Genomic DNA, 54,734 nt, shown 5'->3' with positions numbered 1-54,734 from the left:
CCCAAATAGATCAGGATACCCCACTGGGTATTGGTGGTCGGTAGTTGCTCGGTGTTACCAAACAGCAGGAACATCGGCAGCGCGACGCAAGCCGCTCCGAGGTAGAACAGTCCGAACACCGTGTGCTGCGGGATTTCCTTGAGTTCTTGCTCCATGATGTGCTTGTAGCCGACCTGGCCGATGGCAAAGCTCAGGTTGGCCCCCTGGACAATCAAAAAGCCGGTGATGAAGTCCTCGTTGACCCCCTCGAACTTGATCACTGCTGCGCCCAGCACCGCGATGGCGGCCGTTGCCAGGTACCAGGCCGAGAAGCGGTGGTGCAGCATGTCGTAGATCAGGGTGACGTAGATTGGGGTGAAGATAGTAAACAGCAGCACTTCCGGTACGCTCAGGTACAGGAATGACTGGTAGTAGAAGCAGTACATGATGCCGAGCTGGAAGGCACCCACAACCATGATCTTGAGTGCCAGCGCGCGGTGCAGGTGCTGGCGGCGTAGGAAGGGCAGGAAGACCAGGGCTGCCAGGCTGACGCGGGTCAGGACTGAGAACCAGGCATCGACCTGGCCGGCCAGGTAGACCCCGATCAGGCTAAAGGAAAAGGCCCAGAGTAGGGTAACAGCGGATAAGTATCCCATAGTGTTATTCAGGGGGGGTAGTTGAATGATGGAGCAAGTGTAGCGAAAAAAGGGCAAGGGAAATACTGCCAATCCGTACGGTTACTGCCGTCGGCGGCCGGAATAACAGAAAACCGGCACAGTGATCAAACCGTGCCGGGCTGGCGTAGCTAGGAAGGAGCTCGCGTTGTTATTTCAGTGGGATCATCAGCATATCGACCGGCGAGCGGTTGATGAGCTGCTTGGCAGAGCTGAGGATCTTGCTCCAGAAATCTTGGTGGTGGCCGCAAACCACCAGCTGAATATCCATGTCGTCGATAGCATGACAAATCTCCTCGCTCAGATCCCCGCTGCCAACCAAGGTGTGGGACACCGGATAGTTGGCCTTGTCGGCCAGCGACTGGAGCTGCTTCTGTGCCTCTTCCGCCATGCGGTTCTGGGCATCTGAGAGGTTGATATCAATCAGCCCGGTATACAGTTCAGCATAGTTGACGTCGATGTGGATGAGCGACAGTTTGGCGTCCAGTGCCTTGGCGAGCTCAGCGGCTTTGCCGACGATAACATGGCTGTCATCGGACAGGTCGATAGCAACTAGAATATGTTTGTAAGCCATAGTTTTCACTCCTTGACTTAGGGGCTTTACTCCATGCTAGCACCTAATTTTGGGAAAAAATATTACCGCGATCGCAACTTATTCCGCTGTTTTGAGAAATAATTTCAGTAGTGGAATTTGTTGAATTACGGCAACTTTTTAACTTAATCCGCTGGACAGTTGAAAACATGTCATAGATTGTTTGCCGCTGGGCACGATGAGTTGCATTCTCACTTTTGCATTGTGACAATGGCGACAACAGCGTTTTCATACCACCCGTTGAGATTGGTATACACTAGAATAGAAAGGAGTAGTGCGATGTTAGCTCAAGCAATGGTTGATAAACTCAACGAGCAAATCAACTTAGAGTTCTTCTCTTCCAACCTTTACCTGCAGATGAGTGCCTGGTGCGAAGACAAGGGCTTTGAAGGTGCAGCAGAGTTTCTGCGTAAGCATGCCGTTGAGGAGATGGAGCACATGCAGCGACTTTTCACTTACGTCAGTGAAACCGGTGCATTGCCAATCCTCGGCGCGATTGAAGCGCCAAAGCATGAGTTCGCCTCGCTGGGTGATGTGTTCCGTGAAACTTACGAACACGAACAGCTGATCACCGATAAGATCAACAAGCTGGCACACGTTGCATTTACCACCCAGGACTACTCGACGTTTAACTTCTTGCAGTGGTATGTGGCAGAGCAGCACGAAGAAGAAAAACTGTTCAAAGGCATTCTTGATAAGATCGAGCTGGTTGGTGAAGATGGCAAGGCACTGTTCTTCATCGACAAAGACCTAGCCGAAATGGCGAAAGCTGGATCGACATCAGTAATGGATTCACCAGCTGGCTAATTAGTCCAGGGGGCATGCCGATATGCCCCCTTTCTCACCAGAGTGTGGCCAGCTGATCAGTCACGTTGTTCGGGGGCTATATTATGAGTGGTGATGCAATCTTACTCGCACTTTTTTTGGTCGCTGTGGTGAATATTTCCCGCTACATTAGTACGTTGCGTACTTTATTGGCGGTAATGCGCGAATGCGACCCTCTTCTTTACCAGCAGGTCGACGGCCGTGGGTTTTTCTCATCTCAGGGCAATGTCACTAAGCAAATTCGGCTATTTCACTATATCCGCAGCCATCAGTACCATAACCATCACGATCCTGTGTTCATGGAAAAATGTTCCAAGGTACGACGGCTATTTATTCTTGCCAGTACCTACTTGATGGTATTTTTGGTGGCGATTTTCGTGATTGCTTACATGGGGATCTAGGCTGCGGCCAATCACATGGTGGCATTCAGCCAGTAGGGCAGGTAAAATCACCGTCCTGTGGCGATGGTAAGCCAACTGTTCGAACAAGGGATGCAGGCCGACTGGCCCCTGCGTCCCTTTTTTGTTGGGAGTTAGCTCCCATTTGATTTGGACCGAAAGCGGTGGCGTGATGGCAGAGAAATTTGATGTAGTGGTAATTGGAGCCGGTGCGGCTGGCTTGATGTGTGCCGCCGAGGCGGGCAAGCGCGGGCGCTCTGTGCTGGTGGTTGATCACGGCAAGAAGCCGGGCCGTAAGATCTTGATTTCCGGCGGCGGCCGCTGCAACTTTACCAACTACGATGTCGCGGCCAACAACTATGTCTGCCGTAACCCGCACTTTGTGAAATCGGCCTTGTCGCAATATACCAACTGGGATTTTATTTCGATGATCGCCAAGCATGGGATTACGTTCGAAGAGCGTGACCATGGCCAGCTGTTCTGTGAGGAGTCGGCTAAGGACATAGTGGCCATGCTGCTGGCCGAATGTGATTTGCCAACGGTCCAGCAGCGCTACCAGGTCGATGTCCATGATCTTGCCAAGACCGAGGGCGGCTTTAGCCTCAAACTCAATACCGAATTGGTGGAGTGTGAGTCTCTGGTGGTGGCAACCGGTGGCCTGTCGATGCCCAAGCTGGGCGCGACGCCGTTTGGTTACCAGATTGCCGAGCAGTTTGGCTTGAAGATGGTACCCACCACGGCTGGCCTGGTGCCATTTACCCTGCACAAGGAAGACAAAGACGCGTTCGCCGAGCTATCGGGGATTGCTGTTCCGGCGGTGGTTGAAGCCGAAGACGGCACCACGTTCCGCGAAAACCTGCTGTTTACCCACCGCGGCCTGTCCGGACCGGTTATTTTGCAGATTTCGTCCTACTGGACGCCGGGACAGAAGGTGACCGTTGACCTATTGCCGGATCTCGAGCTGGCAGAGACCCTCAGTGCCATGCGCGATAAGCACCCGAACCAGAGCCTGAAAAACTCACTGTCTCGCTTGTTGCCTAAGCGCTTGATCGAAGTGCTGATTGAACGCGGTGACTTGGTTGATAAGCCGCTCAAGCAGTTTAACCCCAAGGACATCACCGTAATGGCTAACTACTTCCATAAGTGGAGCATTGCGCCGAACGGAACCGAAGGCTACCGCACCGCCGAAGTCACCCTAGGCGGCGTTGATACCGATGAGCTGTCATCGAAAACCATGGAAGCGAAGCAGGTGCCAGGCCTGTACTTTGCTGGTGAGGTGATGGATGTGAGCGGCTGGCTGGGCGGCTACAATTTCCAGTGGGCCTGGAGCTCGGGCTTCGTGGCCGGCCAGCATGCCTAGGTGAGGCCGACAGCGAGGTTCGTGTAACAACCCCGCGGTGCATTGCACGACGGGGTTGTTTCGGGATTGATTATCAAGACTGTTATTTTGACTTTTAAGGATTTCATCACACATTGAAATGTAACCCTTCATTTACCAATCGCCAACCAGGTTTTTACGACTGTAAATCGATGGGAAGTTTTTGCTATTTTTACTAGCAACCTGCCTCAAAATGCCTATAATCCGCGCACTTTTTATGATTTTCATCATCTCTTTGCGGAGTAGAGCCCAAATGAAAAAAATCGCATCTAAAGCGATCGTAATGACCCTTCTTGCAACGTCACTGACTGGTTGTATTGGCCAGATGGGGACCTCACAGCTGGTGACCAAAGCCAACCTTAGCGCCGTTGATAACCGTTACGGCCGTGCCGGTCTGTTCATGCTGCTAAGCCCTGTGTACGGTATTGCGGCGACAGCGGATTTGTTCATCTTCAATACCATCGAGTTTTGGACCGGTAAGAACCCGATCACGGGCAAGTCACCGGCGGTGGCGGATACACCCGTAGATGCCATTTTCAAAGTCAACGGCCAGCTTGACCCATCCCTGACGACGGTACCGTTGGCCAGTGTACAGAACAGTGACATCTTCGCGGCAAGCTTCCGCCAGGTTGACGAGCGTACCTTGGAAATGAACGTGGTTTACCAGAGCGGTGAACAAGCTGTGCTGCGTGGCGAGCGTGCCGGTGACGACGTGGAATTTTACCTGGACGGCGAATTCATTACCGCTGTCAGCATCGCTGAACTGAGCCAGTACGCCAGCAACCAGGCCTAATGGCTTTTCAGGTTGAGTGAAAGCAAAACGGGAGCCTTTGGCTCCCGTTTTGCTATCTGGTGGCTGCCGCCGTGTCCTGGGAGAGGTGAGTCAGCGGCTGGAGTCCTTGCCAAAGGATGTGAAATGCCCCTTGCTGGTATTGTGCCTGCCGGGCCAATTCGGGCTGTTCGATGAACAGCTGGGCGGTGCTCAGGAAGTGCTGGCGGAAAAAATTCAGTACCAGCGGCATCGGTAGGGGGGCCAACAGGCCCTGCTGCTGGGCCTGTTCGATCCTGTTGCCAATGAACCCCATGGTCGTCAGCATCAGATCCTGATGACGGCTGATGGGATAGGCTGGGTCGTGGCTGAGCTGCAGCATCAGCTTGAGCTGGCTGGGGTGGCTCGTGGCCCACGCCAGGGCCCGCTCCCACAGTTGGCGAAGCTGCTCCGGCAAGGCCGTGGCATCGAGTGGGCTCGACAAGACCTGGGCCAGATCCTGCTTGGCCTCAAGGTAGAGGGTATCGATCAGGGCCTGCTTGCTGGCAAAGTGATGGAATAGGGTGCCGGTTGCCACGCCCGCTTCGCGGGCAATGCTGGCGGTCGAGGTTGCCTGTACTCCGTTGGCGACAAATAGGGCCAGGGCTGTATCGAGTAGCTGCTGTCGTTTCATGGTGCTCCGGGCGATAGCGCAGGGTTAGCGCATAAAGAAGGCCAACATCAACTTTTGCCACCACCGTCCATAAGGCGGCTTGATCAGTCCGGTGGTGGCGTATTTGTGCTGGGTCAGCACGGTTTTGGCCTTGGTCAGGGCCAAAAAGCCTTCCTTGCCGTGGTAATGGCCCATCCCAGAAGGCCCCACCCCACCGAAAGGCGCATCATCAGCGCCGACTTGCAGCAGGGTTTCATTGATCGCCATCCCGCCCGATATCGTTCCGTCTCTGACTTGCTGTTGGACGGCCGGATCTTGGCTCATCAGGTAGAGGGCCAGCGGCCTTGGGCGCTGCTGGACGAAGTCGATGGCATCGGTTAGCTCATCATATTCGATGACGGGAAGCAGCGGGCCGAAAATTTCCTCGTTCATCAGGGTTGCCTGCTCCGGCACCTGGCTGAGCAGATGGGGGATCAGGCGGTGGCGGCTATCGCTGCGGGCTTTGGCGTGGCATGGGAATACATTGGCCCCGAGCTGCTTGGCCTCGTCCAGCCACTGGCACAGGCGGCGGTACTGTCGCTCGTTGATCACCGAGGCGAAATCCGGGTTATCCACCCCGCCGGGATAGTGGTGGTTGAACTGCTCGATAAAGCGGTCGATAAAGGCCCGGGCTCGCCCCTTGGGGACCAGGATATAGTCGGGGGCAACACAGATCTGCCCGGCATTCAGGCATTTGCCGAACAGCATTCGTTCTACGGCCAGGGCGATTGGCATATCGTGCGCGACAATGACCGGGGATTTGCCGCCCAGCTCGAGCGTTACCGGTGTCAGGTTTTCGGCCGCCGCTCGCATCACATGGTGGCCGACAGGGGTGGAGCCGGTGAACAGCAGGTGATCAAACGGCAGCTGGGTGAAATGGGCCGCTGCCGCTGCTTCGCCCTCGAATACTGCGACCTGTTCGGGCTGGAAGGTTTCCTCGATCAGCGTCCTGAGCACCCGGTTGGTTGCCGGGGTGAATTCACTGAGCTTGATCATCGCCCGGTTGCCGGCCGCCAGGGCCGAGATCAGCGGCCCCAGGCTGAGCATGACCGGGAAGTTCCACGGCACGACGATGCCGACGACGCCAACCGGTTGGTGGTGTACGGTCACTTTGGCCGGTGAGAGCATCAATCCGGCATGGCGCCGAGAAGGCTTCATCCAGCGCTTGAGTCTGGTCAAGGTGTAGTTGATATTGTTGATGCAAGGGACAATATCTGCCACGAGGGTATCCTGGTGATGACGCTGGCCGTAGTCTTCGGCAAGAGCCTGGCAGAGGGGATCCCGGTGCCGCTTGATGGCGTGCTTCAGAGCGGTTAGCTGGTGTTTGCGCTCGTCCAGCGAGGGCATGGGCGCAGCCCTGAAGGCGGTCTGCTGGGTCTGCAGTGTGCGGTCCATGTCGGTGCAGTCATTGTGCTGGATCTGGATATTCTCGGCCACGGTCATCGGTTGGTCTCCCTATCAATAAAACTGACTAGTCAGTCGGTTTCAGTATAGAAGACTTTGTCTGTCGCCGAGCTGGAAATTTGCCGGTTTATTTTTTATGGCCACTCTTCTCGGCATGGAATACTGCGAGGAAGTGGTTGAAATACTGCTGAAGCTGGTTGGCATCCCGGCCAAAGCCGGTGGCTTCGAGCAAGGCGATACCGGCCTCGCAGGTGCACAGGTTGCCCGTTTGTTGGTTGCGGCGCAGGGTATAGGCCGAATCGGTATTCGGGGCAAGCGCCAACCGGGGCAGGGTTGCCAGCCAAGGGCTGCGGCGGATCATCTTGCGTGCCTCCTGCCAGGTAGCATCAAGCAGGATAAACAAGGGGGTTTTGCCTGCCGTTGCCTGGAACGGTATGGCCGACACGGTGTCATCGCCGGGGAACAGCAACCAAGGCTGGTACTGCGGATCAGCCAGCATGTCGAGCAGGGCTCGCGGCGGATTGACCCGGTCCCAGAGCTGGCGTTGGCAATGGGCTAGGCTGCGCTCCATCAATTGACCGGTATTGGTGTCTTTGCCCATCTCCTTGGGGTGGGTGAGCAGGATAAAGGTATGCGGGCAATCCAACGCGGGCTCGGCATGGCAGATACAGTTGTGGTGAAAGCCGCAGCGCGGGCAGGGTGTGGTCATGATGGTTGGTTTGGCCAGTGGGTTATGCCACGCAGTGTGGCATAACCCGGCGGAAAAGTGGAGGGCTACTCCCGGACGGGGCTGAGCTTGTCGAGGGTCAGGCCATTATCGCCGAGTTCATAGGTTTCGCCGTTGATGATCTCCTGGCGGGTCGAGAGCTGGCCATCCTCCCGGCGGAAGAGCCTTTCGCTGATCAGCCTGCGGCCTTGGTACTGGGCCATGGTGACTTTGACTTTGCCATCACCAGCCTGTTGCCAGAAGCCTTTTTCCTCCAGCCCAGGCTGCCCGTTGCTGTAGCTGTATGCCGTGATCGCCGAGTGGTCCGGCTGCAGACTTAGGGTAGTCGTCAGTACTGCGGCACCCAGATCGCTGTGGCCCTGGTAAGTACCGACCCAGTGCTGGGTCGTATCGGTTGCCCCGAGGGTGGCGCAGCCAGTGTATTTCGTTCCTTGCCAGTCGAGAGTCGCCTGCCAGCCGAACAGGGCATCGCTCATGGTGTCGTTGCACTGGGCCTGGGTCATTGTGAGGGTGAAATCGCGTCCTTGGTAGACCTGCTGGCCAGAGCGGATATCGCGGCTGCTAATCGCTTGCTGCTGGGGCGGGTAGCCGATCCGGCTCAGTGAGACCGTTTCTCCGGCGACTTCAATAGACCATCCCGGCTCGTTACCAAACGCCCATGTCTTGCGCGGTGGTTGCTGGCAGCCCTGGCGCATTTCGGCTGACAGCAGGTTGATCTGTTTTACGTTGAAACGGGCGTTGTAGTCGGCGGCGAACCCTTCTTCTGGGGCGGGCTCGAGATGGCCGATAAACTCACCGTACATCGGCTCGTACCCTGGCGGCGTGACCGCATTGGCCGCGGGGAGGTCGCCGGCAGGCAAATGCAGCCAATACTGCTGGGTGCTGCCGCAGGGCTGGATGCTGCGGCTTTCGTGGCCGAGGATCACCTGGCCGCGCAGCATGAAAGCTTGGACCTTGCCGCTGCTGGTGGCCACGTCCGGCGTGGTGAGCGCGATTTCTTCTGGCGTCGGGCCGGAGGAAGGCTGACTGGCACAGCCTGCCAGCAGCAGGGCGCCCGCAATAGGGGCAAGGGGGAGTTGTCGGCATATCATCGGGATCCCTCATTGTGATAGGCTGGGGTATAAAGTCAGTTATACCAGATAAATAAAAGAGTATCAGAATGGCGTATTGGTTATTCAAAACAGAGCCGGACACCTTTTCGATAGACACGCTCAAGCAGCAAAAAGTTTCCTGCTGGGAAGGCGTCAGGAACTATCAGGCGCGAAATATGATGCGTGACGATATAAAGCTAGGGGATCAGGTACTGATTTACCATTCTTCCTGCAAGGATGTCGGTGTGGTCGGTATTGCCGAGGTGGTGCGCGAAGCGTATCCGGATCATTTCCAGTTTGATCCCGAAGGGCCGTATTTTGACCCGAAGTCCGATCTGGACAACCCACGCTGGGTCATGGTTGATATCGAGTACCGTCGCCACTTGCGCCTGGTATCGCTAAAGCGGATCAAAGCCAATCCGGTACTGGCTGAGATGCCGTTGGTCAAGCGGGGTAATCGGCTCAGTATCATGCCAGTGACCGAAGCGCAGTGGCAGGAAATTCTGCAGATGACCGGGCAGTTCTGATCCCGGAGGCATCGAGAGCTGTGGGAAGCAGCCAGGCTGCCTCCCCGATAGGATATTACCGTCCGTCTATTTGAGCAGGAGACCGCTTAGGTAGTGGGCCACTGCCTCGTCGTTGCAGTTACCGATCACCTCGTTGTGCGGCAGAGCTTTTTTGACCTTGTCGTGCGATGTCCCCATCACCAGCCCCTTACCGGCCATGGTTAGCATTTCGACATCGTTCATACCATCCCCGAAGGCAATGCAGTCAGACAGGGCATAGCCTTTCTCTTTGGCCACTGCTTCGAGGGCATGGCCCTTGGAGACATTGGCATCCATCACCTCGAGACACCACGGGGTAGAGAACGCCACATTGGCCTTGTCACCGTACTGGGCGTTGATCTTGTCTTCCCATTCCACCAGCTTGTCGTGGTCGCGGTCATCGCGGGTGAAGAAAATTTTGGCGACGCCTTCGAGCGGTGGGTTATCGACATCAAACAATTGGTAGCTGAACGTGTCATGGAAATCACGCAAGCTTGGGTCTTCCTGGTTAAGCAGCCAGTCATCGTTGCGGTAGATATGGATTTTCAGCGCCGGATCGTGTTTGGTCATGGCAATAATGCCCGTGATCACCTCAGGTTCGACATCCTGCTGGAAAATCACTTCGTTCTTGCAATTGTGCACCCGGGCGCCATTGGAGGTGATCATGTAAGCCGGGATCCCCAGCTGCTCACGCAGCCCTGCCACATCAATGTGGTGGCGGCCAGTGGCGAAGATAAAGTCTTTGCCCTGGTGGTGAAGCTGGTTGAGGGTATCTTTGGTAAACGGGGCAATTTTGTGATCAGGGGTTAGCAGGGTGCCATCCAGATCCGATGCAATAATTTTGTACATGAAACCTCTCGCGGTAGGAACAGAGGCCCAATGCCTGCGACATTGGGGAAACAGGGCAATTTTAAACCAGTTCCCCCAAGAGAAAAGAGGCTATTTTATGCGTTGGGTATTTCCGCTTTACGGAAATGCTCAAGCACTGAGGCCAGCGCCGGCAGGCGGTAGGTATCGGCCTCGAACAGCAACTCGTGGCGGGCACCGTCGATCACCTTGAACTGGCTGTCGCGATTGGCCCCGACCATGGCTTGGTGGAATTGCTGCTGGGCGGCATTGTCGATGATGGTGTCTTCACTGGCCTGCAGCAGCAGGATCGGGGTCGTAATATTGCCGGCCTCGCGGATACAGCACTTTGCGGCAGCCAGTCCTTGCCACACCCAGCGAGCGCTTGGACCACCGATTTTCAGCGCCGGTTTGTGCTCGTACAGATCCCGAAACCACTGGTAGCGCACTTGGCTCTGGGTCAGCGGGTTATTGGCAAAGGGCTTGGGATAGTAGGGGACCTGGCCCGGCGCATAGCTTGGCTGGCGCTGGAGCTGCTCCATCACCCGGGCAAGGGGGGAAGCGATAGGGCGCATCCATTTGCTGATGTTGATACCGTGCATCGGGGCACTGAGCGCAGCACGAGCAAAGGTGCCCGGGTGGCGGGCCAAATAGAGGCTGGTCACCGTACCGCCCATCGAGTGGCCGATCATGAACAGCTGCTGGTAGCCTTTGGGTTTGACCACTGACTCAACGAAGGTGTTCAGGTCGCTAACATAGTCGTCGAAGTGGCCGACATGGCCGAGTTCGGTATCTTCAGCCAGACGGTCAGATACACCCTGGCCGCGGTGGTCGAGGGAGTAGACATCGTAGCCCTGGCGGACCAGATCATAAAACAGCTCTTGGTATTTCCAGTAACTCTCGACCCGGCCGTTGACGACGACAATGGCTTTGTCCGGGTTGTTGCCGGTAAATGAGACCCAGCCAATATTGGTGCGGTTGACCCCCTCGAACATACCTTCCTGGCGATGTTGCCACAGCTTGGCCACAGGGCCGGCCATGGTTTCAGCAAAGCGGTTTTCCTGGGATAAATCAAAAAAATGGGGGGGCTGGACAGTCATTCATCACCTCGGTTAACAGTATCTGGGGCAAGTATAACCCAATGTCATACTTGCTGTTGCCATAAGGTGTGAACAGCTGTTAACGTGTGGCGTTTTTATGCGGTTACCTCCCCCAACTCCGGTAGAATAGCGAAAAGGAAAAGGCACTGTGGAACTTGAAATCTGGTTGGCTTACCTGGCGACGGCGATTGTGTTTAGCATCGCGCCGGGATCGGGCACGGTAAACTCGATCAGCAATGGGATGACCTATGGCTGGCGCAAGTCTCTGGCATCGATAGCAGGGCTGCAAATCGGCCTTGGCGTATATATTGTGCTGGTGGGGGTGGGCCTGGGAGCCTTGATTGCCCAGTCGGCAACAGCGTTCACCGTGATCAAATGGGCCGGGGTCGGTTACCTGATCTGGCTCGGGGTGCAAAAGTGGCGCGATCGGGGCCTGCTTCAGATCGCCGGCGACCATCCGCAGGTGCCTGCCCGACAACTTTGCCGCCAGGCGGTACTGGTTAACCTGACCAACCCCAAGACCGTGGTCTTTCTGGTGGCGCTGTTCCCCCAGTTTATCGACCCTAGCCAGCCGCAGATGGCCCAGCTGTGGGTGCTGGGGCTCACCACGGTGGCAGTCGACGCCGCTGTGATGCTGGGATACGTAGTGCTGGCTTCCCAGCTTGCGGGCTATATTCGCTCGGCGAGGATCATGGCGGCACTGAACCGCGTGTTCGGGTCGATGTTTATTGGTTGTGGTGCGCTATTGGCGACAGCTAAGGCTTGAGGCTGCCTGCTGCGGCCATTGGTGCAATACGCTCTTTGCCCTTTGTTGTGGAGACTCTTTCAGTTTTATGTATTCCTACGTTGCGCGCCAGCCTATCTTCAACCGTCACCAAAAAACGGCCGGCTACGAGCTGCTGTTCAGGGACGGTGAGGGCAATGCCTTTCCTGTTGGTGTCGATGAGAACAAGGCGACCTGCTGTCTGCTGGTTAACAGTTTTATTGCCGACAGCGATGGTATGGCTCAGGCGGGCAAGCGGTGCTTCATTAATTTTCCCCATAAAAGCCTGGTCAGGCTGCTACCGACCCTGCTGCCGAAAAAACAGGTGGTGATCGAAGTGCTGGAAACCTGCCAGCCAAATGATGAGTTGCTGCTTGCGATCCGCCATTTGAACCGCCTGGGCTATATGATCGCGCTCGATGATTTCAATATGGATCCCCGCTGGCAGCGTTTCCTACCCTATGTGCATATCATCAAGCTGGACTTGCTGAAGATCGGGCTTGAGGCCGCGTGCGAGTATGTCGCGCAGAACCGCGGCAAAAAGCTGATGTTTCTTGCTGAGAAGGTCGAGAGCTACCGCGACTACACGCAGGCTCACCAAGCGGGCTTCCACTTTTTCCAGGGCTATTATTTTAGCCGCCCCGAGCTGCTCAAAAGCCGCAACCTCAAACCCGAACGCCTATCGACCCTGCGCCTGTTGCAGGAGGTATGCCGGGATCAGGTCGACTTTGAGCGGGTGGAGCAGATCATCGCCTCTGACTTGTCGCTGTCTTACCTGCTGCTACGCTATGTCAACACAGCTGTCGATAGGCTCAAGGTACCGATCAGTGAATTCAAGCAGGCGTTGGTGTATCTGGGCGAGGAAAAACTCAAGGTCTTTGTCAGCGCCGTGGCGACCGCCCAGGCTTCGATTGATAAGCCCCATGAGCTTTACGCCTTATCGCTCCAGCGCGGCAGGATGTGCGAAATCCTGGCAGCGGTCAGCGGGCAGGATGTTGAGGCCAAGCCGGCTTTTATGACCGGTTTGCTTTCTTTGATCGATGCCTTGCTCGATCAGCCGCTGGATGAGTTGCTGGCCCAGTTGCCCCTGCAGTCGGAAATACGCCAGGCCCTGCTGCACCAGCATGGCTCGCTGGGCCAATTGCTGAGGCTGACCATCGCCTACGAGCAGGCGCAATGGGGGTTGGTCAACCAGCTCGCCGAGGCACTGGGTATAGAAGGCCCGCGCATTAGCCAAAGCTACCAGCTCGCCCTGCAGTGGTCGTCGAAATACGATCTCCAAGCCCCGCCTCGTCCCCTTACCGCCGCCCAGACTGGCTGAGCGCCTTGATAGTCTCGGCCAGGGCGGGATTGAGCGTCTTGTTGGCCGGATAGCATAACCCGAGCCGGCGGAACATCCGCGGCCCGTCGAGCGGGACGGTGACCAGTTCGGTGGCGGTTTCCAGCACCCCGGTCGGCAGGAAGGAGATCCCGAGGCCGGCCTGGACTAGGTGCATGACCTGGGTCTTATGCTCGGCCTTGGCAACCAAGTTGACGGCCAGTCCGTCACAGGCCAGCAGGCCGATGGTCTGCTGGTGGGCTTCGCACGGCGGGCACTCAATAAAGTCATGCTGGTGAAGCTGCTCCGGCCGGACCGTGTCCAGCTTGGCTAGCGGGTGGGACGGCAGCATGCACAGCACATAGTCCTCCTCCCACAGCGGCAGAAAAATCTCGTCGTCTTGCTTGAACATATCCAGCGTCAGGCGGGCATCCGCTGGTGCATCGTGATCCACCAATTCCAATAGCACATTAGGAATATGCTCACGTAGGGTGCGGAACACGCGGGCCAGGGCGGCCTGGCTCAGATCGGGGAAATTACCCAGCCGCAGTGGCAGGCACTCGGTGCGTTGCTGGAATAGTAACGGCAGGCGGTTGACGTCACCGAGCAACCTGACTGCCAGCGGGTAGAGGTAATGGGCCTCGTCGGTCAGGTCGACCCCTTTTTTGTGGCGTTCGAACAAAGTGGTACTGAGCTCTTCTTCCAGTTGCTTGATGGCATGAGAGATCGATGGCTGGGACACAAAGCAGCGCTCGGCGGCGAGTGTGATGTTTTTTTCTTCGTATACCGCGACAAAAAAACGCAGGAGGCGTAGATCCATGGAATGGCTCTGGCTGGCAAGTGATGCCGCCAATGATAGCAAAGAAAGTGGTCCAAGACTGGTGATAGGTGGGGCGGAGGAGAAAACACAAAGCCGGGCAGAAGCCCGGCTTTGGTGACAGAGGGGAGAATTAGCCTACGCTGTAGTAGGTTGCGGCGCCAGGGCCGACAGGGATACCGAATACGAAGACCCATAGGTAGAACATGATGCTCCAGCCTACAACGAAGATGATTGAGTATGGCAGCATGGTTGAGATCAGCGTACCCAGACCCAAGTTCTTCTTGTAGCGCGTTGCCACCGCTAGGATCATACCGAAGTAGCTCATCATCGGGGTGATGATGTTGGTTACTGAGTCACCGATACGGTAAGCCGCCTGGATCGTTTCCGGTGCGTAGCCTACCAGCATCAGCATTGGTACGAAGATAGGTGCCGTTACTGCCCACTGCGCCGACGCAGAACCGATCATCAGGTTGATGAAGCCACACATCAGGATGAAGGCGAAGAACAGCATCGGGCCGGTTAGACCGATAGACTGCAGGAAGTCAGCACCTGCAACCGCGAATACTTGGCCGAAGTTGGTCCACTTGAAGAAAGCGACGAACTGGGCAGCAAAGAACACCAGCACGATGTACATGCCCATCGACGACATCGACTTCGACATCGCATCGATAACATCGCGGTCGTTTTTCATCGTGCCCACGACTTTACCGTAGACAAAGCCAGGGATTGCGAAGAAGACGAAGATGAAGGCAACGATACCCTTCAGGAACGGTGAACCCGCAACCAAACCCGTATCGGGGTGACGCAGGATGCCGCTTTCCGGCACGATAGTTAGTGCCAGCAGACTTGCGACGACCAGTGCCGCCAGACCGGCCATTTTTAGGCCTTTCTTCTCGAGTTCGGTGATCTTGCCAAGCTTGTCATTGCCTAAGTCCTCGCTAGCTTCCTCTGGGTTATATTTACCCAGTTTCGGCTCAACCACCTTCTCGGTCACAAAGGCACCCATGATGGTGATGGCAAACGTCGATGCGAACATGAAGTACCAGTTGACCTCAGGGCCAACCGAGTAGTTCGGGTCGATCATCTGTGCTGCGGTCTGGGTAATTCCCGACAACAGCGGGTCAACCGTACCTAGCAGTAGGTTGGCACTGTAGCCACCGGATACACCGGCGAATGCCGCTGCCAGCCCGGCCAGCGGGTGACGGCCCAGTGAGTGGAATAGCATCGCTGCAAGTGGTACCAGTACCACGTAGCCTAGCTCTGATGCGGTGTTGGAAATGATACCGGCAAAGACGACAACCAGTGTCACCATGCGCTGAGAGGCACCCATTACCAGGCCACGCATGGCAGAAGACAGCATGCCTGAGTGCTCGGCAATTGCGACACCCAGCATGGCGACCAGTACGGTGCCTAGCGGAGCAAAGCCAGTGAAGTTAGTTACCAGGTTGGCAACGATTTTTTGCAGACCTTCTGCATTGAACAGACTGACCACATGGATCATACCGTCGGCAGCACGGCCGGCTGCCCCTTCAGGGCGCGGATCGACGACAGACACGCCGAAGTAGCCAGCTATACCGGAAGCAACCAGAATCGCCACACAGAAAAGGGCAAAAAGGGTAATTGGGTGTGGTAGCAGGTTGCCCAGCCACTCGACGGTATCTAGAAAACGGGTGAATAAGGTTTTCTTGGGTTGTTGTTGTATTTGCGGTGAAGCAGATGAATGCATCACGACCTCCATTTATCGTTTTAATCCCATCAATGGGTACATCTCTTGTCGCGGGGAAGGTTACGTCATTGTTAACGTCACAAACAAGATATAATTGTGTCAAAATGTGTCATTTGCTTATCTTTTGTCTGTTCGTTGTTATTTTTTCGTTGTGATGTACTGGTTTTGTGATGGGTGCTTATCTTAATATTGTTGATTTTTATGAAATCAGTTGTTCATTTTCGGTTTGTTAACCTTTGTTCAATAACCGGATATCAATTAATTAGAAAGCCTAGCCCGGGAATGACGTGCTTTAAATCACAAAAAGGGTAATTTATCGCCGATCAATTGCGGCGTGATAGCATTCTGTTAACTAATTTTTATCAATTGTTAGGCGGGGATCATGTATCCATAGCTAAAATTTATGATAAGCAGAGGAAATCGATATTTTTCACCGAGGGATACGGCCGATATAGTAGCGTCCATCTGCTGGTGGCCACTGGTAACGACCTGCGGGCAAAGGGCCCGGGGTGATGTTCTCTTTCTCTATATAAGGTGAAACTATGTTTAAGCCTCTTGTTGTGATCACAGGTGCAAGTTCGGGAATTGGTGAGGCGACGGCTAGAACGCTGTCTGATCAGGGTCACCCGCTGTTGCTGCTGGCTCGCCGTATCGACCGTCTGATGGCTTTGGATCTGCCAAACACCCTGTGCCGGCAAGTTGATGTGACGGATGGCCCGGCGTTTACCGCTGCGATCGAAGAAGCGGAAGCCCAGTATGGCCCGGTTGATTGCCTCGTGAACAATGCCGGGGTGATGTTGCTTGGCCTGGCCCATGAGCAAGATCCAACCGAATGGAAAACTATGTTTGACGTCAATGTGATGGGGTTGCTGAATGGCATCCATGCGGTACTGGCCAAGATGAAAGCCCGTAAGGGCGGGACCGTGATTAATATCAGTTCGATTGCCGGTCGCAAGACTTTCCCTAACCACGCGGCCTACTGTGGTACCAAGTTTGCGGTACATGCGATCACGGAAAATATCCGTGAGGAAGTGGCCGACGACAATGTGCGTTTTATTACGATTGCACCAGGTGCAGTAGAAACCGAGCTGTTAAGCCATACCACAAGCGATGATATCAAAGCGGGTTACGAGGAATGGAAAGACGGGATGGGCGGGGTGATTGCACCGCAGGATATTGCCAATGCCATCAGCTATGCCTACCAGCAACCGCAGCACCTGTGCATTCGTGAAATTGTGCTGGCGGCAACGCGCCAGCAGCCATAAAGCGGCTGACTGCTATCAGGACTGAATGTCAGCAGTCGGTGATTTTATCGGTAAATCTACGCTGTTTCAGTTACTTAATAAATGCAGCCTGCTATATTCAAAAGGGTATCCCTACCGGGATACTCTTATTTGTATCAACGGTTAGGGGGCTGGTTTGAGGGAGAAGGTTCGCTTTTTTGATGTGCTGCGCTGCGTAGCCGCGGTGGCCGTGGTGGTGATCCACGTGCTCGGCCCCTACCGCGATCAGTTCGGGGTGATGCCGGACAGCGGCTGGATAACGGCCACCACCTTCAACAGCTTCAGCCGCTGGGCGGTGCCTGTATTTATCATGATCACCGGTGCCCTGATGCTAACCGATAGCCGCCCGTTTGAATTGGGCTACTATGTCCGGCGCCGCCTCGGCAAGGTGCTGGTGCCTTTTCTGATCTGGTCGGTTTTCTATGCTTGGCTGTCCGGGCTAACGCCAGCCGGTTTCGATGGTGATGTGGCCCTCGAAACCCTCAAAGCATTGCCGTTGCATGAAACTTATTATCACCTGGGCTTTTTTTATTATTTTATCCCGCTGTATTTCGTCGTGCCTTTGCTGCGTTACTTTGTCCAGCATTACGATAGGCAGGCAATCCTGGCGCTGGCCTCAGTGTGGCTGTTGCTGACAACCTTGTTCTTGTTCAAAATCGACGGTCCGTGGAGCCATGAGTTGGTTTTGTATAGTGGGTATTTACTATTTGGCTACTGTGTTTTCCAGTTGCGCTGGCCAAGCTTGAAATGGTTGTTGCCACTGGGGACGGCAGCCTTGCTGCTGACTGATGTAATGGTGCTGAGCAACAGCTTTGCCGCCGGGGAATACCAAGTTGGCCGGTGGATGTCCTACAAGACGCTCAATACCGCCCTGATTGCGGCCATGGTGTTTGCCCTCGGGCGGTATGCCGTAGACAGGATCAGCGAGGGCGGGTTGGCTAAACTGGCCTTTATGAGTCGCTATAGTCTGGGGATCTATCTGCTGCACCCAATCTTTCTGTGGCCGGTCAGGGCCTATGACTGGTACTTCCTGTCGCCAATCTTGATGATCCCGTTCTGGACGGTGATCATCACGGCCTTGGCCCTTACCGCCAGCTGGCTGCTGGCAAGGAGTCCGAGAACGGCCTGGCTGGTTCCTTAGCTAGACGTTTTAGTCTCGCTTGAGCGCAAAATGGCGAAAGGCCACGCCCTGGTAGGTCATTAGCCCCTTATCACCTGGATTGAGGGCATGGTAGTAATGGATGCCGACCATGAATTCGCGTTTTGGCCCGCCTTGGGTCGGTTGCACATAAATCCAGTACTCTTCGTCGTCTTCACCTGGGCGGGTACCCATGATCGGGACACTTTGTTTGTCGAGGATTTGGACTTCGATCTGGCGCTCTGGGGCATTTTCTCCCATCGTGTGCTGGCAGTGGACTCGGACAAAGTAGAAGAGGGCGATCGCGAGCAAGACAAATATGGTAACAGGAATAGTGACGGGCATGACATCTCCTTGAGGGGCTAGCAGGCATTCATTATTGTGCAACTCGGGAAGGCTGAATACGACCAGCGGCAAAAAGCGTGATCGCGGCAAGCGTGGTTGGTAAAGATATTCGGCCTGGCCTTTGCGTATTCCTTGGGGGTATCCATGATATGGCTCAACGCGGTACTTTGCTTTAGTGTAAAGTCGAGGTAAGTTAGTAGAACGAGTGAGCAAGGAAGAGAGTCGATGGCAAACATAGAGTTAGTGGTAACACGTTCGAGGCGTATCGAAAGCCTGCTGCGTGAACATTACCATGCTGAGGGCAAAGGCTTGCACCAGCTGATCACTAGCTGTGAGGAGCGCCTGCCACACGAAATTATTCCCAAGTTACGGTTTATTGCTTCTATCCGTAACAAGACCGTGCACGAAGAAGGTTATAAGCTCGACGACAAGAAAGGGTTTATCGCTGCCTGTAATGCCTGCGAGAAAGAGCTGACCCCGCGCAGCGGTCGATTTGTCTGGACGGCAGCAGTGCTATTGGTCCTAGGGGTTACGGCGTTGGCAATCTGGTTTTATTCCCTTCACTGGCATCATATTGACTTGACGCCGTAAAAAGGACAATGGCAGAAGCGCCCCCGCCTTACAAAGCGGGTAGAAACGGAGAAAACAAAAAAGGTGCCGATTAGGCACCTTTTTTTTGAATTTTTTTTTGCTTAATAAATCACTGGCAGCGTCATGAGTCCGACAACCACTGCGATCATCATAAGGCCTTGTTTTTGAGAAGGGGTGAACATGATAAGGCTCCTTTTTGCTGCTGGATTGATGTTGTAATTAAGAATAGCACTGATTTTATGCTTTACTCAAGACAAATCGTCATATTATTGCCATAAAAATAATTTATTAAGCCGTAAAAGTGCTGTTTTTGGTTAAGTGAATTGTGTTTTTTTTGTTGGAGTTAAATTGACCTTATTGGTGTATAGTATGCCGTTTTGATTCAAGTTGTTGTTTTAAAATGACTTAAACTCCTTCTCTGCTGGTTGTTTTATGTTCTGTCTGCGGGTTGAGATGTTTTTGGTGTAAAATGCTGGCCGTAATGGTTGGTGGATCAAAAATGGTGCTATTGAGTTGTTTTATGACAAGCTGCAAGCTTATAGGCAGCTCTCATGACCTGATAAAATGCATATTTGAGTTTTTTTATGTTAAATCACTATTCTTTTGTCTTCATGATCATATTGGTGGCCTGCTGGCGATCTAGTGCTGGTAAATGAATGTTTTTGTTTTTATTTTCCTGTTTTACAAGGGTTTTTGGTTTTACCTTTTGGTGTATTGTAAGCGGTGATAAAGCCCTTTGCCGGCAATGTTGCCTAATATGGCCTGTCAGAGGCAAGGTTGAGCGATGCCAATCGTTTGCTATTTGTGGATTCCTGCAGTGGATGATCTACCGCTCACAGAACATTCAGAGAGATGCCGATTAATATGATTCGCCGCTAGTTATTGGCTTTCCTTGCTAGACAATCGCCGATCAGCTCCTAAACTGACCTTGCCACTGACTTAGCCATTATTGCCGTCAGTGACAATGTCATAATAATAACGGTGAAACTATGTGGGTTTGGTTAGCCATTGCTCTTTCAGCTCTTCTACATATAACGGCGGCTTATCACGGCCCTCGTTGGCAATTCTATATTTTCAAGCCTTTTACCATGCTGCTCCTGATCAGCATTGCTTGGCAGTCCGGAGACAGTAGTTTCTACCATCTGGCTATTTTGCTCGGGCTGTTCTTGTCCGTTGTCGGTGATGTCTTCTTAATGTGGCCGAAAGACCGCTTTATACCCGGGGTGGTCGCTTTCGCTCTGGCGCATATTGCTTATTGCGCCGCTTTCTGGTCCCAGCTTGGCAGCCAGATAGTTTGGTGGCTGCCGGCAATGCTGGCAGCTGCTGGGGTGATAGTGTTTCTGCTTTTGCTGCCTTCGTTGGGCAAGATGGTGGTCCCGGTTGCAATATACATTACGGTGATTACCCAGATGGCCTGGGCCGCCGGTGAGTTTTGGTTGACGACGGCATCGACCTCGGCACTGCTGGCATTTGCCGGAGCGGCGGTATTTATGTTTTCCGATCTCTGCCTTGCGATTGATCGTTTCCGAGGGCCGTTCAGAGCGGCAACCATCATGGTGATGACCAGCTATTTCCTTGCCCAGTCGTTAATCGTTGCCTCGTTACTGGCTATTTAGTCACTGATTACTGAAACTTTTCCGCCGTACAACCTGTCTTTAGATCATACTGGAGATAAGCCATATCAATGGGGAAGGTCATGTCGGAAAACTGGTGCAAAATATATGATGCGGCTAATGCCCTGGAGGCGCATAGCCTCAAGGGGATGCTGGAAGCTCAGCATATAGCCGTGCACCTTAGCGGGGAAGGGTTAGGCGCTGCTGCGGGGGAGTTGCCTGCCAATGTGGTGGAAGTGGGATTGTGGGTGAAAGTCTCGCAGCAAGCAGGTGCCCAGCGGCTACTGGAAAAGTATGAGTGCGCCGAGCAAGCTGGTTGGGTGTGCTCTGGTTGCGGCGAGCATAACGGTAGCCAGTTTGAATTGTGCTGGCACTGTGGCCAGGACAGGCTGGCCCAACCTTAAAACATGCATGTGAAATGCACTTATTTGTCTTTGGTCAAAATATCCTCACTGGGGGAGCGCTACAATGCCGTTATTGTGCCGTGAAGAGAAGACTGAAATGAGTGATAATCAAGTTCATGCCCATAACCTGCTGAATATGTTATTGGCTGCTGACACCCCATACACTGTTGCTAGCCTGAAGCAGGCGATTGTGGCTGAATATGGTGAAGATGTGCGTTTCTACACGTGCAGTCAGCAAGATCTGACTTTTGACGCCCTGATGGCGTTCCTGCTTGACCGTCGTAAGGTGGTTCAGGATGGCGATTACGTTGCGGCCAACCGCGACCGTATGTGCAACCACTAAGGTTGGTTCGGGGTGGCTAGCGCCTGCTAGCCGCTTGGATTGGCGGGTGGTAAAAATATCGCCACCCTGCTGATGGTTTGTTATACTCTTCCGCCTCCGGTTGGCTGTCTGGCCGATCGCTCTTATTTCTTAATATTTCTTTTTACTTATTCTCTATCTGAGGTCTGCTCTGTGGAAATTATTTCTGCGGCGGTCATGCTATTTCTGATCATGGATCCGCTCGGCAACTTGCCGGTTATGTTGTCTATTCTGCGGCATATTGAGCCTAAGCGCCGTCGCTTTATCATGATCCGCGAACTGCTGATTGCCCTGGTGATCTTGCTGCTGTTTCTGTTTGGCGGTCAGAAAATGCTGAACTTCCTGCATGTCTCTACCGAGACTGTCAGTATTTCCGGCGGTATTATCCTGTTCCTGATAGCGATCAGGATGATTTTCCCACAGCCAGGAGGCGTAACGGGGCTGGCAGCGGGGGAAGAGCCGTTTATCGTACCGATGGCAATCCCGATGATTGCCGGACCGTCGGTATTGGCGTCGTTGCTGCTGCTCTCAAACCAAGAGCCGGGGCGGACCACGGACTGGGTGATTGCCGTATTGCTGGCCTGGGGCGCGTCGTTTGTGATTTTGATGTTCTACGAGGTGTTCAATCGCCTGCTCGGTGAGAAGGGGCTCAAGGCTGTCGAGCGCTTGATGGGACTGCTGCTGATCATGATATCGACCCAGATGTTCCTCGACGGGATCCGTAAGTTCTTTATGATGGGCTAGCAGAAGTGTGACTTGCAAAAAAACGAGGCCAATGGCCTCGTTTTTTACATCATGTGCTTGCGGCGGATATCAAGCAGGGCAAAGATGCCGAAGATCAGAATTGACCACTTTTCCCAGCGGGTCATGGCGATTTTGTCCCCGAAGGCGCCGATGAAAATCAGCATTTGCAGGCCATGCATCATGAACAGGAACCCGGTCATGATATAGAGTGCCATGGCCGCGACCCCCGGAAACGGGTGGAATATGTTGATCAGTAACACCAGCCAAACAAAGCCAATCGCCGCTTTGGCAAGTAAAATCAGTGCTTTCATGCTTCCTCTCTTTCGAATAAGCGGTAACAAACCTGTCCCGCTGTTTTTTCCCTGTGGAGATGCCAGTGTGCCGGTGTCGCCAGCTCCCCGAGTTCTTTTTCTGCTTCGATATAAATGACCGCATGCGCAGAGAGCCAATTGTTCTGCTCCAGCAGGGTGATCACCTCATCAATCAGATCTTTGCGAAACGGCGGGTCGATGAATACCACGTCATGCGGGGTACCGGCTTGTTTCAAAAATGCTAGGCTGTCGGTATTGAGGACCTTGGCATTGTCGGCGCCGACGGTAGTGCGGTTTTTTTCTAGCTGATCAGCGGCTTTTTTGTCGAGCTCCAGCATGGTGACATGGCTGGCGCCGCGCGACAGGGCTTCGAAACTCAGGCTACCGCTGCCGGTGAACAGGTCAAGGCAGCGCGATTCGATAATATCCTGCGCCAACCAGTTGAAAACGGTCTCTTTGACACGATCTGTGGTCGGACGGAGGCCTTCGACGTCGTGAACGGGCAGTTTGCGCCCGCGCCAGCGCCCGCTGATGATCCTTACGAACCCGTCACGTCGGCTGTTTGGCATATTTCGCCCTGATTGTTGTCTGCGTCTTGTCATAGATTTCTTCGACCGTTTAGAAAATGATAGTATACCTAAACCCCTTGGCTGAAGGCGAAAACATGTATGCCGAAATCATGCCGCTGGGGGTATACACCTGTGTTTAGGCCGCAAATTGTACCAATCAAGCTCTAGGATTTGCCAATGGCAGAAAAAAAGAAACGCGGATTATTTTCGTGGTTGGGTTTTGGCTCTGAGGAGCAGACCGAGCAAACCGAACAAAATCAAGAACAATCAACGGTTTCAGCTGAGGCTGAAGCGGTAAAAGAACAACCGAATGAATCGCTAGACGCCGAGGCGGCAGCGAAAGCCGAAGCAGCCGCAAAAGCGGCGGCGGAAGCCGAAGCAGCCGCAAAAGCGGCGGCGGAAGCCGAAGCCGAGGCAGCAGCGAAAGCGGCGGCGGAAGCCGAAGCCGAGGCAGCAGCGAAAGCGGCGGCGGAAGCCGAAGCCGAGGCAGCCGCAAAAGCGGCGGCGGAAGCCGAAGCCGAGGCAGTAGCGAAAGCGGCGGCGGAAGCCGAAGCCGAGGCAGCCGCAAAAGCGGCGGCGGAAGCCGAAGCCGAGGCTCAGGTCGTGGCCGAAGAAGAAGCCAAGGCCCAGCTACAAGAAGCCGAGGCCCTACAGGAAAAACCGAAGAGCGAAGGCTTCTTCGCCCGCCTGATGCGTGGCCTGAAGAAGACCAAGACCAATTTCGGCTCGGGTTTTGCCAGCCTATTCCGCGGCAAGAAAATCGACGACGAGCTGTTCGAGGAGTTGGAAGAGCAGCTGCTGGTGGCCGATGTTGGTATGGACACTACTCTCAAAATCATTGAGAACCTGACCGATAAAGCGGATCGCAAGTCGCTCAAAGATGGCGATGCTCTGTACGGCTTGCTGAAAGAAGAGCTGTCCGGCATGCTGGCCAAGGTTGAGCAGCCTCTGGTGATTGACCAAGCCAAGAAGCCTTACGTGATCTTGATGGTGGGCGTGAACGGGGTCGGTAAGACAACGACCATCGGCAAGCTGGCCAAGCAATTCCAGAGCCAGGGCAAGTCGGTGATGCTGGCGGCCGGTGATACTTTCCGCGCGGCGGCGGTCGAGCAGCTGCAGGTATGGGGTGAGCGTAACAATGTCCCGGTTGTGGCGCAGCACACTGGCGCGGACAGTGCCTCGGTGATCTTCGATGCGATCGAGTCGGCCAAGGCGAAGAACGTCGATGTGGTGATCGCCGATACTGCAGGTCGCCTGCAGAACAAAGGCAACCTGATGGAAGAGCTGCGCAAGATCGTCCGCGTGATGAAGAAGGTGGATCCGCATGCACCGCATGAAATCATGCTGACTGTTGATGCTGGCACCGGCCAGAATGCCATCAGTCAGGCCAAGTTGTTTAGTGAGGTGGCACCGGTAACCGGCATTACCCTGACCAAGCTGGACGGGACCGCCAAGGGCGGGGTGATATTTGCCATCGCCGATCAGTTCAATATCCCAATCCGCTACATCGGTATCGGTGAGGGGATCGAAGATTTGCGCCCGTTTGCGGCGGATGAGTTTATCGAAGCGCTGTTTAGTGACGAGGAATAAGGTGTGATTCGGTTTCAGCAGGTAAGTAAGGCTTATCGGGGTGGGCGCCAGGCCCTGCAAAAGGTCGATTTCCATCTGCAGCCCGCAGATATGGCGTTCCTGACCGGGCACTCGGGTGCGGGTAAGAGTACCCTGCTGAAGCTGATCTGTGCCATCGAGCGGCCGAGTGACGGCAAGATCATGTTCAATGGACATGATATTACCCGCATTGATAACAAGCAGATCCCGTTTCTGCGCCGCAATATCGGGATTATTTTTCAGGATCACAAGTTGTTGATGGATAGAACCATCTACGACAATGTGGCCCTGCCGCTGCGGGTTGAGCAGGCGACCGAGAACGAGATCAAACGCCGGGTCTCGGCGGCTCTAGACAAGGTCGGGTTGCTGGACAAGGCCCGTTGTTTGCCGATGCAGTTATCGGGGGGAGAGCAGCAGCGGGTGGGTATTGCCCGGGCCATCGTCAATAAGCCGATGCTGCTGTTGGCCGACGAGCCGACCGGTAATCTCGATGCAGCCCTGTCGCGCCAGATCATGGCGCTGTTCGAAGAGTTCAACCGGGTCGGGGTCACGGTGCTGATGGCGACCCATGATACGTCGCTGCTGACCACCCATCACTACCGCCGGTTGGATCTGTATCAGGGACAGTTAAGGGAGTTAGCCAGTGGCGCAAAATAAAACGGGTTTTTTTGCCCTGCACAAACAGCAATGTAAGCAGTCACTTACCGACATGATGCGTCGCCCGCTCGGTAATATACTGACCTTGGCGGTATTGGCGTTTGCGCTGACGTTGCCTGCCAGTTTCTATTTATTCGCCAAAAATGTCACCATGGTGGCTCAGGTGTGGCAAAGCCCGACCCAAATGACGGTGTACCTCGAGCCTGCGATCTCGGCAGGACAGGCCAAGCAGCTGCATGATGAGTTGGCGGCATGGCCGGAAATCGCCGGCCTGGAATTGATCTCGCCCGAGCAGGGGCTGGCCGAGTTCCGCCAACAGGCCGGATTTGAACAGGCTCTGAGCTTGCTGGATGACAACCCGCTGCCGGCGGTGTTAATTATCAAGCCGGCCGAGGCATGGCAAATGGATGCCAAGGCCACCGACCTGGCCTCGCGCTTGCGTCAGCAAAACGGGGTAGATGAGGTCAGGCTGGATAGCGACTGGCTCCAGCGTTTGGCTGCGATTAAGCAACTTGTCATTATTCTGGCTATGATTATTTCCGGGCTGATGCTTTTTGCTGTGTTCCTGGTTGTCGGTAATACCCTGCGATTGCAGGTGCTCAACCAGCGCGATGAAATCCAGGTGATGAAACTGGTTGGGGCAACGGACAGTTTTATCCTGCGCCCGTATCTCTATACCGGTGTTTGGTATGGGGTGATCGGCGGGGTGGCCGCCTGGTTGCTGACCGCACTGGTCGCGATGCTGCTCGATGGTGCCGTGGCCCATTTGGCAGATTTGTATGACAGCCCGTTTAGAATGATCGGTTTAGGTTGGGACGAGTCATTGATCCTATTGATGATTTCAGCGTTTCTCGGACTGCTGGCAGCGCGTTTGTCGGCGGGGCGCCACTTGAAAGAAATTGAACCTATCTGACATTTTTGACTCTATAAATGGTGTAAATTACGCGGCTTGCTTGCAATGAGACCTGTTTTACAGGCATCATTGTCGGTTCATGCAATTTCGTATTGGTACAAAAAATAAACGAGGTTTGTTGAATGGCACAAGAGATGACTTCAATGGCTCTGGTTACTGCAGATAGTCTGGATAGCTATGTCCAGAGCGTCAACAGCTACCCTATGCTGTCGGCTGAGCAGGAGCGCGAGTTAGCTGAGCGTCTTCATTTTGATGGTGATCTCAATGCGGCAAAGGCATTGGTCATGTCCCATCTGCGCTTTGTTGTTCACATTGCTCGTGGCTACTCTGGCTACGGCTTGCCAATGGCTGATCTGGTTCAGGAAGGTAACATTGGCCTGATGAAAGCAGTCAAGCGCTTTAATCCGGAAGTGGGTGTTCGCCTGGTGTCGTTTGCAGTTCACTGGATCAAAGCTGAAATCCACGAATACGTGCTGCGTAACTGGCGTATCGTTAAGGTTGCGACCACCAAGGCACAGCGTAAATTGTTCTTCAATCTGCGCAAGGCGAAGAAGCGCCTTGGCTGGTTCAACAATGATGAAGTGGCGATGGTCGCCGAGCAACTAGGTGTGGAGGCGAATGAAGTTCGCGAGATGGAATCCCGCCTTGCCGCCCAGGATCCTGCATTCGAAATGCCGGCAGAAGATGATGATCGCGAGGCCAGTTACAGTGCCCCAGCGTATTACCTTGAGGACAAATCATCTGATGTTGCATTGAGTGTTGAGGAAAATAACTGGGAAGCGCATGCCAACAACCGCTTGTCGAATGCCCTGTCGAGTCTGGATGAGCGAAGCCAGCATATCGTGCGATCGCGTTGGCTTGAAGATAACAAAGCGACCTTGCAGGAGTTGGCAGAACACTACCAGGTTTCCGCCGAGCGGATCCGCCAACTGGAGAAAAATGCGATGAAAAAGCTCAAGGAAGCCGTCGGCGACTTTGCCTAAGGATCATGGGTAATTTATCCACAAATCGCAAAGAGAGAAAACCAGCCTCAGGCTGGTTTTTTTGTACCTAAAATCTGAGAGATATCTCACAAAAGCATTCGGAAATGTGAACTGAGATTTGAATTATCCACAGCTTTTTACATGATCCGAACTACATATAGTGGATCCAATTTCGCCGGAGCACATTATCAACGCAATTCACAGTTTTTTCCACAGCTGGTGGTGTTTTGATCATCTTGCGGTGGCGGTTGTGAGCACGTACGTTGCGAGCCCTTGTCGTACGGGGCTTTGCCGCTCATTGGTTGGCGGCGGTTAACCCTATTTTTTCGATGGGGTTGTGAGTAACTTGATCGGGTACAATGGGAAAACACGTCAGTGCATGACGGTCATGGCCAAAACGGACGATCGTCACATTTTTATCAGGCGGGATGATCCTGCCTGTTGATCATTACCAACAAGAGTCAGCGTAATTTATGGATCAGTTTGAACATATTTCTGCCGAGCAGGCTTATACCATGCTCACCCAGGATGGTAGCGAAGCGGTACTGGTTGATATCCGTGATCCCCAGTCTTATACCTTGAGCCATCCGGAAGGCGCCTTCCACTTAACTAATGATACAATGGTGGCGTTTATGGATGAGGTTGATTTCGAGCAACCTGTGATAGTGATGTGCTACCACGGCATCAGCAGCCAAGGCGCAGCTCAATATCTTATCCATCAGGGTTATGACTGTGTCTACAGCCTCGATGGGGGATTTGAAGCCTGGAAGCGCAGCGCATACCCGTGTATCCAGATGGCCTGAGCGGCAGGCGATGATGGAGCGGGGCAGGTATCGCTCGGCCTGATAACCTGATGATGCCGAGAGCCCCTCACTGTGGAGACTGATATGCACCGCTTAGCTGGATTGGACAACCCCCGCCAGGCCCAGGCTTTTATTGATTATATGGCCTCACGAGGCATTTCGCTGGTGATGGCCCCCGAGCCGGAAGGGCTGTTCGCTCTCTGGCTGGATGACGGGCAGCACTTGGTGGAGGCAGAAGCTGAGCTCAACCAGTTTCTTGCCAATCCTTATGATCGCAAATACCAGGCGGCATCGTGGGATGTTGCCGAAAGCCGCACGGCCAAATTTTACTACCGCAGCCCCAGCTTGCTCGGTTTGATCCGTGCTCAGGCGGGACCTTTTACCTTGTTGGTGATGGCCGCGTCTGTGGGGATTTACCTGCTGTGGCTGCTCGGGATGCAGCAACCGGTCTTCACCTTGATGCATTTTCCGTTGATGGATGGCGATGAATGGCAGCTATGGCGCTTTTTCTCCCATGCCCTCATTCATTTCTCAACCCTACATGTGATTTTCAATTGCTTGTGGTGGTGGATCCTCGGCGGTCAGTTGGAGCGGCGCAGCGGTAGCGCCAAGCTACTTCAGGTGTTTCTGATATCGGCACTGGTATCGGGTTTTGCCCAGTTCTGGTTCCACGGCCCGAACTTCGGTGGTTTGTCTGGCGTGGTGTATGCGCTACTGGGCTACATCTGGTGGATGGGCTGGTTGGCCCCGCAGCGTGGCCTGTCGATCCCCAAGCCTTACGTGGTCTTTATGCTGGTTTGGCTGGTACTGGGCTTTGCCGATATCCTGGGTATGTCGGTGGCCAATATGGCTCATCTATTCGGCTTGCTCAGCGGCTGCGCTCTTGGCTGGGCGGACGCAAAACTTCGTCGCTAGGCCCAGTGTTGCCACTAAAACAGGTGAATATCCGGCTGCGGATGTTCACCTTTTTTGTTGATATGTCAAACTCGCTCGTAGTTCCGTTAAAATCTCCCGTTTTTCACCTCTGAGCCAGCGATTAAATCTACCTATTTGACACTATTCACATTTTCTTACCTTCATTAGAGCAATAATTTGCATACATTGAGCGTTATTGATTACTTTCGCTCGTCTTGTACTCGTTTGTACCCATACCATCGCAAAAACACTATAAAAAGGAACATTCTATGTTTGGTATTTTTAAACCGGCTATGCATCGGGAGCGTCTGCCCGATGGCCAGGTTGATTCCGCTTATCAGCGCCTGCGCTGGCAGCTGTTTGCCGGTATTTTCATTGGCTATGCTGGCTACTACCTTGTTCGAAAAAATTTCAGCCTGGCGATGCCTTACCTTATCGAAGAATACGGCTATAGCCGCGGAGATCTGGGTGTTGCCCTGGCCGCCGTCTCTATCGCCTACGGCCTGTCTAAATTCCTGATGGGCAGCGTCTCTGACCGCTCTAACCCGCGCTATTTCCTCGCGGCCGGTCTGAGCATGTCGGCTATCGTGATGCTGTGTTTTGGCTTTATGCCGTGGGCAACGGGCAGTATTGCCGCAATGTTTATCCTGCTGTTCCTCAACGGCTGGTTCCAGGGTATGGGCTGGCCTGCTTGCGGTCGTACCATGGTGCACTGGTGGTCGCGCAAGGAAAGGGGGGAAATCGTATCGGTCTGGAACGTTGCCCATAACGTCGGTGGTGGTCTGATCGGCCCGATGTTCCTGCTCGGTTTGTGGGCCTTCAACGATGACTGGAAAGCCGCGTTCTATGTGCCGGCGTTCTTTGCATTGCTGGTGGCTGCCTTCACCTTGTTGGTAATGCGTGATACCCCGCAGTCGTGCGGCCTGCCTTCCATCGAAGAGCATAAGGATGATTACCCGGATACCTATGATGCCTCCCATGAAAAAGAGATGACGGCGAAAGAAATCTTCTTCAAGTATGTCTTCAACAACAAGCTGTTGTGGTTCATTGCGGTGGCGAATGCCTTCGTTTACCTGATCCGCTATGGGGTATTGGACTGGGCACCGGTTTACCTGAGCGAAGTGAAGCATTTCACCGTCGACAAGTCGTCTTGGGCCTACTTCCTGTACGAGTGGGCGGGGATCCCGGGTACCCTGCTGTGTGGTTGGATGTCAGATAAATTCTTCAAGGGCCGCCGGGCACCGGCAGGTATTCTGTTCATGGCACTGGTGACCATCGCGGTACTGGTCTACTGGTTCAACCCTGCCGGCAACCCAACAGTTGATATGGCTGCGCTGGTGGCGATCGGCTTCCTGATCTACGGTCCGGTAATGCTGATCGGCCTTTACGCGCTTGAACTGGCACCGAAGAAAGCAGCGGGTACGGCCGCTGGTTTGACTGGTCTGTTCGGCTATCTGGGCGGTGCGGTAGCGGCCAACGCTATCTTGGGTTACACCGTTGACCACTTTGGTTGGGACGGTGGCTTTATGGTGCTGACTGCATCCTGTGGCTTATCCATCTTTTTCCTAACATTGGCATTGATTGGCGAAAGCCGTCTGCACCGAGAGAAAGAAGCCGGTCAGCAAGCACAAAATGCATGATTGGGAGCGCCATCATTGGCATCTTGATTAGACCCTAGGTAATATGACAAGGCTTCGCATTGGGCGGAGCCTTGTTGTTTTGCAAGCTATTCTTGCCTCAATGATATCGATTTCATAAGAGTGCTTGTTAGGGTACCAGGCCACAGCGAAAGGGAGCCGCGTCAGTCGTGAAGCAGAGTAAACGTCACCAGGAAATAATTGATCTCGTCAAAACCCAAGGTTATGTCAGCACCGATGACTTGGTTGAGCGGTTCAATGTCAGCCCGCAGACTATCCGGCGGGATCTCAACGAGCTGGCGGAAGATAACAAGATCCGCCGCCACCACGGTGGGGCCACCATTCCGTCGAGCTCGGTCAATACCTCATACAGCACCCGAAAGGTGATGCAGCTGGCCGAAAAAGATAACATCGCCCAGGCGATGGTTGCCCATATTCCCGACGGTGCAACCCTATTTATAGATATCGGTACGACACCGGAAGCGGTTGCCCGTGCGCTGCTTAACCACAACGATTTGCGCATCGTGACCAATAATCTCAATGTAGCGAGTATCTTGACCGGCAAGGATGACTTCCGGGTGATTCTGGCAGGCGGCGAAGTTCGCAACCGCGACGGGGGGATCGTCGGCGAGGCGACACTGGATTTCATCTCCCAGTTCCGTCTTGACTTTGGCATCTTGGGGATCAGTGGGATTGACCTCGATGGCTCGCTGCTCGATTTCGACTACCATGAAGTCCGGGTCAAGCAGGCGATCATTGAAAACAGCCGGTGTGTGATGCTGGGGGTTGATCATACCAAGTTTGGCCGTAATGCCATGGTCAACTTGGGCGATATTAGCCAGGTTGATATGTTGTTTACCGATCAGACACCGCCTGAAGAGCTGGCCAAGCGCTTGGCTGAGTATGATACCCATATAGAAATCATCTAATAGCGCTTTAATATCATAGACCTGAAGGCTTAATTGATAGAAATTCCCTCAACGGGCTGCTGAATAAGCAGCCCGTTTTTTTTTCGTAAAAATGCCATGGTGATCATATTTCGTTAAACATTCGAGCGTATAAATGATGATCTTAATCAATTTATTGTCTATAGTGCTCGATATCGAGCATTTATGCGCGAAAAAGAACATAAGCGAAAGTCGGTAGGCGAGGTGGTGAAATGGCAGCAAATAATGAAGTGTTGGATCTGATTGTCGTCGGTGGCGGTATTAACGGGGCCGGTATCGCGGCGGATGCCGCGGGGCGAGGGCTGAAGGTGGGTCTGTATGAAGCGCAGGACTTCGCGTCGGCAACTTCCTCGGCCAGTTCGAAACTGATCCATGGTGGTCTGCGTTACCTCGAGCATTATGAGTTCCGCTTGGTCGGCGAAGCGCTGGCCGAGCGGGAAGTGCTGCTGAAAAAAATCCCCCATATAGCCCGCCCGATGCGCTTTCGCTTGCCGCATCAGCCGCATTTGCGCCCGGCGTGGATGATCCGCGCCGGACTGTTCCTCTATGATCATCTTGGCAAACGCACCACACTGCCGGCAAGCTGCGGCCTGAAATTCGGTGCCGAATCGGTGCTGGTACCGGAAATCACCAAGGGATTTGAATACTCCGACTGCTGGGTGGATGATGCGCGTTTGGTGATCCTCAATGCGATGGAAGTGGCTCAGCGTGGCGGCGAAGTACGCAACCGTTGTTTGATCGAGGCCGCCGAGCGCGAAGGTGGGCTGTGGCGGGTGACGGTGCGCAATACCCTGACCGGCGAGGTGTTTGATCGCCGTTGTCGTGCCTTGGTCAATGCCGCCGGTCCATGGGTAAAAGCATTCTACGATAACAGCCTTGCACTGCCGTCACCACGCAATATCCGCTTGATCAAGGGGTCCCATATTGTCGTACCGCGGGTTCACGGTGAGGAGCAGGCGTATATCCTGCAAAATGAAGATAACCGTATTGTGTTCGTGATCCCGTATCTGGACCGTTTCTCGATCATCGGTACCACGGATGTCGAGTACCAAGGGGATCCGCGCGAGGTAGCGATTGACGATAATGAAATCGGCTATCTGTTGGATGTTTACAACAACCACTTCGTCAATAAGCTCAAGCGCGACGATGTGGTATGGACCTACAGTGGTGTGCGACCACTGTGTGATGATGAATCTGACTCGCCGCAGGCTATCACCCGTGACTATACGCTGGAGCTGGAGCAGGAAGGCAATCAGGCGCCGTTGCTGTCGATTTTCGGCGGCAAGCTGACGACTTATCGTAAACTGGCCGAGACCGCGATGGCCAAGCTGGCCCCCTTCTTCCCGCAGATGGCCCAGCCGTGGACGGCAGAGGCCTACTTGCCGGGCGGTGAAGCTGGCTATGATGCCCAAGAGCAGGCGGCGGATCTGCAACAGCGCTTCCCGTGGTTGGAAGCTGTGGCTGCCGAGCGGATGGCAACCAACTACGGCAACCGCAGTACAGATCTCTTTGTCGGTGTCGTGAGCGAAGCCGATATGGGGCAGCACTTTGGTGCCGGTTTCTATGCCAAGGAATTGGAGTATCTGCTGCGTTACGAATTTGCCCAGCAGGCAGAAGACGTATTGTGGCGCCGCAGTAAACTGGGCCTGTATCTCAACCAGGAACAGCAACAGCAAGTGGCCGAGTACATGGCCACGTGGCACGCCTTCCACGAGAGTGCGGCTTGATCTAAGTGGATGAGATGATACAACAAAGGCGCCTTGGGCGCCTTTGTTGTATCTGGGTGTTATCGACTTACTGGTAGAGGTACTTGGTAAACAGCAGCTCGGTCAGCAGTCGTTTGTTGGTTTCTATCAGCAGTAACTCGTTGACTTTATTCAGGCAAGCTTGGCGGATTTCCTCGCGGCCCGCCAGCGATTTGACCCTGGCTTCGGACTGCTGGCCGATAATACTGATGATGGCGTCGCGGATCAGCGGGGCATGGTGCTCGACTTCTGGGATCAGTGACGGGTCGGCCACCATCAGATCAACCTGCAGGCGGAGGTAGCCGATTTTCTTGCCTTGGGTAACATAATTGGTCGTAATGTCTGGGGCCAAGGTGTAATAGGTGTATTGTGGGGTGGCTAGGGCCTCATCATTGGCCTGGGCAGATATTGGCACCAGTAAGCTTGCCAACAGGAAAAGTAATCCAGGTAAAGTCAATTTCATTATGATGCTCATAGAGTTATTGGTTTTTATGGCTGCAAATGAGTTTCTTTCGATCGTAACGATATTCGTACTGGTTACAGCTTGCTACAATAGTGTTTCTTCATGGTAATAAATTAACCTTGATCTACCAAGCCCTAGCTGGCGATTGGGTAGAGATTTTGTTGGAAAGATGTCGAAATTCAAACAGTTGTACAAGCCCTTGCTAGATAGTGCCCAGTGGTTGGCACCGGAAGAGACCGTCATTGAAGGGACAGAATTTGGGCATTGGTTGTTAGAGCTGGATTCCTTGTCGCGTCGTTTTGAGCGCCATTGCCAGGCTTTTACCGTGTCGTTGGAGGAGCAGACCCAGCTCAGCCGCGAGTGCTTGACCGGGGATGAACGCGCCCTGATCGGTGATGTGGATTGCCTACTGCGCAAAGTGGTACTCAAAGGGGACGGGGTGCCATGGGTCTATGCCAGAACCCTGATCCCACTGACTACCCTGACAGGTCAGGAGCAGGACTTGGCACAACTGGGGGAGATGCCGCTCGGCTTTCGCGTCTTTACCGACCGCAGCGCGCGCCGTGATGCGCTGGTGGTCGCTAATGTCGGCAGTGAGGATAGGCCCGTATGGGCCCGTCGTTCGCGGTTGTGGCTTAATGACAAACCGCTGCTGGTGGCCGAGCTGTTTTTGCAGGAAGCACCTATATATAAGGAGTCCCTAAGTTGGAAATGACCAAGGTGAAAGCGTTTTGGCAGCTAGCGCGCTTCGATCGTCCTATTGGTAGCCTGCTGCTGTTGTGGCCAACGCTATGGGCGTTGTTTCTGGCCGCAGAAGGTATGCCGAACCCCCATGTGATGTTGGTCTTCGTGCTTGGGGTGATTTTTATGCGAGCGGCCGGGTGTGTTATCAACGATTTTGCCGACCGCAACTTCGACGGTCATGTCAAACGTACCGCCCAGCGGCCGATGCCGTCGGGCAAGGTCTCTGAGCGCGAGGCGCTGGCCTTGTTTGGGTTGTTGGTACTGGTGTCTTTTTTGCTGGTGCTGACCATGAACACTCTGACCATCATGTTGTCGGTGGTGGCGGTGGTATTGGCCGCGGCTTATCCGTTTATGAAGCGCTATACCCATTTGCCTCAGCTGGTACTGGGGATGGCGTTTGGCTGGTCGATCCCGATGGCGTATGCGGCCCAGGCCGGCGAACTGCCGGCGGTGGCATGGCTGCTGTTTGTCGCCAATATCCTGTGGACTATCGCCTATGATACCCAGTATGCCATGGTCGATCGCGATGATGACGTCAAGGTCGGTATTAAGTCTACCGCTATCTTGTTTGGCCGGTTAGATAAGATGATCATCGGTTTGTTGCAGTTGGGTACCTTGGTGCTGTTGATTGCGGTTGGCGCGATGGAAGACATGTCGCAGGTCTATTACTGGTGCTTGCTGCTGGCCTCGTCGCTGTTTGTGTACCAGCAAATGCTGATCCGCGGCCGCGAGCGCGAGCCGTGTTTCAAGGCGTTCCTGAACAACAATTATGTTGGCATGCTGATCTGTATCGGCATTGTGGTCAGTACATATCTGGCCTAAATAGTCCGCCGTTCCCACTATCGAAAAGCGCCGTTTATGGCGCTTTTTTTGTGTCCGCCAGCCATCCCCCAAAGCGGTACAGAGCTTTGGGGCTATGGCTAGTCAAAAGCACGAAAAGCAGTACGGTGGGGCAAGGCATTAGGCAGGGATCAAAAAGGGCCGCCGTTCGGCAGCCCTTTGGGTGAGGTGAATTGCGCGGTTAGGCGCCGGTTTCGCTCTCGTCGCCACGGTCTTCGCGGTTCATCACCGCTTGGATAGTCAGCTTCACTTCCGGCGATACCAGGGCTGCCAATTGCTCGGCCAGCTGCTCGACCGGTTGTGATACCGCGTGGCATTCCTCGTTGAGGTAGCCTTCGCTGCGCAGGGTTTTCACCAGCGTGGCAAACACACCCTTGTCGAAGAACTCTGGCGCATTGATACCGTGCAGACGGCTCAGGCGCTGGGCCATCATCTGGCTCTGCTGCTCGAGATCGCTCTTCATCAGCTGCGGCTCGGAGTTGAGCAGGGTCAGGGCAATCGCATAACGCTGCAAGGTTTCCGAGATGGTGCGGGCCAGCAGGTGAAGCGGGCCGATACGAGCGCTGTTGAGGGTGATTTGGTCACCGTCGCGCAATACCAGGCGCTGGCGAACCAGCTCGTCGACCTGGGCTTCGATCACCGAGTCCAGTTCGTCCTTGTTATAGCGCAGGAACAGCTCGGCCTGCAGGAATGGATACAGGCGGCGGACCTGCTCGACAATCTCGCCCACGGCCAGCTCCTGGTGGTGGATGACGATATTGGCGATCAGCGATGGCATCGCGAACAGGTGAATGATGTTGTTGCGGTAGTAAGTCATCAGGATCGCCTGCTGGCGATTCAGTGACACCATTTCCCCCAGACTGTCACGCTCGACCACGAACTTGTCCATATCGATGGCATGTTTGACCATTGCCTTGGCATCTTCGTCCGGCACGGTGAACTGCTGTGAGTAAGGTACATTGCGCAATAGCTGCAGGTAGCAGTCGATTTGCTGCTCCAGATCTTCACGGCTCAACGCACGCTGGCGAGCGGCAAGCAGGGCAACTCCACACAGCGTCAGGGCATTAGTGGCCGCCGCGTCGTTGATGTGGGTCATCATCTTCACCGCCAGGTCGTTAACGACCGGGTTCAGCCATTGCGGACGCTGTGGCTCGATAGGATCGATATCCTTGTGCCACTCAGGAACATGCTCGTTGAGATAGTGGTTGAGCGGGATAGGTTCGCCGAAGTTGACATAGCCCTGGCCGAGGTTGCGCAGTTTGCGCAGGGTACGGATCACCTGGCCGACATTTTCCTTCTCCTTGCGCTTGCCGCGCAGCTCTTTGGCGTAGGTCGCCACTTCCATCACGTGCTCGTAACCAATGTAAACCGGTACCAGGGTCACCGGGCGGTTGAGGCCGCGCAGCATCGCCTGAATGGTCATCGACAGCATACCGGTTTTGGCCGGTAGCAAACGGCCAGTACGGGAGCGGCCGCCTTCACTGAAGTATTCCACCGAATAGCCTTTAGCAAATAGCTCGGCCAGGTATTCACGGAATACGGTGGAGTACAGGCGGTTGCCCTTGAAGCTGCGGCGGATAAAGAACGCGCCGCCACGGCGGAAGATAGGGCCGGCCGGGAAGAAGTTCAGGTTGATGCCCGCTGCAATGTGCGGTGGTACCAAGCCCTCCTGATACAGCACGTATGACAGCAGCAGGTAGTCCATGTGGCTACGATGACACGGCACATAGACAATCTCGTGGCCGTCTTGGGCCAGTTTACGCACCTGCTTGGCGTTGTGGATATTCAGTCCCTGGTAGAGCTTGTTCCACAGCCAGCCGAGGAATCGGTCGCCCCGCTTGATCAGTGAGTAGGAGAAATCAGCGGCAATTTCTTCCATCATATCGACGGCTTCTTTGCGTACCTTCTCGATCGGCACATCGCGGCTTGCGGCTTCTTCTGCCACCACTTTTTCAATGGCCTTGGAGTTAAGCAGGCGGTTGAACAGCACCTGGCGGTCCGGCAGTTTCGGGCCGGATGCGGCCAGCTGCTGGCGCGAGAAGTGGATACGCGCCACCCTTGCCAGTTTGTTGGCAATTGAATCGTCAGTACCGTGGTGATCGGCCATGTAGCGCAGGGATACTGCCGGGCTCAGGCGGACCATACAGTCGCGGCCATGGCCTAGGATGGTGAAAAACTTCTCCGGGCCATTGAGCGGACGCAGTACTGGCCGGTGGTTTTCTTCCTTGCCGGGTTTGCGGCCCCAGAGGATCGACGCCGGCACAACTTGGATATCCAGTTCACTGTCTTGCTTGTGGTGTTCAAGCAGGGCAGTGAACAGATCAATCGATTCCTGCGGCAGCTCGGTCTTATCGCCGAAGACACTGGGCCCGTCGGAAATGTAGACATAGCGGACAAACTGCTGTCCGTTGAGCTCTAGCGGCGACAGAGGATCAGGCAATCCCAGCCTCTGGGTGCTGCTGCGCAGTGTCATCAAATCGGTGTTTGAGCGGAACGGCAGGATGTAAACAATCGGGCGTTCCAGATCCAAATCCAGATCCGCGACCGGATCGGATGGAATAGAGTGGGTTTTAACCAGCAGAGAAAGCGGCAAATCCAGTATTTTTTGGTAGATTTTCTGCCAACTTGACATATCTTTTACTAGCCTCGAATTCTTAATGCGTGGCAAGGATAGCAGAAAAAGTTCGTATATAAGCAGCGAAATAGCACAGACTTGCGGTTATATGACATTTTTATTGATTTGCATACTGGCTTCGGCTGCTCTGCAGGGGGAAGATCAACACCTGCCGGGAGGGAGGAGGCCGTGCTGGTGAATTTACGCCATAATTGTTGTTTTCCTAAACAATAACCTTTTCAAGCGAGATAACACTGGATATACTCACAGTGAACTGTATAAAAAGACAGGGTGAGTGATGAAGCCGTTAACGCCGCGCCAACAAGAAGTCTTTGATTTGATCAAAGCAAAAATTGAAGATACTGGAATGCCGCCAACACGTGCTGAAATAGCCCGTGAACTCGGCTTCCGCTCTGCCAATGCAGCCGAAGAGCACCTAAAGGCATTGGCCCGTAAAGAAGTGATTGAAATTATTCCTGGCGCTTCGCGCGGGATCCGCCTGCTTGGTAGCAACGATGAACAAGAAAGCGGCCTGCCACTGATTGGCCAGGTTGCTGCCGGTGAGCCGATTCTGGCCCAGGAGCACGTTGAAACTCATTACGAGGTGGATCCGTCGCTGTTCAAGCCCCGTGCCGATTTTCTGCTGCGAGTCAACGGGATGAGTATGAAGGATATCGGGATCATGGACGGCGATTTACTCGCGGTGCACAAAACCCAGGATGTCCGCAACGGCCAGGTTGTAGTGGCCCGGGTTGAAGACGATGTGACAGTAAAGCGTCTCGAGCGCAAGGGGGCACAGGTTCTGCTGCATGCCGAGAATGAGGAGTTTGCGCCTATCGTGGTCGACCTCAACACCCAGCATCTGTCGATTGAAGGTATCGCCGTCGGGGTGATCCGCAACACCGACTGGATGTAACCTCACCGTATAATAAACAGCCATTACTACTTTACAAGTGCTAATGATAGTCATTATCATCTCATTATTGCAAGGAGATGATAATGACTGAGTCCGTCCGCCATGATATTCCCGCCGATCTGCTCCAGCCGCTGTGGCTCCGAAGCCGTGAAAGCCTAGCTGATGATCGCTTGATTTATGATCCCGTTGCCGCTGCTGCTTGCAGCCAATGCAGCCTCAAGCCCGAATGCCTCAAAGGCAATGTCCCCCAGCAGCAATTGCTGCACGTCAGTCTGGCACTTATTTGTGACCGCCAAATCCAACAGTTTCTGCGCCGCCATCCCGATGGCAGGATCATTAACCTTGGCAGTGGGCTCGATACCCGCTTTTACCGGGTAGATAATGGTCGCTGTCGCTGGTTTGATGTTGATGTGGGTGAAAACCTGCTGTGGCGCCAACGGCTGTTTCACCGTAGCGAACGCTATCGGATGCTACCTGGCTCAATCTCGGATTTGTCTTGGCTGCAGGCCTTGCCATCGATGTCTGGTGCACCGGTTATGGTGCTGTGTGACGAGGCGTTGCTGGCCTCAAGTGAGTCTGAGCTGGCTCAGGTTGTCCAGTCACTGGCCTGTCATTTTGGTCGCTTTGAGCTTTGCTTGGTGGTGGCCGGTGACTTGTGCCAGTCGTCGCTGGCCAGCAACATGGGCGTCGGAAAGCCTCTTGGTCACGCCTTGCGCGACCCGCAGCGCAAGATATTGCAGTGGTTGCCATGGGCAACTGCTGTGGGTCGTTACAGCCCGATGGACAGCACTTGCGCACGATGGCGAAGTTGGCAACGCTGGCTAGCCCGTATCCCTGGGTTGAAATTCCGTTTGCTGCCAGTTTTGCTGCATATTTATCTGTAAATCTCAGAGCTGGCATAGGTTTGCTGCTACGCACCTTCTATTTGGATCAAGCATGCAATATGCCAGGTTGGATTTTTTCTCTACTTTTCCTTGCTATTTTTTTGCGTAATCTCTCGATCCTGTCCTAAGTTAAAATGTAAACAAACTGTTAACCGTGTAACTGCGAATGGCAATTCATCCGCAGCGTCTGCAGGGAAGACTCTAATCATTTTGCGCTGTCCCCATGAACTAATTTGTGATCACGGGGGTATTTGATAGGAAAAGGATAGGAGGGAGCCGGGTGATGATTCGCCATCTGATGTGCTGTCTGTTTGTTTGGCTGGCTGTGCCAGCACAGGCAGAAGTCCAACCCATGCCACTGAACATGACTCAGGGAGTGACCGAGGTCAGCCAGCGGGTGTTTGATCTCCACATGACGATTTTCTACATCTGTGTAGCGATCGGTCTGGTGGTTTTCGGGGTGATGTTCTGGTCTATTATCCACCACCGCAAGTCAAAAGGGGCCGTTGCCGCCTCCTTCCACGAGAGCACCAAAGTAGAAATCCTCTGGACGGTGATCCCGTTCGTTATCCTTATCATCATGGCTGTGCCTGCTACTAAGACCCTGCTGGCGATGGAGGACACGACCCAGGCCGACATGACTATCCAGGTTACCGGCTCGCAATGGAAGTGGCACTACAGCTATTTCGGCGAAGAAGTTGAGTTCTTCTCCCTGCTGGCGACCAGTCCAGCCCAAATTGCCAACGAACGTGAAAAACGCAGTAACTACTTGCTGGAAGTGGATCGCCCGCTGGTACTGCCCGTCGGCAAGAAAGTGCGCTTTTTGATCACTTCACAAGATGTCATCCACTCTTGGTGGGTGCCGGATTTCGCGGTGAAGAAAGATGCCAACCCTGGGTTTATCAACGAAGCCTGGACCCGGATTGATGAGCCGGGGATCTACCGCGGCCAGTGTGCCGAACTATGCGGCAAAGATCATGGCTTTATGCCGGTGGTGGTGATTGCCAAGCCGCAGGCGGAATACGAGGAGTGGCTGCAAACCACCAAGGTTGCCCAGCAGCAGGCCCGTGAAGAAGAGCAGCGGTTGCTGGCGATGCAGATGGATATGGATGAGTTGATGACGCTGGGCGAGCAGGTTTATAACACCCGCTGTGCTATGTGCCACCAGGCGAATGGCCAGGGGATCCCTGGGGCCTTTCCGGGATTGGCAGGCCAAGGGTTATCGGTTGACCCCAGTGCCAAGCTCGAACACATCAGCATTGTGGTCCATGGCAAGCAGGGAACGGCAATGCAGGCCTTTGGCCCGCAGCTGAGCCTCAAGGAGTTGGCGGCAGTGATCACCTATGAGCGCAACGCCTGGGATAACAATACCGGAGACACCGTGCAGGCTGCCGAAGTGCAGGCTGTGATGGACGGTCAGGATCTATAAGGGAGAGAGTGACGATGACGGATATGTTGCGTGAGCAGACCGAGGTCGAGGAAACCCAGACCGAGCAGCATGAACATCACGAGCACCACCAGACCGGTCTCAAACGCTGGCTGTTTACTACCAACCACAAGGACATCGGCTCGCTGTACCTGATGTTCAGCTTTGCCATGTTCCTGATTGGTGGTGCGATGGCAATGGTGATCCGGGCCGAGCTGTTCCAGCCCGGGCTGCAGCTGGTCGACCCGAACTTCTTTAACCAAATGACCACTGTCCATGGCCTTATCATGGTCTTCGGCGCGGTCATGCCTGCCTTTACCGGCCTGGCCAACTGGATGGTGCCGCTGATGATAGGTGCTCCGGATATGGCATTGCCGCGGATGAACAACTGGAGCTTCTGGATCCTGCCTTTCGCTTTTGCCATGCTGCTGGCTTCATTGTTCATGGAAGGCGGTGGCCCTAACTTTGGCTGGACCTTCTATGCTCCGCTATCGACGACCTATAGCCCGGAAAGCACCGGCTTGTTTGTCTTCGCGATCCATATCATGGGGATCAGCTCGATTATGGGGGCGATCAATGTCATCGTCACCATCGTCAATATGCGCGCACCGGGTATGACCTACATGAAGATGCCGCTGTTTGTTTGGACCTGGCTGATCACTGCGTTTCTGCTGATTGCCGTGATGCCGGTACTGGCCGGGGCGGTGACCATGGTGCTGACCGATAAGTATTTTGGCACCAGCTTTTTTGATGCGGCTGGGGGGGGCGATCCGGTGATGTTCCAGCATATCTTCTGGTTCTTCGGTCATCCGGAAGTGTACATCATGATTTTGCCGAGTTTCGGTATTATTTCGGCGATCATTCCAGCATTTTCGCGCAAGCGGCTGTTCGGTTACAGCTCAATGGTGTATGCCACCGCGTCGATTGCTGGCTTGAGCTTCCTGGTCTGGGCCCACCATATGTTCACCACCGGGATGCCGGTAGCTGCCGAGCTGTTCTTTATGTACTGCACCATGCTGATCTCGGTGCCGACCGGGGTCAAGGTGTTCAACTGGGTGGCGACCATGTGGCGCGGCTCGCTGACGTTCGAAGTGCCGATGCTGTTCGCCATTGCCTTTATCGTGCTGTTTACCATCGGTGGTTTCTCCGGGCTGATGCTGGCAATCACACCGGCGGACTTCCAGTACCATGATACTTACTTTGTGGTGGCCCACTTCCACTATGTCCTGGTGTCCGGGGCGATATTCTCGATCATGGCGGCGGCCTATTACTGGCTGCCGAAATGGACCGGCCATATGTTCGACGAGAAGCTGGCTAAGTGGCATTTCTGGTGCTCGATCATTTCGGTCAACATCCTGTTCTTCCCGATGCACTTCCTTGGCCTTGCGGGGATGCCGCGCCGGATCCCTGATTATGCGTTGCAGTTCGCCGACATCAATGCGGTGGTCAGTATCGGCGGGTTCCTGTTCGGGTTGTCCCAGCTTATTTTCCTTGCGGTGGTAGTGAAGTGTGTTCGCGGCGGCGAGCAAGCAGCCGCCAAACCGTGGGATGGTGCGGAAGGGTTGGAGTGGACGGTAGCCTCACCCGCTCCTCACCATACGTTCTCGACCCCACCTAAAGTGGATTAACGGGAGGATGGCGATGGATAAGCCCCAGTTTGATCAAGCGCCAGACAAGCAGCCTGATTTACAGGATGGCATGGCGTCGGCGAAGAACATGGCGCCTGCAAAGAAAAAGCAGCGCTCTATCTGGTCACTGACCCTGATGGCGGTGGCGATGTTCGGCTTCGCGTTTGCCCTGGTGCCCCTGTACGACGTGTTCTGCGATATCACCGGTATCAACGGCAAAACGTCGGATACCCAGGCGGCGGCCAGCGAGCGGGTGGATACCAGCCGCGAGGTCACGGTGGAGTTTGTCTCGTACATCAACCCTGGTGTGCAATGGACGTTCGAGCCGGAGGTCAAGACACTGGTGGTTTATCCGGGCCAGACCCACACCATTACCTATAAGGCCAAGAACTTGACCGGGCAAGAGACAGTTGGTCAGGCCGTCCCTTCGGTCAGCCCGGGCCAGGGAGCCCGTTACCTCAATAAAATCGAATGTTTCTGTTTCAACCGCCAGCCGCTGGCAGCGGGCGAAACAGCCAGTTTGCCTCTGATTTTCTATGTCGACCCGGAGCTGCCAGAGGACATCAATACTTTGACCCTGGCCTACACCCTTTACAACGCCCAGCCGGATGCGCCGGCTCAAACGCAATGAGGTTGAATGATGGCGAATCCTTATTCTGAACATGATCAATCGGTGACTCCTGCGCACGAGAATTACTATGTGCCCGAGGCCAGTGGCTGGCCGATAGTCGGTGCGATAGCCTTGTTTCTTATCGCCATGGGGGCGGGGGCAACGGTCGGGGATCTCTTTGGTGGTCAGGGGCCGTGGATTTTACTGTCCGGGGTCGGTTTGTTGCTGATCATGTTGGTCGGCTGGTTTCGGGATGTCATTAGCGAGTCGATGGCCGGATTATATAGCCGTCAAATGGATCGCTCGTTTCGCCAGGGAATGAGCTGGTTCATCTTCTCCGAGGTAATGTTCTTCGCCGCCTTCTTCGGGGCGTTGTTCTATGCCCGGATGATAGCTGTGCCTTGGCTCGGTGGGGCAGGAAACAATGCCATGACCCATGAGGTGCTGTGGCCGGATTTTGTCGCCCAGTGGCCCTTGGTGATGACACCGGGCGGGGCGGAAACCAGCGCGATGGGGCCGATTGGCCTGCCGCTTTACAACACATTGATCCTGCTGGCGTCATCGATCACGGTCCATATTGCCCATACCGCTCTGGAGCAAGATAACCGGCCCAAGCTCAAACTCTTCTTGTTATTAACTGTGCTGCTGGGCTCGCTGTTTATTTACTTGCAAGGGGTGGAGTATGTCCATGCCTACCAGGATATGGGACTGACTCTGGATGCGGGGATCTACGGCAATACCTTCTTTATGCTGACCGGGTTCCACGGCCTGCATGTCACCCTTGGAACAATTATTCTGTTCATTGTCTGGCTGCGCGTATTGCGTGGCCATTTTACCCCCGAGAAGCACTTTGCCTTCCAGGCCGGGGCTTGGTATTGGCACTTTGTTGACGTGGTGTGGCTCGGGCTGTTTGTGTTCGTTTACATTCTGTAAGGCTAGAGGCGGCCTCTAGTATGGCCTAGGATTGGGGGTGATGTAGCCGCTGGCCAGCGCGATCAACAGCAGGGCAAACAGAAATACGGAGAATAATACTCGACGCCCTAGGTGGCGGGACATTGGCTGGTCCTGCTTGCCTTTGAGCATCACGGGCAAGGCACGGAACAGATTCAGCACGATAAAGATCAACAGGCAAACAATCAAGGCTTTCAGCAACATAGAGGTCTCCGGTCAGGACTGGGTGAATCATGCGTCGGATAGGTTTTATTCTTTTTACTGTGGCGGTACTGGCGACATTGGTCAAGTTGGGTTTTTGGCAAATGACCCGCGCCCAGGAAAAAGAACGCCTCGGCCATGCGCTGAAATTCCGCAGCGAGCAGACGTACTACAGTCTGGCCAGCCTACCCTCAGACCCCCGTTGGTACAGCCTGACCCTGCGTGGCAAATTTGATCACAGCAAGGCGGTATTGCTGGATAACCAACTTTATCAGGGCCGCCCGGGCTACCACGTACTGTATCCCTTTGCTGTTGATGACGGTTGGGTGTTGGTGAACTTGGGATGGATTGCAGCACCGGCCTACCGGGAGCAAATTCCTGTGTTGCCGGAGCATCATGGTGAGGTGTTGGTGAGCGGTATTATTGCGCCGCCCTCGGCATTGCTGGAGTTGGCTCCGGAGGTGATGGGGCAGGGATATCCGCTGAGGGTACAGAACATCAGCATGACTGATTTGGCCGACCACATGGAATTAGCCCTGCCTTCCTGGGTATTGCAGATTGATCCCGATAGCCCGTTGGCACTCAATCAAACCTGGATCCCGGTGGTCATGGGGCCGCAGAAACACTATGCCTATGCGCTGCAATGGTTTTTGATGGCGCTGGCGGTATCCGGCCTCGCTTTTTGGTGGCTGAGAAGGAGCAAATCATGAAGAAACAAGGAACGTTGCTGTTACTGCTGGCTGCCTTTGCGCTGCCGGTGATCCTGGCCAAGCTGGTGTTGGATCTCAACTGGTACCAGGGCGGAGTCACTAACCGTGGTGAGCTGCTGGATTCGCCTATGGCCTCAGAGTGGTTGGGGGAGAGTAATCAATGGCAGCTAATATACCTGTTGCCTGATGAGTGTGATGAGTTGTGCCTAGGAGCACTGTTTAACCTGCGACAGGTCCCGCAGGCCGTGGGGGCGGAGCATGACAGGCTGAGCAGTGTTCTGCTGATAGACGGCGATACGCTTGACGAGCAGCCTGCGGATGTTAAAAAGCAGCTGGCTGGCATCGAGCAGCGCCAGGTGCCTGAGAATGTGGTCAGCCAGCTAAAGACGCTGGAATACGGTGCTAAGGCTATTTATATCGCCGATCCGCTCGGCAATGTGATGATGGCTTATCCCTTGGTGAAGGGACAGGTGGCGGTATTGGCACAGGGTAAGGATGTGTTAAGGGATCTCAAGCGGCTGCTGAAGATTTCCAAAATAGGCTAAGGAGAGCATAGGATGAAACAAGATAACTACCGCACCTGGGTAGCCGTGACCTTCGCTTTGTCACTGTGCGTCATTGCGCTTGGTGCTTACACCCGCCTCACCGAAGCCGGTCTGGGCTGTCCGGACTGGCCTGGCTGTTATGGGTTCGCTGGGGTGCCGAAGGGGGAAGCCCAGCAGGCGCTGGCGGCTTCCCGCTTTCCTGATGCCCCGTTGGAAGCAGATAAGGCATGGAACGAAATGCTACACCGCTATGTTGCCGGTACCCTGGGCCTGATGATTTTGGCGCTTAATATCTTCGCGTGGCGCAAGCCGGCTCGACCCAGAGCCCTTCCTGCCTTACTGCTGGCGACCGTGATTTTCCAGGCCCTGCTCGGGATGTGGACCGTCACCATGGATTTGATGCCCGTTGTCGTGATGGGACATTTGCTGGGCGGCTTTACCACCGCCTCCTTACTTTTCCTGCTCTGGTTGCGGCTTGGCACCATATCATTCCCTCCTGCTCCGGTGGCTGCCAGCAGCGGGCTGCGGGCATTTGCACTATTTGGATTGCTGGTCGTCATCGGGCAAATCGCGCTTGGCGGCTGGACGGCGGCCAACTACGCAGCGGTGGTCTGTACCCAGCTGCCGCTGTGCGAAGTGGATTGGCGGCAGGGGTTCGATACATCGGCTTTCGCCTTGATCCAGCCTGAGCATGAGACCTACCAATACGGGGTGCTCGACTACCAGCAGCGGGTTACTATCCATGTGACCCACAGGATCGGTGCCATGGTCACAGCGCTGACACTGCTTGCACTTGCCTGTTTGCTGTGGCGGCAACGGGCGCTGAGGAGGGGGGCGGCGGTGATGCTGCTGGTGCTGGCAGGGCAAATCGGCCTTGGTATTACCAATATTGTGGCCAGTTTGCCGCTGTCGATCGCCGTGGCGCACAACGTGACCGGTGTCTTGTTGCTGCTGTCGCTGGTGGCGCTGAACCTGCAGGTATACCGGATGCGGTTGTCGGGTTGCAACCGGCAGCCCGGACGGGAAATGGATAGATATGTGGCATAGCCAAAGGAGGGCCTGAGCATGGCAAAGAGTCAGGTTGTAGCAAAGGGGGGCTATAAGCCCCTGTCATCGGTAAGGGTGTGGCAGGACTACCTGACCATGACCAAGCCCAAAGTGGTTGCCATGCTGTTGCTGACAGCATTGGTCGGGATGTGCTTGGCCGTGCCGGGGATCCCGCCACTTAAGGCGGTGGTGTTCGGGCTGGTGGGGATCGGCCTGCAGTCGGCCGCCGCCGCGGCCTTCAATCATGTGCTGGATCGCCGTTTTGATGCCAAGATGGCGAGGACTTACCATCGTCCGCTGGCGAAGGGGAGGGTCGAAACGCACAAGGCGGTGGCTTTTGCCTGTGTGTTGATGGTCGCCGGGTTTGTGGTACTGTGGCAGCTCAATGCCTTGACCGCCTGGCTGACGTTTGCCAGCCTGATCGGCTATGCCGTGGTCTATACCATCTGGCTGAAGCATGCCACGCCGCAGAACATTGTGATCGGCGGCCTGGCTGGCGCCGCCCCGCCCTTGCTCGGGTGGACCGCCGTTACCGGTGAGCTGCACTCCCACGCATTATTGCTGGTGATGCTGGTTTTCACCTGGACTCCTCCCCATTTCTGGGCTCTGGCTATCCACCGCCGGGATGATTATGCCAAGGCGGGGATCCCGATGCTGCCAGTCACCCACGGTATAGGCTATACCAAGACCATGGTGCTTCTTTACACCTTGATGCTGGCCTTGGTCGGGTTACTACCTTGGCTAACCGGGATGAGCGGCTGGCTATACCTGATAGGAAGCAGCGCGCTCAATCTTGGTTTCATCGGCTATGCCGTGAAGCTCAAGTTTGCCGATGAGCCCGGCCATGCATGGGCAACCTTCAAGTATTCGATCTGGCATTTGCTGGCACTGTTTGTGGTGTTGCTGGCCGATCATTGGCTGGCGGCCCTGCTGATTTAGTACGTGCCGTTTAGCGTTTGCAGGTTTTGGTGCTATGATCGGCTTTAGCAACGCCCGAAGATTGGATCGGGCCGCTGAACCGAATATTCCCAATCCTGCAGACTGGGAATGGCCCCTGTGGATTTTGTCCATGGGGGCTTTTTATTTGGCGCTCAACACCAGATAATCACGGGCTGGCTTTCGAAAGTTGAGGTTGTTGTGCTGCAAGCGTTGCGAGATAGAACATTGCACCGTCAGGTGTATGCCCTGGCTCTGCCGATGGTGTTGTCGAATATTACGGTTCCCCTGCTGGGGCTGGTTGATGCGGCAGTGATCGGGCACCTTGAGCATGCTTGGTACCTTGGCGGGGTCGCTGTCGGCGGGACCATGATCAACGTGACGTTCTGGCTGCTGGGCTTCTTGCGGATGGCAACTACCGGGCTCAGCGCCCAAGCTTACGGGGCATCGGATCGCGAGGCGCAGGCGACAGTCTTCATTCAAGGTATGGCCCTGGCCTGGTTGATGGCCTTGGTGCTGATGGTGTTCCACCAGCCTGTTGCCGAGCTGATTTTTCACTTCAGCTCAGCCAGCAGTGAAGTGAAAACCTATGCCGAGCAATATTTCTCTATTCGGATCTGGGGTGCACCGGCGGCACTGGCCAATTTTGTTATCATGGGCTGGCTGCTCGGTACCCAGAATGCCAAGCTGCCGATGTGGCTGCTGATCGTGACCAATCTGGTTAATATCGGTCTGGATGTGCTGTTTGTCCTTGGCTTTGGCTGGAAGGTCCAGGGGGCGGCAGCGGCATCGGTACTGGCGGAGTACAGTGGGCTGATCTTGGGATTGTGGTTTGTTTCCCGTCAGTGGCGAGCTCATGCGCTGCCGGTACTGCGCAGTAAGCTGGGGTGTGTGTGGCAGGGCATCGGTAGGCTGCTCAAACTCAACCGGGATATCTTCCTGCGCAGCCTGTGTCTGCAGTTGACTTTCACCTTCATGACTTTCCAGGGGGCTACGCTGGGCGATAATGTGGTGGCGGCCAATGCCGTACTGATGAGCTTCCTGATGCTGGTTTCGTATGCCATGGATGGGTTTGCCTATGCCATGGAGGCAATGGTCGGTAAGGCGATTGGGGCCCGAAACCGTGATGAATTAGGACGCAGCCTGGTGGGAACCACTTTCTGGAGCCTGGTGATCTCATTGGTACTGACCTTAGTGTTTGCGGTGTTCGGACGTGGCATTATCGGTTTGATTTCGGATATCCCGGCGGTACAGCACGAGGCGTCGCTGTATCTGCCATGGTTGGCCGCCGTCCCTCTGGTTGCCATGTGGTGCTTCTTGCTCGATGGCATCTTCATCGGCGCGACGCGGGGGCGCGAGATGCGTAATAGTATGTTTGTCGCAACCTGCTGTTATTTCATTATTTGGTGGCTGCTGTCCGGCCTTGGCAATCATGCCCTCTGGGGGGCGATGATCGGGTTTATGGCAATGCGCGGGGTCGGCCTGGCACTGATATTTGCTTACCAATGGAAAAAAAATATTTTCCTGCAAGTGGCTAATGCAAACAGATAGTTAGGATGACTTGACTTATTTTGCTCATTTATTCAACAAAAAATGCTGTCCAGGTGGCGGCTGGGTGGTTAAAATATAATCTTTTCGCCACCTTGGAGGATAAATGAAAAAAGCTGTACTAGTACTTTTTTTAGCCGTGATGACGATGAGCTGGCTCACGCCGGCGATGGCCGCTGTCCAGGGCAAGTCATACAAGGTCACGGCAACAGCCTACAACTCAGTTCGGGCCCAGACTAATTCCAACCCCACGATAGCAGCCTGGGGGGATCGGCTGAAACCGGGCATGAAGGCGATTGCGGTTTCCCGGGATCTGCTGGGACAGGGCTTCAAGCGCGGCACCGTGGTCAAGATCTCCGGCCTACCGGGTGAATATGTGGTGCTGGACAAGATGAATAAGCGATGGCGCAACAAGATTGATATCTACATGGGACAGGATGTCAAAGCCGCAAGGAACTGGGGCCGCCGCAACGTGACGATTACGGTTGTGAGATCATAAATAAACGTCAATAACCTGAAAACATAACTGTTCTTCTTACCAACTTATAGAACCGCTATTTTTTCAGATTCGAGATAAAAAAAGCGAGAGCCTCCGGGCTCTCGCTTTTTTATGTGCGATGTTTGGCTGGGCTGCGGATCAGTAGTAAGAGTGCTCGCCACGGGCGTGTTCAGTCACATCACGTACGCCAGTAAGTTCGCCGGCGAACTGGGCCAGTAGCTCTTTTTCGATACCTTCTTTCAAGGTCACGTCAACCATCGAGCAGCCATTGCAGCCACCGCCGAACTGTAGGATCGCCACCCCATCTTCGGTGATTTCAGACAGTGATACGTGACCACCGTGGCCTGCAAGCTGTGGGTTGACCTGAGTTTGGATCACATAGTCGACACGCTCCATCAGCGATGCGTCATCAGCTACTTTGCGTACTTTGGCATTCGGTGCTTTAAGTGTTAGCTGCGAACCCATTTTGTCGGTGACAAAATCAATCTCGGCATCTTCAAGGAACGGTAGGCTCAGCTCATCGACGAAAGCAGAGAAAAGGTCGAATTTGATTTCGGTGTCACTGGCTTCCACAGCTTCCGGTGGACAGTAGGACACGCCGCACTCTGCATTTTGCGTACCTGGGTTTACCACGAATACACGGATGTTTGTCCCTTCTGGTTGTTGGGCCAGAAGTTTGCCGAAGTGCTGTTGAGCATTCTCAGAAATAGTAATCATAGACACGACGTAATACCTGACTTATTTAGTAAGATTAATTCTATTCTACTCTTTGCTGCCCTTTCTATCACCCATTATTCGTTGCAACTATGATTTCGGTACGGATCTCAGTGATTTTTCTGCACAATTTTACGGTGGGGTATAGCTGAGGCAGTAGATGTCGATCCGTGCGACGCCGTGTTGGCGCAGTAGGGTCGCCGCCTCTGCAACGGTAGCGCCGGTGGTGACGACATCATCGACGAGGGCGACATGGGGCGGCAGGGAGCATCTGCTGGTCAGGCGAAACGCGCTATCGAGGTTATGCTGGCGCTGTGCTCTGCTGAGTCGATGCTGGGGCGGGGTGTAGCGCTGGCGCCTGAGCAGCCGGGTATCGAGCCGGCTGCCGGTCTGCTGGGCCACGGCCTGGGCGATGAGGCTGCTCTGGTTGAAGCCCCGGCTCAGCCGGCGGAGTGGATGCAAGGGGATGGGCAGCAGTAGTGGGGCCGGATCGTCAATCTGTCTTGCCAGCAGTTCGCCCAGTGGCTGGGCCAACCAGAACTTGCGCTGGAATTTGAGCTGGTGGATCAGCTGGCGCAGCGGGAAGTGGTATTCGCCGGCACGGTAGAAGCGCTGCCAGGGATTGGCCCGGCCCAGGCACTGGCCGCAGTGGCTGGCGTGTGCCAGCAGGGTGTTGCCGCAATGGTGGCAGTAGGGCGGGCACGGAAAGCGAGCAAGGCAATGGCTGCACCACAGGGGATGGCCGCCGTCACTGGGCTGCTGACAAAGCTGGCAGCGATGGTAGCGGCGGAGAAGGTTGGTGAATTGGGTGAATAGCGATACCATCCGTGATATCCCGAGGCGTAAATACAGGAAATATAGATGACAGCACAGCTTCACTGGCAAACGGAAGGGCAAGGTTCCGATCTACTTCTCATTCATGGCTGGGGTATGAACGGAGCCGTGTGGCAGCAGGTCTTGCCAGTGCTTGCCCAGCATTACCGGGTGCATGTGGTGGATCTGCCGGGTTACGGCCATAGCCGCCACCATCCGGCTGCCGATGTCGACGAGATGGCCGATATGCTACTGGCGCAAGCCCCAGCGCAGGCGACTTGGCTCGGTTGGTCGCTGGGCGGCTTGGTTGCGACAGCTGCGGCATTGCAGGCTCCGGGCAGGGTACAGCAACTGGTAACCGTAGCGAGCTCGCCGCGGTTTGCAGCCGAAGAGACCTGGCGCGGGATCAAGCCTCAAGTGCTGGACGAGTTCCGCCGCCAGCTCGATCTCGATTTCAGAGCCACCATCGAGCGCTTTATGGCCCTGCAGGCAATGGGGAGCCGGACGGCCCGGCAGGATATCCGCCAGCTCAAGGAGGCGGTGCTGTCCCGTCCCGAACCCAACCCGGCTGCGCTGGCGCTTGGGTTGGATATCTTGGCCCGGGTCGATTTGCGCCCCGAACTGGCGGCAGTCTCGCCGCCGTGGCTGCGGCTCTACGGCCGGCTCGATAGCCTGGTACCGGCAAAGGTCGCCCGCGATCTAGACCAGCTCGCCCCGCAGTCACAGCGGCATGTGTTTGCGGGTGCTTCCCATGCGCCGTTTATCTCCCATCCTGATGAATTTATCGATACGCTAAAAGCGTTTACGGGGTAATATGAGTACAGCGGCCGAGCCCGGTCTGGCTAAACTTTTTCGTGCTTGGGCCGATAGCAGGGTGAGGGCGCGAATTCGAGGCTGTTACGGGTTTTGTGGCGAGGGTGGAGAGAGGGAAACCAACATGACAATCGGCACCAAGCGAAGTGGCTAGGAGAGAGGCTACGACATGCTAGTCACTCCCGTACAGGTGGGCGCGCCAGCCGTGGCCCCGACCATTAACCCGCCGACCGAGCAAACGGCGCGGGACAACCGTGTCCGTGAGAAAATCGTCCCGACCACCGAAATGCAGTCCTCTGCTCAGGAACGAGCCTTGAGCAGCGAAGAGAAACAACTCAAGAAGCCTTCCTGGGATCCCTCCGAACACCCCGATTACCAGCAGTCGGCCGTGGAAGACAAACACTACGGTTACCAGGATGCGATGGAAAGGCTGGTCAAAGCGCTGTCGGCCGACAGCTATATGGCGGGCGTCAGCGATCTGGGGTACTCGATGCATATCAAGCTGCCGCGAGAGTTGCTCGAGGCACTGGAGCAGATCAGCCTGTCTGAGCGCACCAAGGGGGTGGTGGCCCACAAGTATGCCCAGGCCACGGTGCCGAACCCGCCGACCGAGTATTTGGTGGTGTTGTAGTGTAAAAAAAGAGCCGGCACACGTGCCAGCTCTTTTTCGTTTATAGGTTTATAGCCGCTTTACTTCTTCTTGGCGTTGGCAAACGCGGCAGCAAAAGCCCCGCCCATCGCGCTGTTGCCCGACTGACGGTCTTGGCGCTGGCGAGACGATTGGTTGCGCGAGTTGCCCTGAGGACGGGTTTGCTGCGGTTTGCGGGCCGGCTTGCTGTCCTGGCCTGGCTCGTCGCCCAGGCGCATCGACATCCCGATTCGGTTGCGTTGCAGATCGACTTCCATCACCTTGACCTTGACGATATCACCGGCCTTGACCACTTCGCGCGGGTCAGACACGAACTTGTCCGACAGCGCGGAGATATGTACCAGGCCATCCTGATGGACACCGACATCGACAAAGGCCCCGAAGTTGGTGACGTTGGTGATCACCCCTTCCAGCACCATACCCGGGATCAGATCTTTAACCTCGTTGACCCCTTCGGCGAAGGTGGCAGTCTTGAATTCCGGGCGCGGATCGCGGCCCGGCTTGTCGAGCTCGCTGATGATATCGGTTACCGTCGGCAGACCGAATTTCTCATCGGTATAGTCAGCGGCCTTGATGCTGCGTAGGAACTCGGTGTTGCCGATAATGGCATCGAGCGCCTTGTCGTTGGCTGCGGCGATGTTCTTGACCACGGCATAGGACTCAGGGTGAACCGCCGAGCTATCAAGCGGGTTCTTGCCCCCCATGATACGCAGGAAACCGGCACACTGCTCGAATGCCTTCGGCCCGAGGCGCGCGACTTTCTTCAGCGTGGTGCGGCTGTCGAACCGGCCGTTCTCATCACGGTAGTTCACGATGTTCTGGGCGATGGTGCCGTTCAGGCCAGCCACGCGGGTTAGTAGCGCAGGGGATGCGGTATTCACATCAACGCCGACGGCGTTTACGCAGTCCTCGACCACGGCATCCAGGCGCTTGGCCAGCATGCTCTGGCTGACATCATGCTGGTACTGGCCCACACCGATGGATTTCGGATCGATCTTCACCAGCTCGGCCAGCGGGTCTTGCAGGCGGCGACCGATAGACACCGCGCCGCGCAGTGATACATCCAGTTGCGGGAATTCGTTGGCAGCCAGCTCTGACGCCGAGTAAACCGATGCGCCTGCTTCACTGACCATTACGCTCTGGATCTTGAGGTTGTTGTCCTTGAGCAGGGTGGCCACAAAGCTGTCTGTTTCACGTGAAGCAGTACCGTTACCGATCGCAATCAAATCAACGTTGTGCTTGTTCAGCAGTGCCAGCAAGGTGGCTTCGGCTTCGGCCACCCGGGCACGGGCGGTGTGCGGGTAGATTGTGGCGGTATCCAGCAGCTTGCCGGTCGCATCGACAACCGCCACCTTACAGCCGGTACGCAGGCCCGGGTCAAGCGCCAGCGTGACACGCGGGCCGGCAGGCGCGGCCATCAGTAAGTCTTTCAAGTTGTCGGCAAACACCTGCATGGCGCCGTCTTCGGCTTTTTCCCTCAGTGCTGCCATCAGCTCGGTTTCCAGGTGCATGGCAATCTTGATCCGCCATGCCCAGCTGATCACCTGCTTGCGCCAGGTATCAGCCGGCTGGGTACCCAGTTTCACACCGAGGTGGTCGGCAATCATCACTTCGCAGTAGGAGCCGCGCACGCCTTCTTCCTGGTTTGGATCGGCGTTGAGGCTGATCTGCAAAAAGCCTTCGTTGCGACCGCGGAACAAGGCCAAGGCGCGGTGGGAAGGAATATTCTTGAATAGTTCGTTGTACTCGAAATAGTCTTTGAACTTGGCGCCTTCTTGCTCCTTGCCTTCCACTACGCGCGAGGTCAGTTCGGCTTGGGAGAGTAGGTGGCGGCGGATTTTCTCCAGCAGGGTCGCATCTTCGGCAAAACGTTCCATCAAGATAGCGCGGGCACCGTCGAGCACGGCCTTGGTATCGGCAAAGCCCTTGTCGGCATCGACATAGGCAGCGGCACTGTCTTCCGGTATCTG

General features: G+C 54.9%; 60 protein-coding genes (2 of these 60 running past the window's edge). 42 read left to right on the top strand and 18 right to left on the bottom strand.

All coding sequences use genetic code 11. The features are described 5' to 3' along the window. Both C9J03_RS05255 and C9J03_RS05250 read right to left on the bottom strand, forming a co-directional pair. A protein-coding gene (locus C9J03_RS05255) for a carboxylate/amino acid/amine transporter (protein ID WP_044622260.1) crosses the window boundary here: on the bottom strand, positions 1-635 show its 5' portion. The gene continues 238 nt to the left of window position 1, outside the view; the window shows 635 of its 873 coding nt (coding positions 1-635); its start codon is at positions 633-635; the stop codon falls past the left edge of the window. Between the two features lie 169 nt (positions 636-804). Continuing rightward, complete coding sequence (locus tag C9J03_RS05250) at positions 805-1,227, bottom strand: universal stress protein (RefSeq protein ID WP_039468424.1); 423 nt, start codon at positions 1,225-1,227, stop codon at positions 805-807. A gap of 297 nt (positions 1,228-1,524) precedes the next feature. Between C9J03_RS05250 and ftnA the strand changes: the two genes are divergently transcribed. From ftnA to C9J03_RS05230, 4 genes are all read left to right on the top strand, one after another. After that, positions 1,525-2,052 carry a non-heme ferritin gene (gene ftnA / locus C9J03_RS05245; RefSeq protein ID WP_039468422.1) on the top strand — a complete coding sequence of 176 codons (528 nt, stop codon included), beginning with the start codon at positions 1,525-1,527 and terminating at the stop codon, positions 2,050-2,052. An 80-nt stretch (positions 2,053-2,132) separates the two neighbouring features. After that, positions 2,133-2,471 carry a universal stress protein UspB gene (gene uspB, locus C9J03_RS05240; protein WP_197068595.1) on the top strand — a complete coding sequence of 113 codons (339 nt, stop codon included), beginning with the start codon at positions 2,133-2,135 and terminating at the stop codon, positions 2,469-2,471. A 169-nt stretch (positions 2,472-2,640) separates the two neighbouring features. Next, on the top strand, positions 2,641-3,828 hold the full coding sequence (locus tag C9J03_RS05235; protein WP_044622261.1) for a BaiN/RdsA family NAD(P)/FAD-dependent oxidoreductase: 1,188 nt from the start codon (positions 2,641-2,643) through the stop codon (positions 3,826-3,828). Positions 3,829-4,099: 271 nt separating this feature from the next. Beyond that, positions 4,100-4,639 (top strand): DUF3332 domain-containing protein, encoded by a 540-nt coding sequence (locus C9J03_RS05230; RefSeq protein WP_039468418.1) that lies wholly within the window; start codon positions 4,100-4,102, stop codon positions 4,637-4,639. A gap of 52 nt (positions 4,640-4,691) precedes the next feature. Here the strand turns inward: C9J03_RS05230 and C9J03_RS05225 are convergent, their stop codons facing one another. Beyond that, positions 4,692-5,288: a TetR/AcrR family transcriptional regulator gene (locus C9J03_RS05225; RefSeq protein ID WP_044622262.1), complete on the bottom strand. Its 597-nt coding sequence runs from the start codon at positions 5,286-5,288 to the stop codon at positions 4,692-4,694. Between the two features lie 24 nt (positions 5,289-5,312). Then, complete coding sequence (locus C9J03_RS05220) at positions 5,313-6,701, bottom strand: coniferyl aldehyde dehydrogenase (RefSeq protein ID WP_231580721.1); 1,389 nt, start codon at positions 6,699-6,701, stop codon at positions 5,313-5,315. On the opposite strand from C9J03_RS05220, the gene C9J03_RS26995 reads away from it, so the two are divergent. Further along, positions 6,627-6,800, top strand: coding sequence for a hypothetical protein (locus C9J03_RS26995; protein WP_231580745.1), 174 nt, complete (start codon positions 6,627-6,629; stop codon positions 6,798-6,800). The two genes, C9J03_RS05220 and C9J03_RS26995, sit on opposite strands and share 75 nt — an antisense overlap. Before the next feature lie 37 nt (positions 6,801-6,837). Here the strand turns inward: C9J03_RS26995 and C9J03_RS05215 are convergent, their stop codons facing one another. Both C9J03_RS05215 and C9J03_RS05210 read right to left on the bottom strand, forming a co-directional pair. After that, on the bottom strand, positions 6,838-7,419 hold the full coding sequence (locus tag C9J03_RS05215; protein WP_044622264.1) for a tRNA-uridine aminocarboxypropyltransferase: 582 nt from the start codon (positions 7,417-7,419) through the stop codon (positions 6,838-6,840). 65 nt (positions 7,420-7,484) lie between these two features. Beyond that, entirely contained in the window at positions 7,485-8,528 is a 1,044-nt protein-coding gene (locus C9J03_RS05210; protein ID WP_044622265.1) for a COG3650 family protein, read from the bottom strand. A 68-nt stretch (positions 8,529-8,596) separates the two neighbouring features. On the opposite strand from C9J03_RS05210, the gene C9J03_RS05205 reads away from it, so the two are divergent. After that, positions 8,597-9,055 carry an EVE domain-containing protein gene (locus C9J03_RS05205; RefSeq protein ID WP_044622266.1) on the top strand — a complete coding sequence of 153 codons (459 nt, stop codon included), beginning with the start codon at positions 8,597-8,599 and terminating at the stop codon, positions 9,053-9,055. Positions 9,056-9,121: 66 nt separating this feature from the next. Here C9J03_RS05205 and C9J03_RS05200 read toward each other — a convergent pair whose 3' ends face one another. Together C9J03_RS05200 and C9J03_RS05195 are read right to left on the bottom strand one after the other, a co-directional pair. Beyond that, positions 9,122-9,922, bottom strand: coding sequence for a Cof-type HAD-IIB family hydrolase (locus tag C9J03_RS05200; RefSeq protein WP_044622267.1), 801 nt, complete (start codon positions 9,920-9,922; stop codon positions 9,122-9,124). Between the two features lie 95 nt (positions 9,923-10,017). Continuing rightward, entirely contained in the window at positions 10,018-11,019 is a 1,002-nt protein-coding gene (locus C9J03_RS05195) for an alpha/beta fold hydrolase (protein WP_044622268.1), read from the bottom strand. A gap of 148 nt (positions 11,020-11,167) precedes the next feature. Between C9J03_RS05195 and rhtB the strand changes: the two genes are divergently transcribed. Together rhtB and C9J03_RS05185 are read left to right on the top strand one after the other, a co-directional pair. Beyond that, positions 11,168-11,785: a homoserine/homoserine lactone efflux protein gene (gene rhtB, locus C9J03_RS05190; protein ID WP_044622269.1), complete on the top strand. Its 618-nt coding sequence runs from the start codon at positions 11,168-11,170 to the stop codon at positions 11,783-11,785. A 67-nt stretch (positions 11,786-11,852) separates the two neighbouring features. Beyond that, positions 11,853-13,103 carry an EAL and HDOD domain-containing protein gene (locus tag C9J03_RS05185; RefSeq protein ID WP_044622270.1) on the top strand — a complete coding sequence of 417 codons (1,251 nt, stop codon included), beginning with the start codon at positions 11,853-11,855 and terminating at the stop codon, positions 13,101-13,103. Here the strand turns inward: C9J03_RS05185 and C9J03_RS05180 are convergent. Continuing rightward, entirely contained in the window at positions 13,081-13,920 is an 840-nt protein-coding gene (locus C9J03_RS05180) for a LysR family transcriptional regulator (protein WP_044622271.1), read from the bottom strand. The genes C9J03_RS05185 and C9J03_RS05180 overlap by 23 nt on opposite strands. Positions 13,921-14,050: 130 nt before the next feature. Further along, positions 14,051-15,646, bottom strand: a complete 1,596-nt coding sequence (locus C9J03_RS05175) for an AbgT family transporter (protein ID WP_044622272.1) — start codon at positions 15,644-15,646, stop codon at positions 14,051-14,053. Positions 15,647-16,188: 542 nt separating this feature from the next. On the opposite strand from C9J03_RS05175, the gene C9J03_RS05170 reads away from it, so the two are divergent. Both C9J03_RS05170 and C9J03_RS05165 read left to right on the top strand, forming a co-directional pair. After that, positions 16,189-16,911: an SDR family oxidoreductase gene (locus C9J03_RS05170; RefSeq protein ID WP_044622273.1), complete on the top strand. Its 723-nt coding sequence runs from the start codon at positions 16,189-16,191 to the stop codon at positions 16,909-16,911. A gap of 154 nt (positions 16,912-17,065) precedes the next feature. Next, a complete protein-coding gene (locus tag C9J03_RS05165) occupies positions 17,066-18,070 on the top strand; it encodes an acyltransferase (protein WP_044622274.1) in 1,005 nt (334 codons plus the stop codon). Between the two features lie 9 nt (positions 18,071-18,079). On the opposite strand, the gene C9J03_RS05160 is transcribed toward C9J03_RS05165, so the two are convergent. Then, positions 18,080-18,412 carry a DUF2500 domain-containing protein gene (locus C9J03_RS05160; protein ID WP_044622275.1) on the bottom strand — a complete coding sequence of 111 codons (333 nt, stop codon included), beginning with the start codon at positions 18,410-18,412 and terminating at the stop codon, positions 18,080-18,082. 225 nt (positions 18,413-18,637) lie between these two features. Here C9J03_RS05160 and C9J03_RS05155 point away from each other — a divergent pair, with 225 nt between their 5' ends. The 5 genes from C9J03_RS05155 to C9J03_RS05130 all read left to right on the top strand — a co-directional run bounded on the left by C9J03_RS05155 (position 18,638) and on the right by C9J03_RS05130 (position 22,125). After that, on the top strand, positions 18,638-19,003 hold the full coding sequence (locus C9J03_RS05155; RefSeq protein ID WP_039468369.1) for a hypothetical protein: 366 nt from the start codon (positions 18,638-18,640) through the stop codon (positions 19,001-19,003). 989 nt (positions 19,004-19,992) lie between these two features. Then, positions 19,993-20,619, top strand: a complete 627-nt coding sequence (locus C9J03_RS05145; RefSeq protein ID WP_044622276.1) for a lysoplasmalogenase — start codon at positions 19,993-19,995, stop codon at positions 20,617-20,619. Positions 20,620-20,699: 80 nt separating this feature from the next. Further along, positions 20,700-21,020: a putative signal transducing protein gene (locus C9J03_RS05140; RefSeq protein WP_044622277.1), complete on the top strand. Its 321-nt coding sequence runs from the start codon at positions 20,700-20,702 to the stop codon at positions 21,018-21,020. A 64-nt stretch (positions 21,021-21,084) separates the two neighbouring features. Continuing rightward, positions 21,085-21,363, top strand: coding sequence for a YecH family metal-binding protein (locus C9J03_RS05135; RefSeq protein WP_231580698.1), 279 nt, complete (start codon positions 21,085-21,087; stop codon positions 21,361-21,363). A 171-nt stretch (positions 21,364-21,534) separates the two neighbouring features. Then, complete coding sequence (locus C9J03_RS05130) at positions 21,535-22,125, top strand: YhgN family NAAT transporter (protein WP_039468363.1); 591 nt, start codon at positions 21,535-21,537, stop codon at positions 22,123-22,125. Between the two features lie 44 nt (positions 22,126-22,169). Here the strand turns inward: C9J03_RS05130 and C9J03_RS05125 are convergent, their stop codons facing one another. Together C9J03_RS05125 and rsmD are read right to left on the bottom strand one after the other, a co-directional pair. Continuing rightward, positions 22,170-22,436 carry a DUF1145 domain-containing protein gene (locus C9J03_RS05125; protein WP_044622278.1) on the bottom strand — a complete coding sequence of 89 codons (267 nt, stop codon included), beginning with the start codon at positions 22,434-22,436 and terminating at the stop codon, positions 22,170-22,172. Beyond that, on the bottom strand, positions 22,433-23,038 hold the full coding sequence (gene rsmD, locus C9J03_RS05120) for a 16S rRNA (guanine(966)-N(2))-methyltransferase RsmD (RefSeq protein WP_044622279.1): 606 nt from the start codon (positions 23,036-23,038) through the stop codon (positions 22,433-22,435). The genes C9J03_RS05125 and rsmD overlap by 4 nt, the downstream gene beginning before the upstream one ends. Positions 23,039-23,182: 144 nt before the next feature. On the opposite strand from rsmD, the gene ftsY reads away from it, so the two are divergent. From ftsY to glpD, 9 genes are all read left to right on the top strand, one after another. Then, a complete protein-coding gene (gene ftsY, locus C9J03_RS05115; protein ID WP_044622280.1) occupies positions 23,183-24,595 on the top strand; it encodes a signal recognition particle-docking protein FtsY in 1,413 nt (470 codons plus the stop codon). Positions 24,596-24,598: 3 nt separating this feature from the next. Beyond that, the gene (gene ftsE, locus C9J03_RS05110) at positions 24,599-25,270 is read left to right on the top strand and encodes a cell division ATP-binding protein FtsE (RefSeq protein ID WP_044622281.1); all 672 of its coding nucleotides are present in this window, start codon (positions 24,599-24,601) and stop codon (positions 25,268-25,270) included. Further along, positions 25,257-26,183, top strand: coding sequence for a permease-like cell division protein FtsX (ftsX, locus tag C9J03_RS05105; protein ID WP_044622282.1), 927 nt, complete (start codon positions 25,257-25,259; stop codon positions 26,181-26,183). Before ftsE ends, ftsX begins: the two co-directional genes overlap by 14 nt. 122 nt (positions 26,184-26,305) lie before the next feature. Beyond that, complete coding sequence (rpoH, locus tag C9J03_RS05100; protein ID WP_039457965.1) at positions 26,306-27,166, top strand: RNA polymerase sigma factor RpoH; 861 nt, start codon at positions 26,306-26,308, stop codon at positions 27,164-27,166. Positions 27,167-27,639: 473 nt separating this feature from the next. After that, positions 27,640-27,969: a thiosulfate sulfurtransferase GlpE gene (glpE, locus tag C9J03_RS05095; RefSeq protein ID WP_044622283.1), complete on the top strand. Its 330-nt coding sequence runs from the start codon at positions 27,640-27,642 to the stop codon at positions 27,967-27,969. A gap of 84 nt (positions 27,970-28,053) precedes the next feature. Beyond that, entirely contained in the window at positions 28,054-28,884 is an 831-nt protein-coding gene (gene glpG / locus C9J03_RS05090) for a rhomboid family intramembrane serine protease GlpG (RefSeq protein WP_044622284.1), read from the top strand. Between the two features lie 269 nt (positions 28,885-29,153). After that, complete coding sequence (gene glpT, locus C9J03_RS05085) at positions 29,154-30,524, top strand: glycerol-3-phosphate transporter (RefSeq protein WP_044622285.1); 1,371 nt, start codon at positions 29,154-29,156, stop codon at positions 30,522-30,524. A 167-nt stretch (positions 30,525-30,691) separates the two neighbouring features. Continuing rightward, positions 30,692-31,450: a DeoR/GlpR family transcriptional regulator gene (locus C9J03_RS05080; RefSeq protein WP_044622286.1), complete on the top strand. Its 759-nt coding sequence runs from the start codon at positions 30,692-30,694 to the stop codon at positions 31,448-31,450. Positions 31,451-31,680: 230 nt separating this feature from the next. Then, positions 31,681-33,195: a glycerol-3-phosphate dehydrogenase gene (glpD, locus tag C9J03_RS05075; RefSeq protein ID WP_044622287.1), complete on the top strand. Its 1,515-nt coding sequence runs from the start codon at positions 31,681-31,683 to the stop codon at positions 33,193-33,195. 67 nt (positions 33,196-33,262) lie between these two features. On the opposite strand, the gene C9J03_RS05070 is transcribed toward glpD, so the two are convergent. Next, complete coding sequence (locus C9J03_RS05070) at positions 33,263-33,676, bottom strand: flagellar basal body-associated protein FliL (protein ID WP_039457946.1); 414 nt, start codon at positions 33,674-33,676, stop codon at positions 33,263-33,265. Positions 33,677-33,845: 169 nt separating this feature from the next. Here C9J03_RS05070 and C9J03_RS05065 point away from each other — a divergent pair, with 169 nt between their 5' ends. After that, on the top strand, positions 33,846-34,391 hold the full coding sequence (locus C9J03_RS05065; RefSeq protein ID WP_044622288.1) for a chorismate lyase: 546 nt from the start codon (positions 33,846-33,848) through the stop codon (positions 34,389-34,391). Then, positions 34,388-35,242: a 4-hydroxybenzoate octaprenyltransferase gene (gene ubiA, locus C9J03_RS05060; protein ID WP_082060560.1), complete on the top strand. Its 855-nt coding sequence runs from the start codon at positions 34,388-34,390 to the stop codon at positions 35,240-35,242. Before C9J03_RS05065 ends, ubiA begins: the two co-directional genes overlap by 4 nt. Before the next feature lie 199 nt (positions 35,243-35,441). Here the strand turns inward: ubiA and plsB are convergent, their stop codons facing one another. Beyond that, positions 35,442-37,892, bottom strand: coding sequence for a glycerol-3-phosphate 1-O-acyltransferase PlsB (gene plsB, locus C9J03_RS05055; RefSeq protein ID WP_044622290.1), 2,451 nt, complete (start codon positions 37,890-37,892; stop codon positions 35,442-35,444). Between the two features lie 280 nt (positions 37,893-38,172). On the opposite strand from plsB, the gene lexA reads away from it, so the two are divergent. The 6 genes from lexA to C9J03_RS05025 all read left to right on the top strand — a co-directional run bounded on the left by lexA (position 38,173) and on the right by C9J03_RS05025 (position 44,271). Then, positions 38,173-38,790 carry a transcriptional repressor LexA gene (lexA, locus tag C9J03_RS05050; protein WP_039457137.1) on the top strand — a complete coding sequence of 206 codons (618 nt, stop codon included), beginning with the start codon at positions 38,173-38,175 and terminating at the stop codon, positions 38,788-38,790. Positions 38,791-38,873: 83 nt separating this feature from the next. After that, positions 38,874-39,674: a class I SAM-dependent methyltransferase gene (locus C9J03_RS05045; RefSeq protein ID WP_044622291.1), complete on the top strand. Its 801-nt coding sequence runs from the start codon at positions 38,874-38,876 to the stop codon at positions 39,672-39,674. A gap of 283 nt (positions 39,675-39,957) precedes the next feature. Beyond that, complete coding sequence (gene coxB, locus C9J03_RS05040; protein WP_044622292.1) at positions 39,958-41,103, top strand: cytochrome c oxidase subunit II; 1,146 nt, start codon at positions 39,958-39,960, stop codon at positions 41,101-41,103. A 14-nt stretch (positions 41,104-41,117) separates the two neighbouring features. Continuing rightward, positions 41,118-42,728, top strand: coding sequence for a cytochrome c oxidase subunit I (gene ctaD, locus C9J03_RS05035; RefSeq protein ID WP_044622293.1), 1,611 nt, complete (start codon positions 41,118-41,120; stop codon positions 42,726-42,728). 70 nt (positions 42,729-42,798) lie between these two features. Continuing rightward, positions 42,799-43,359, top strand: a complete 561-nt coding sequence (locus C9J03_RS05030) for a cytochrome c oxidase assembly protein (RefSeq protein WP_044624348.1) — start codon at positions 42,799-42,801, stop codon at positions 43,357-43,359. 9 nt (positions 43,360-43,368) lie between these two features. Continuing rightward, positions 43,369-44,271 (top strand): cytochrome c oxidase subunit 3, encoded by a 903-nt coding sequence (locus C9J03_RS05025; protein WP_044624349.1) that lies wholly within the window; start codon positions 43,369-43,371, stop codon positions 44,269-44,271. A 15-nt stretch (positions 44,272-44,286) separates the two neighbouring features. Here C9J03_RS05025 and C9J03_RS05020 read toward each other — a convergent pair whose 3' ends face one another. Continuing rightward, positions 44,287-44,493, bottom strand: coding sequence for a DUF2909 domain-containing protein (locus C9J03_RS05020; protein WP_039457142.1), 207 nt, complete (start codon positions 44,491-44,493; stop codon positions 44,287-44,289). Positions 44,494-44,522: 29 nt separating this feature from the next. Here C9J03_RS05020 and C9J03_RS05015 point away from each other — a divergent pair, with 29 nt between their 5' ends. From C9J03_RS05015 to C9J03_RS04990, 6 genes are all read left to right on the top strand, one after another. Continuing rightward, the gene (locus C9J03_RS05015) at positions 44,523-45,200 is read left to right on the top strand and encodes an SURF1 family protein (protein WP_044622294.1); all 678 of its coding nucleotides are present in this window, start codon (positions 44,523-44,525) and stop codon (positions 45,198-45,200) included. Then, complete coding sequence (locus C9J03_RS05010; RefSeq protein WP_039457145.1) at positions 45,197-45,745, top strand: hypothetical protein; 549 nt, start codon at positions 45,197-45,199, stop codon at positions 45,743-45,745. The genes C9J03_RS05015 and C9J03_RS05010 overlap by 4 nt, the downstream gene beginning before the upstream one ends. 12 nt (positions 45,746-45,757) lie before the next feature. Then, positions 45,758-46,792: a COX15/CtaA family protein gene (locus tag C9J03_RS05005; RefSeq protein WP_044622295.1), complete on the top strand. Its 1,035-nt coding sequence runs from the start codon at positions 45,758-45,760 to the stop codon at positions 46,790-46,792. Positions 46,793-46,810: 18 nt separating this feature from the next. Beyond that, positions 46,811-47,731 carry a heme o synthase gene (cyoE, locus tag C9J03_RS05000; RefSeq protein ID WP_044622296.1) on the top strand — a complete coding sequence of 307 codons (921 nt, stop codon included), beginning with the start codon at positions 46,811-46,813 and terminating at the stop codon, positions 47,729-47,731. Positions 47,732-47,929: 198 nt separating this feature from the next. Continuing rightward, the gene (gene dinF / locus C9J03_RS04995) at positions 47,930-49,279 is read left to right on the top strand and encodes an MATE family efflux transporter DinF (RefSeq protein WP_044624350.1); all 1,350 of its coding nucleotides are present in this window, start codon (positions 47,930-47,932) and stop codon (positions 49,277-49,279) included. Positions 49,280-49,424: 145 nt separating this feature from the next. Beyond that, positions 49,425-49,775 (top strand): 3D domain-containing protein, encoded by a 351-nt coding sequence (locus tag C9J03_RS04990; RefSeq protein WP_231568940.1) that lies wholly within the window; start codon positions 49,425-49,427, stop codon positions 49,773-49,775. A gap of 138 nt (positions 49,776-49,913) precedes the next feature. Here C9J03_RS04990 and nfuA read toward each other — a convergent pair whose 3' ends face one another. Continuing rightward, the gene (gene nfuA / locus C9J03_RS04985; RefSeq protein ID WP_039457154.1) at positions 49,914-50,492 is read right to left on the bottom strand and encodes a Fe-S biogenesis protein NfuA; all 579 of its coding nucleotides are present in this window, start codon (positions 50,490-50,492) and stop codon (positions 49,914-49,916) included. A 249-nt stretch (positions 50,493-50,741) separates the two neighbouring features. On the opposite strand from nfuA, the gene C9J03_RS26635 reads away from it, so the two are divergent. The 4 genes from C9J03_RS26635 (at position 50,742) to C9J03_RS04970 (ending at position 52,746) form a co-directional block, all read left to right on the top strand. Continuing rightward, positions 50,742-50,969, top strand: coding sequence for a hypothetical protein (locus C9J03_RS26635; RefSeq protein ID WP_039457156.1), 228 nt, complete (start codon positions 50,742-50,744; stop codon positions 50,967-50,969). A gap of 81 nt (positions 50,970-51,050) precedes the next feature. Beyond that, complete coding sequence (locus C9J03_RS26630) at positions 51,051-51,305, top strand: hypothetical protein (RefSeq protein WP_044622297.1); 255 nt, start codon at positions 51,051-51,053, stop codon at positions 51,303-51,305. A gap of 45 nt (positions 51,306-51,350) precedes the next feature. Further along, positions 51,351-52,115, top strand: coding sequence for a pimeloyl-ACP methyl ester esterase BioH (bioH, locus tag C9J03_RS04975; protein ID WP_044622298.1), 765 nt, complete (start codon positions 51,351-51,353; stop codon positions 52,113-52,115). 169 nt (positions 52,116-52,284) lie between these two features. Next, complete coding sequence (locus C9J03_RS04970; RefSeq protein WP_044622299.1) at positions 52,285-52,746, top strand: hypothetical protein; 462 nt, start codon at positions 52,285-52,287, stop codon at positions 52,744-52,746. A 59-nt stretch (positions 52,747-52,805) separates the two neighbouring features. Here C9J03_RS04970 and C9J03_RS04965 read toward each other — a convergent pair whose 3' ends face one another. After that, a protein-coding gene (locus C9J03_RS04965; protein ID WP_044622300.1) for a Tex family protein crosses the window boundary here: on the bottom strand, positions 52,806-54,734 show its 3' portion. Its footprint extends 402 nt past the window's final position; only the last 1,929 of its 2,331 coding nucleotides appear in the window; its start codon lies off the right edge, out of view; its stop codon occupies positions 52,806-52,808.

Source organism: Photobacterium gaetbulicola (genome assembly GCF_003025515.1).
Classification (GTDB): domain Bacteria; phylum Pseudomonadota; class Gammaproteobacteria; order Enterobacterales; family Vibrionaceae; genus Photobacterium; species Photobacterium gaetbulicola.
The sequence above is the reverse complement of the archived record's forward strand: the minus strand, read 5'-3'. Positions and strand labels throughout refer to the sequence as shown.

Excerpts from the sequence above, each read along its gene's own strand:
- C9J03_RS05250 (WP_039468424.1), bottom strand. The coding sequence starts at position 1,227 with ATGGCTTACAAACATATTCTAGTTGCTATCGACCTGTCCGATGACAGC.
- ftnA (WP_039468422.1), top strand. The coding sequence starts at position 1,525 with ATGTTAGCTCAAGCAATGGTTGATAAACTCAACGAGCAAATCAACTTA.
- C9J03_RS05235 (WP_044622261.1), top strand. The coding sequence starts at position 2,641 with ATGGCAGAGAAATTTGATGTAGTGGTAATTGGAGCCGGTGCGGCTGGC.
- C9J03_RS05230 (WP_039468418.1), top strand. The coding sequence starts at position 4,100 with ATGAAAAAAATCGCATCTAAAGCGATCGTAATGACCCTTCTTGCAACG.
- C9J03_RS05225 (WP_044622262.1), bottom strand. The coding sequence starts at position 5,288 with ATGAAACGACAGCAGCTACTCGATACAGCCCTGGCCCTATTTGTCGCC.
- C9J03_RS05220 (WP_231580721.1), bottom strand. The coding sequence starts at position 6,701 with ATGGACCGCACACTGCAGACCCAGCAGACCGCCTTCAGGGCTGCGCCC.
- C9J03_RS05215 (WP_044622264.1), bottom strand. The coding sequence starts at position 7,419 with ATGACCACACCCTGCCCGCGCTGCGGCTTTCACCACAACTGTATCTGC.
- C9J03_RS05210 (WP_044622265.1), bottom strand. The coding sequence starts at position 8,528 with ATGATATGCCGACAACTCCCCCTTGCCCCTATTGCGGGCGCCCTGCTG.
- C9J03_RS05205 (WP_044622266.1), top strand. The coding sequence starts at position 8,597 with ATGGCGTATTGGTTATTCAAAACAGAGCCGGACACCTTTTCGATAGAC.
- C9J03_RS05200 (WP_044622267.1), bottom strand. The coding sequence starts at position 9,922 with ATGTACAAAATTATTGCATCGGATCTGGATGGCACCCTGCTAACCCCT.
- C9J03_RS05195 (WP_044622268.1), bottom strand. The coding sequence starts at position 11,019 with ATGACTGTCCAGCCCCCCCATTTTTTTGATTTATCCCAGGAAAACCGC.
- C9J03_RS05185 (WP_044622270.1), top strand. The coding sequence starts at position 11,853 with ATGTATTCCTACGTTGCGCGCCAGCCTATCTTCAACCGTCACCAAAAA.
- C9J03_RS05180 (WP_044622271.1), bottom strand. The coding sequence starts at position 13,920 with ATGGATCTACGCCTCCTGCGTTTTTTTGTCGCGGTATACGAAGAAAAA.
- C9J03_RS05175 (WP_044622272.1), bottom strand. The coding sequence starts at position 15,646 with ATGCATTCATCTGCTTCACCGCAAATACAACAACAACCCAAGAAAACC.
- C9J03_RS05170 (WP_044622273.1), top strand. The coding sequence starts at position 16,189 with ATGTTTAAGCCTCTTGTTGTGATCACAGGTGCAAGTTCGGGAATTGGT.
- C9J03_RS05160 (WP_044622275.1), bottom strand. The coding sequence starts at position 18,412 with ATGCCCGTCACTATTCCTGTTACCATATTTGTCTTGCTCGCGATCGCC.
- C9J03_RS05155 (WP_039468369.1), top strand. The coding sequence starts at position 18,638 with ATGGCAAACATAGAGTTAGTGGTAACACGTTCGAGGCGTATCGAAAGC.
- C9J03_RS05145 (WP_044622276.1), top strand. The coding sequence starts at position 19,993 with ATGTGGGTTTGGTTAGCCATTGCTCTTTCAGCTCTTCTACATATAACG.
- C9J03_RS05140 (WP_044622277.1), top strand. The coding sequence starts at position 20,700 with ATGTCGGAAAACTGGTGCAAAATATATGATGCGGCTAATGCCCTGGAG.
- C9J03_RS05135 (WP_231580698.1), top strand. The coding sequence starts at position 21,085 with ATGCCGTTATTGTGCCGTGAAGAGAAGACTGAAATGAGTGATAATCAA.
- C9J03_RS05125 (WP_044622278.1), bottom strand. The coding sequence starts at position 22,436 with ATGAAAGCACTGATTTTACTTGCCAAAGCGGCGATTGGCTTTGTTTGG.
- rsmD (WP_044622279.1), bottom strand. The coding sequence starts at position 23,038 with ATGACAAGACGCAGACAACAATCAGGGCGAAATATGCCAAACAGCCGA.
- ftsY (WP_044622280.1), top strand. The coding sequence starts at position 23,183 with ATGGCAGAAAAAAAGAAACGCGGATTATTTTCGTGGTTGGGTTTTGGC.
- rpoH (WP_039457965.1), top strand. The coding sequence starts at position 26,306 with ATGGCACAAGAGATGACTTCAATGGCTCTGGTTACTGCAGATAGTCTG.
- glpE (WP_044622283.1), top strand. The coding sequence starts at position 27,640 with ATGGATCAGTTTGAACATATTTCTGCCGAGCAGGCTTATACCATGCTC.
- glpG (WP_044622284.1), top strand. The coding sequence starts at position 28,054 with ATGCACCGCTTAGCTGGATTGGACAACCCCCGCCAGGCCCAGGCTTTT.
- glpT (WP_044622285.1), top strand. The coding sequence starts at position 29,154 with ATGTTTGGTATTTTTAAACCGGCTATGCATCGGGAGCGTCTGCCCGAT.
- glpD (WP_044622287.1), top strand. The coding sequence starts at position 31,681 with ATGGCAGCAAATAATGAAGTGTTGGATCTGATTGTCGTCGGTGGCGGT.
- C9J03_RS05070 (WP_039457946.1), bottom strand. The coding sequence starts at position 33,676 with ATGAAATTGACTTTACCTGGATTACTTTTCCTGTTGGCAAGCTTACTG.
- C9J03_RS05065 (WP_044622288.1), top strand. The coding sequence starts at position 33,846 with ATGTCGAAATTCAAACAGTTGTACAAGCCCTTGCTAGATAGTGCCCAG.
- ubiA (WP_082060560.1), top strand. The coding sequence starts at position 34,388 with ATGACCAAGGTGAAAGCGTTTTGGCAGCTAGCGCGCTTCGATCGTCCT.
- plsB (WP_044622290.1), bottom strand. The coding sequence starts at position 37,892 with ATGTCAAGTTGGCAGAAAATCTACCAAAAAATACTGGATTTGCCGCTT.
- lexA (WP_039457137.1), top strand. The coding sequence starts at position 38,173 with ATGAAGCCGTTAACGCCGCGCCAACAAGAAGTCTTTGATTTGATCAAA.
- C9J03_RS05045 (WP_044622291.1), top strand. The coding sequence starts at position 38,874 with ATGACTGAGTCCGTCCGCCATGATATTCCCGCCGATCTGCTCCAGCCG.
- coxB (WP_044622292.1), top strand. The coding sequence starts at position 39,958 with ATGATTCGCCATCTGATGTGCTGTCTGTTTGTTTGGCTGGCTGTGCCA.
- ctaD (WP_044622293.1), top strand. The coding sequence starts at position 41,118 with ATGACGGATATGTTGCGTGAGCAGACCGAGGTCGAGGAAACCCAGACC.
- C9J03_RS05030 (WP_044624348.1), top strand. The coding sequence starts at position 42,799 with ATGGCGTCGGCGAAGAACATGGCGCCTGCAAAGAAAAAGCAGCGCTCT.
- C9J03_RS05025 (WP_044624349.1), top strand. The coding sequence starts at position 43,369 with ATGGCGAATCCTTATTCTGAACATGATCAATCGGTGACTCCTGCGCAC.
- C9J03_RS05020 (WP_039457142.1), bottom strand. The coding sequence starts at position 44,493 with ATGTTGCTGAAAGCCTTGATTGTTTGCCTGTTGATCTTTATCGTGCTG.
- C9J03_RS05015 (WP_044622294.1), top strand. The coding sequence starts at position 44,523 with ATGCGTCGGATAGGTTTTATTCTTTTTACTGTGGCGGTACTGGCGACA.
- C9J03_RS05010 (WP_039457145.1), top strand. The coding sequence starts at position 45,197 with ATGAAGAAACAAGGAACGTTGCTGTTACTGCTGGCTGCCTTTGCGCTG.
- C9J03_RS05005 (WP_044622295.1), top strand. The coding sequence starts at position 45,758 with ATGAAACAAGATAACTACCGCACCTGGGTAGCCGTGACCTTCGCTTTG.
- cyoE (WP_044622296.1), top strand. The coding sequence starts at position 46,811 with ATGGCAAAGAGTCAGGTTGTAGCAAAGGGGGGCTATAAGCCCCTGTCA.
- C9J03_RS04990 (WP_231568940.1), top strand. The coding sequence starts at position 49,425 with ATGAGCTGGCTCACGCCGGCGATGGCCGCTGTCCAGGGCAAGTCATAC.
- nfuA (WP_039457154.1), bottom strand. The coding sequence starts at position 50,492 with ATGATTACTATTTCTGAGAATGCTCAACAGCACTTCGGCAAACTTCTG.
- C9J03_RS26635 (WP_039457156.1), top strand. The coding sequence starts at position 50,742 with ATGGGGCGGCAGGGAGCATCTGCTGGTCAGGCGAAACGCGCTATCGAG.
- bioH (WP_044622298.1), top strand. The coding sequence starts at position 51,351 with ATGACAGCACAGCTTCACTGGCAAACGGAAGGGCAAGGTTCCGATCTA.
- C9J03_RS04970 (WP_044622299.1), top strand. The coding sequence starts at position 52,285 with ATGCTAGTCACTCCCGTACAGGTGGGCGCGCCAGCCGTGGCCCCGACC.